33 protein-coding genes are annotated in these 46,184 nt (G+C 56.1%); 23 read left to right on the forward strand and 10 right to left on the reverse strand.

Annotation, left to right across the window (positions count from 1 at the left end; all coding sequences use genetic code 11):
* Window positions 1-423 precede the first annotated feature (423 nt).
* Window positions 424-1,632 (forward strand): slr1591 family oxidoreductase, encoded by a 1,209-nt coding sequence (locus OSC10802_RS0133875; protein WP_017721202.1) that lies wholly within the window; start codon window positions 424-426, stop codon window positions 1,630-1,632.
* Window positions 1,633-2,557: 925 nt separating this feature from the next.
* On the opposite strand, the gene rbp is transcribed toward OSC10802_RS0133875, so the two are convergent.
* Window positions 2,558-2,890, reverse strand: a complete 333-nt coding sequence (gene rbp / locus OSC10802_RS0133880; RefSeq protein WP_017721203.1) for an RNA-binding regulator — start codon at window positions 2,888-2,890, stop codon at window positions 2,558-2,560.
* A 552-nt stretch (window positions 2,891-3,442) separates the two neighbouring features.
* On the opposite strand from rbp, the gene OSC10802_RS56030 reads away from it, so the two are divergent.
* Complete coding sequence (locus OSC10802_RS56030) at window positions 3,443-3,568, forward strand: hypothetical protein (protein WP_017721204.1); 126 nt, start codon at window positions 3,443-3,445, stop codon at window positions 3,566-3,568.
* 124 nt (window positions 3,569-3,692) lie between these two features.
* Here OSC10802_RS56030 and OSC10802_RS43095 read toward each other — a convergent pair whose 3' ends face one another.
* A complete protein-coding gene (locus tag OSC10802_RS43095; protein ID WP_017721205.1) occupies window positions 3,693-5,039 on the reverse strand; it encodes a DUF3474 domain-containing protein in 1,347 nt (448 codons plus the stop codon).
* A gap of 825 nt (window positions 5,040-5,864) precedes the next feature.
* Here OSC10802_RS43095 and OSC10802_RS0133895 point away from each other — a divergent pair.
* Both OSC10802_RS0133895 and ftsZ read left to right on the forward strand, forming a co-directional pair.
* Window positions 5,865-6,728 (forward strand): cell division protein FtsQ/DivIB, encoded by an 864-nt coding sequence (locus OSC10802_RS0133895; RefSeq protein WP_017721206.1) that lies wholly within the window; start codon window positions 5,865-5,867, stop codon window positions 6,726-6,728.
* A 169-nt stretch (window positions 6,729-6,897) separates the two neighbouring features.
* Window positions 6,898-8,169, forward strand: coding sequence for a cell division protein FtsZ (ftsZ, locus tag OSC10802_RS0133900; RefSeq protein WP_026099047.1), 1,272 nt, complete (start codon window positions 6,898-6,900; stop codon window positions 8,167-8,169).
* 146 nt (window positions 8,170-8,315) lie between these two features.
* Here the strand turns inward: ftsZ and OSC10802_RS51955 are convergent, their stop codons facing one another.
* Window positions 8,316-8,456 carry a hypothetical protein gene (locus tag OSC10802_RS51955; RefSeq protein ID WP_155969064.1) on the reverse strand — a complete coding sequence of 47 codons (141 nt, stop codon included), beginning with the start codon at window positions 8,454-8,456 and terminating at the stop codon, window positions 8,316-8,318.
* A gap of 795 nt (window positions 8,457-9,251) precedes the next feature.
* On the opposite strand from OSC10802_RS51955, the gene thiD reads away from it, so the two are divergent.
* From thiD to OSC10802_RS55170, 3 genes are all read left to right on the forward strand, one after another.
* On the forward strand, window positions 9,252-10,076 hold the full coding sequence (gene thiD / locus OSC10802_RS0133910; RefSeq protein WP_017721210.1) for a bifunctional hydroxymethylpyrimidine kinase/phosphomethylpyrimidine kinase: 825 nt from the start codon (window positions 9,252-9,254) through the stop codon (window positions 10,074-10,076).
* Between the two features lie 166 nt (window positions 10,077-10,242).
* Entirely contained in the window at window positions 10,243-12,045 is a 1,803-nt protein-coding gene (mrdA, locus tag OSC10802_RS0133915; protein ID WP_026099048.1) for a penicillin-binding protein 2, read from the forward strand.
* 112 nt (window positions 12,046-12,157) lie between these two features.
* Window positions 12,158-12,331: a hypothetical protein gene (locus OSC10802_RS55170; protein ID WP_155969066.1), complete on the forward strand. Its 174-nt coding sequence runs from the start codon at window positions 12,158-12,160 to the stop codon at window positions 12,329-12,331.
* 227 nt (window positions 12,332-12,558) lie between these two features.
* Here the strand turns inward: OSC10802_RS55170 and OSC10802_RS0133925 are convergent, their stop codons facing one another.
* Window positions 12,559-14,274 (reverse strand): DUF3352 domain-containing protein, encoded by a 1,716-nt coding sequence (locus OSC10802_RS0133925; protein ID WP_017721213.1) that lies wholly within the window; start codon window positions 14,272-14,274, stop codon window positions 12,559-12,561.
* 714 nt (window positions 14,275-14,988) lie between these two features.
* Here OSC10802_RS0133925 and OSC10802_RS0133930 point away from each other — a divergent pair.
* Window positions 14,989-15,228, forward strand: coding sequence for a hypothetical protein (locus OSC10802_RS0133930; protein WP_017721214.1), 240 nt, complete (start codon window positions 14,989-14,991; stop codon window positions 15,226-15,228).
* Window positions 15,229-15,412: 184 nt separating this feature from the next.
* Here the strand turns inward: OSC10802_RS0133930 and OSC10802_RS0133935 are convergent, their stop codons facing one another.
* The gene (locus OSC10802_RS0133935; RefSeq protein WP_017721215.1) at window positions 15,413-15,658 is read right to left on the reverse strand and encodes a hypothetical protein; all 246 of its coding nucleotides are present in this window, start codon (window positions 15,656-15,658) and stop codon (window positions 15,413-15,415) included.
* A 1,412-nt stretch (window positions 15,659-17,070) separates the two neighbouring features.
* Between OSC10802_RS0133935 and ltrA the strand changes: the two genes are divergently transcribed.
* From ltrA to OSC10802_RS0133985, 10 genes are all read left to right on the forward strand, one after another.
* Window positions 17,071-18,891 (forward strand): group II intron reverse transcriptase/maturase, encoded by a 1,821-nt coding sequence (gene ltrA / locus OSC10802_RS0133940; RefSeq protein WP_017721216.1) that lies wholly within the window; start codon window positions 17,071-17,073, stop codon window positions 18,889-18,891.
* Between the two features lie 786 nt (window positions 18,892-19,677).
* Complete coding sequence (locus OSC10802_RS0133950; protein ID WP_017721218.1) at window positions 19,678-22,197, forward strand: response regulator; 2,520 nt, start codon at window positions 19,678-19,680, stop codon at window positions 22,195-22,197.
* 498 nt (window positions 22,198-22,695) lie between these two features.
* The gene (locus OSC10802_RS0133955; protein ID WP_232731887.1) at window positions 22,696-23,241 is read left to right on the forward strand and encodes a (2Fe-2S)-binding protein; all 546 of its coding nucleotides are present in this window, start codon (window positions 22,696-22,698) and stop codon (window positions 23,239-23,241) included.
* A complete protein-coding gene (locus OSC10802_RS0133960) occupies window positions 23,228-24,211 on the forward strand; it encodes an FAD binding domain-containing protein (protein WP_017721220.1) in 984 nt (327 codons plus the stop codon). Before OSC10802_RS0133955 ends, OSC10802_RS0133960 begins: the two co-directional genes overlap by 14 nt.
* Complete coding sequence (locus tag OSC10802_RS0133965; protein WP_017721221.1) at window positions 24,208-26,406, forward strand: xanthine dehydrogenase family protein molybdopterin-binding subunit; 2,199 nt, start codon at window positions 24,208-24,210, stop codon at window positions 26,404-26,406. The genes OSC10802_RS0133960 and OSC10802_RS0133965 overlap by 4 nt, the downstream gene beginning before the upstream one ends.
* 115 nt (window positions 26,407-26,521) lie before the next feature.
* Window positions 26,522-27,652 carry an XdhC family protein gene (locus tag OSC10802_RS0133970; RefSeq protein WP_017721222.1) on the forward strand — a complete coding sequence of 377 codons (1,131 nt, stop codon included), beginning with the start codon at window positions 26,522-26,524 and terminating at the stop codon, window positions 27,650-27,652.
* 142 nt (window positions 27,653-27,794) lie between these two features.
* On the forward strand, window positions 27,795-28,436 hold the full coding sequence (locus OSC10802_RS0133975) for a nucleotidyltransferase family protein (protein WP_017721223.1): 642 nt from the start codon (window positions 27,795-27,797) through the stop codon (window positions 28,434-28,436).
* Between the two features lie 773 nt (window positions 28,437-29,209).
* Window positions 29,210-34,828: a PAS domain S-box protein gene (locus OSC10802_RS45530; RefSeq protein WP_017721225.1), complete on the forward strand. Its 5,619-nt coding sequence runs from the start codon at window positions 29,210-29,212 to the stop codon at window positions 34,826-34,828.
* A gap of 291 nt (window positions 34,829-35,119) precedes the next feature.
* Window positions 35,120-35,314, forward strand: a complete 195-nt coding sequence (locus OSC10802_RS51965; RefSeq protein ID WP_155969068.1) for a hypothetical protein — start codon at window positions 35,120-35,122, stop codon at window positions 35,312-35,314.
* 32 nt (window positions 35,315-35,346) lie between these two features.
* Window positions 35,347-35,727 (forward strand): response regulator, encoded by a 381-nt coding sequence (locus OSC10802_RS0133985; protein WP_017721226.1) that lies wholly within the window; start codon window positions 35,347-35,349, stop codon window positions 35,725-35,727.
* On the opposite strand, the gene OSC10802_RS51970 is transcribed toward OSC10802_RS0133985, so the two are convergent.
* The 3 genes from OSC10802_RS51970 to OSC10802_RS51975 form a co-directional block, all read right to left on the reverse strand.
* Window positions 35,694-35,882 carry a hypothetical protein gene (locus OSC10802_RS51970; RefSeq protein ID WP_155969070.1) on the reverse strand — a complete coding sequence of 63 codons (189 nt, stop codon included), beginning with the start codon at window positions 35,880-35,882 and terminating at the stop codon, window positions 35,694-35,696. The two genes, OSC10802_RS0133985 and OSC10802_RS51970, sit on opposite strands and share 34 nt — an antisense overlap.
* 581 nt (window positions 35,883-36,463) lie before the next feature.
* Window positions 36,464-36,634: a hypothetical protein gene (locus tag OSC10802_RS53655; protein WP_017721227.1), complete on the reverse strand. Its 171-nt coding sequence runs from the start codon at window positions 36,632-36,634 to the stop codon at window positions 36,464-36,466.
* A 449-nt stretch (window positions 36,635-37,083) separates the two neighbouring features.
* Window positions 37,084-37,248, reverse strand: a complete 165-nt coding sequence (locus OSC10802_RS51975) for a hypothetical protein (protein WP_017721228.1) — start codon at window positions 37,246-37,248, stop codon at window positions 37,084-37,086.
* 386 nt (window positions 37,249-37,634) lie between these two features.
* On the opposite strand from OSC10802_RS51975, the gene OSC10802_RS0134000 reads away from it, so the two are divergent.
* The 4 genes from OSC10802_RS0134000 (at window position 37,635) to OSC10802_RS45160 (ending at window position 42,092) form a co-directional block, all read left to right on the forward strand.
* Window positions 37,635-37,877, forward strand: coding sequence for a DUF1816 domain-containing protein (locus tag OSC10802_RS0134000; protein ID WP_017721229.1), 243 nt, complete (start codon window positions 37,635-37,637; stop codon window positions 37,875-37,877).
* A gap of 1,001 nt (window positions 37,878-38,878) precedes the next feature.
* Window positions 38,879-39,037 carry a hypothetical protein gene (locus tag OSC10802_RS51980; protein ID WP_017721232.1) on the forward strand — a complete coding sequence of 53 codons (159 nt, stop codon included), beginning with the start codon at window positions 38,879-38,881 and terminating at the stop codon, window positions 39,035-39,037.
* A complete protein-coding gene (locus OSC10802_RS0134020; protein WP_017721233.1) occupies window positions 39,034-39,435 on the forward strand; it encodes a hypothetical protein in 402 nt (133 codons plus the stop codon). The genes OSC10802_RS51980 and OSC10802_RS0134020 overlap by 4 nt, the downstream gene beginning before the upstream one ends.
* Window positions 39,435-42,092 carry a GAF domain-containing protein gene (locus OSC10802_RS45160; RefSeq protein WP_017721234.1) on the forward strand — a complete coding sequence of 886 codons (2,658 nt, stop codon included), beginning with the start codon at window positions 39,435-39,437 and terminating at the stop codon, window positions 42,090-42,092. Before OSC10802_RS0134020 ends, OSC10802_RS45160 begins: the two co-directional genes overlap by 1 nt.
* A gap of 669 nt (window positions 42,093-42,761) precedes the next feature.
* Here the strand turns inward: OSC10802_RS45160 and OSC10802_RS51985 are convergent.
* The gene (locus OSC10802_RS51985) at window positions 42,762-43,025 is read right to left on the reverse strand and encodes a hypothetical protein (RefSeq protein ID WP_155969074.1); all 264 of its coding nucleotides are present in this window, start codon (window positions 43,023-43,025) and stop codon (window positions 42,762-42,764) included.
* A 757-nt stretch (window positions 43,026-43,782) separates the two neighbouring features.
* Between OSC10802_RS51985 and rpmF the strand changes: the two genes are divergently transcribed.
* Window positions 43,783-43,953: a 50S ribosomal protein L32 gene (gene rpmF / locus OSC10802_RS0134035; RefSeq protein ID WP_017721236.1), complete on the forward strand. Its 171-nt coding sequence runs from the start codon at window positions 43,783-43,785 to the stop codon at window positions 43,951-43,953.
* Between the two features lie 298 nt (window positions 43,954-44,251).
* Here rpmF and OSC10802_RS56035 read toward each other — a convergent pair whose 3' ends face one another.
* Entirely contained in the window at window positions 44,252-44,386 is a 135-nt protein-coding gene (locus tag OSC10802_RS56035) for a hypothetical protein (protein WP_255349220.1), read from the reverse strand.
* Window positions 44,387-46,184 lie beyond the last annotated feature (1,798 nt).

Raw genomic sequence — 46,184 nt, forward strand, 5'->3', positions numbered from 1 at the left:
TCTCATTTACGGCAATTTGCTGCCGAAAAGCGGCCACCGGCAGCCGAAAGTGGGCCACGAACAGCCGATTGGCCCCACAGAAGGGGGTGCCGGCGGGTCAAATTATCTAATCTCCGGTTGAAAGCATATATACAAAACCTGTCTGAAGGCGTGTTTTACAAATCTCATTTAATCGGATATAGCAGCAGTCATATTGGTTAGAACAATAGAAGCTTCGGAAGCTCTGGAGCAAGGGAGGCCGGAATGTAGGTTTCCTAAATGCTTACTGCTGTATAGACGTAGGGCAGGCGTCCCGCCCCCCCTGAAGGTCTAATGTTCTAACCTAAGTGCATACTGCTATACACCTCGATAGCAGTGCACCGGCACCCCAGCTGCCGCAACGCTCTACAATTTGCAGACAATTCTGCTTTCCGGAACAAGCCAATGGACAAACACCTCGTACTGATAGGAGGTGGCCACAGCCACGCCATCGCGCTGAAACTGTTTGGCGCGAAACCCTTATCGGGTGTGCGCCTCACCCTGATTTCGGACAGGTCCCACGCGCCCTATTCGGGGATGCTGCCTGGATATATCGCCGGCTTTTACAATTTTCAGGAGTGTCACATCGACCTGCGGCAATTGGCACAGTTTGCCGGCACGCAGCTGTTAATTGACCGGGCGATTGGTCTGGATCTGGAAAGCAATCAGGTCCTGTGCGCCAGCGGTGAAAAGGTGGGGTTTGAGCTGCTGTCTGTTGATATTGGCAGCACCCCTGCAGCGATATCGGTTGCGGGTGCGGCGGAATATGCGATTCCCGCGAAGCCGGTGCCGCAGTTGCTTGCCGGCTGGAAGGAGATTGTGGATCTGGGCACCGGCTCTCCGGGGGAACCGCTGCGCCTTGGGATTGTCGGTGGGGGTGCCGGTGGTGTGGAACTGGCGCTGGCGATGGGATCTCACCTGCAGCAAATGGATCGGGACGCCAGGGTGCCGGTGGGGAGTGTGGCAATTCATTTATTTCACAGCGGAGATCGGATTGTGCCGGCACACAGCAGCCGGTTGGGCCGGCGCTTGGGAGAAATTCTCACCCGCCGGGGGATTGCGCTGCATCTGGGGGAAAAAGTCTGTGAGGTGCAGCCGCGAGGAGACCGGCTGGGGTTGGGATCGCCGGCGGTGTGCGTGCGGTGTGAGTCGGGGCTGGCGGTGGAGTGCGACCGGGTGTTTTGGGTGACGCAGGCGTCGGCGGCGAGTTGGCTGGGGGAGGCGGGTCTGGCAACGGACGCTGCCGGTTTTATCCTGGTGGGAGATACGCTGCAGTCGGTGTCACACCCGAGGGTGTTTGCTGCGGGGGATGTGGCTGCGATGGTGAATTATCCCCGCCCTAAGGCTGGGGTGTTTGCTGTGCGCCAGGGAAAGCCGCTGTACGAGAATTTGCGGCGGGTTTTGCTGGGGCTGGAGGTGAAGCCATTTAGACCGCAAAAGCAATTTCTCTCCTTAATTGGCACCGGCGACCGGTCGGCTATCGCATCTGTTCCTTTTTTGGGCGGTTCTTTTAGCTGTGGCCCGTCGCCGCTGCTGTGGCGCTGGAAAGATTGGATTGACCGGCGGTTTATGGCACAGTTTCGGGAGTTGCCGGTGAGGCTTCTATCCAGGTGATAGAAATTTTGCAGTTTAGATTTTGGATTTCCCCTCGTTCCCCTCGTTCCCCGACAGGCGCGGGAACCGCCCCGGAGCGCCACGTTCCTCGGCAGGCACGCTTTCCTGGCGCTAAAGGCTCTGCCTCCCTTCTCTAAGGAGCCGCATCATTAGCCTAACAGCTTATAAATTATTGGCATAAGATTGAGCGGAATTTTCCCAGTCTAGTGCCCTTCCGCCACAGAACATCTGCCGCCGTCAAGCGGTCAGTAATGATATAGCAGCAGTCATATTGATTAGAACAATAGAAGCTTCGGGAGCGGAGGAGCAAGGGAGGCCGGAATGTACGTTTCCTAAATGCTTACTGCTATATAGACGTAGGGCAGGCGTCCGCCGAGCCTGAAGGTCTAATGTTCTAACCTAAGTGCATACTGCTATATAGCAATATTCACTTAGGTTCGGATACGCTCGTCGGAATGATCGCCTATCCTACAAGGTTCCGACCTAGGGCAGGCGCTCCCTCCGTGCCCTAACCCATACGATCAGTTTTATACACTTAATTCGCATTATTTATTTCTATTCTATCGTTCCCAGATTAATCTGGGAAGGCAATCAGGAGGCTCTGCCCCGTTTCAACGGAAAAGCAGGTTAAAAGCCTAACAGCTTATAGCAGCAGTCATATTGGTTAGAACAATAGAAGCTTCGGGAGCTCTGGAGCAAGGGAGGCCGAAATGTAGGTTTCCTAAATGCTTACTGCTATATAGACGTAGGGGGGGCGTCCGCCGAGCCTGAAGGTCTAATGCTCTAACCTAAGTGCATACTGCTATAACAGGCTAAAGTCAAAAGCAAAGGCACAGGCAAGATACCTGTGCCATATGATAACTTTCATACTGCCAGCCGGATGAGCGTCGCTGGCCGAAACTAAAATTGTTGCGCTAGGAGTTTATTAGCGTGGGCGACCTTTCCCGCCGCCGCCGTAGCCACCACCGCCACCCCGGCTGCCGCCACCGCGACTTCCGCCCCCAGGCGGGCGGTCTTCCCGAGGCTTAGCCTTGTTAACCCTGAGATCGCGGCCCATCCACTCCGCTCCATCCAGGGCGTCAATAGCTGCCTGTTCTTCAGCGTCTGTTGACATTTCCACGAAACCAAAGCCTCGCGGGCGACCGGTTTCCCGGTCAGTGGGCAAATTAACCCGCTTCACGGTTCCGTATTCAGCAAAAACAGAGGTGAGATCGTCTGGTGTTACTTCGTAGGACAAGTTCCCTACATAGATCGACATGGAATACCTCCAAAGTTAAACATCGTAGAGATTCAGGTTCGGAGATATGCCTGCCGACACGCAAGGGTACATCCTTTGGAAATTCTGTAGCAAAGAAATAACCCTACAACTGAATCTGATTTACAATTGACATGCCGCTCGATGAAACTTACTCAAACTGATTCAGTTTGATGTTCACTTCCTGCTTCGCCCTGGGGAGACGGCTCCTTCCAGTCCACAGGCGTCTATTCAGGCTGAGCTAACCTTATTTGTTTTTCGACGGGTGTTGCCAGCGAGTCGCGCCTTTTAGTTTGAATTCTAATGAGGTTGTTTACTTGCTTTTATTTAGCGGCAATTTCTATTTAGATTTTTCAGACCGGGCCAAGGGGAGACTGGTAGCGGTAGGGGCAGAGACTTTAAACTTGATACAGAGGTAGCACTCCCGAACGCGGGTCGTTTACCCCCAGTGGGGTGGGCCATCGGATCGGCCAAAGAATTGTCGCTCTCAGGGTATTATAGCACTCTTCCCGAAAAAATCGAGAAATTAGCCAGACAAATAAATACGCAGGGAGAGTGGAAAAGGGCGAGAACGGATCGGCAGAGGGGGGAAAGGCGCTCAACAGGGATATGTTCGTCCTGTGGTGGGGGATCGGTGGCGGGATGGCGGCAGTGTTGGGGATGGGGGAAGAGAGCCGGTGAGAGCTGGGGCTTTTGGGACAGTGGCAAGGCCGGTGCGGCTCGGCTGCCCTTGGCGAGGGGGGGAGCGAGCCGCACCGGCCTTAAGTTAGGAGCAAGAGGGATGGATGATTGCGGGACAGGTATTTTAGAGATTGCTGTCTATTGGGGCTGAAGCAATCTCAGTTTTGGGGCGGTAGTAAACCATCCCCCCTGTATCCGGGACAAAATGGCAACTTTTGTATGAGCGCCAGAACGACTGCAAGATCGGAGCGCCCGAGTGCCGGTAATAGTTCCCCAGAATCGGTTTGAGCGCCTCGGTGGCAGTCTTCAGATGGTAGTGGGGAATGCCGATGAACAGGTGGTGAGCCACATGGGTGCCGATATTGTGGTGGATGTTATTGATCAAGCCGTAATCTCGGTCAATCGTGGAGAGGGCACCTTTGAGAAAATACCAGTCTTTGCCGCGATACCAGGGGATATCAGGCTCGGTGTGGTGCAGGAAGGTAACCAAGTCCAGCCAGACCACAAAAACGATGTATGGCCCGAGATAGTATTTGAGCAGAAACAGCCAGCCATATTCATAAGTCAGCCAGCCCAGGAAGCCCAGCATCAGCGTGCAGCAGGCGGTGCTGGTCAGCACGTCCCATTTTTCCGAGGGGCGAAACAGGGGGCTGCCCGGGTGAAAGTGGGAGCCTCCTGGCCTTGAGGGAGAGCGCTTAAACAGGTAGAGGGGATAGACAAAGAGTAAGGCGAGATCGAAGCGGAGCATTTTTTCGTACCAGAGCATCTCTCGGTACGTGGTTTCCGTGACGGGATACCAGCTCTCATCCGTATCGATATTGCCGGTGTTGTTGTGGTGGGTGCGGTGGCTGATGCGCCAGCCATGAAAGGGAACGAGTATCGGGGTGTGGGCGAGATGGCCAATCAGATTGTTCAGCCATTTGCTTCGGGAAAAGGAACCGTGGCCACAGTCATGGCCTACCACAAACAAAGCCCAGAACATGGTGCCCTGCATCAGCCAGAACACTGGCCAGAAAAACCAGGAATCCAGATAGGTGGCCACTGCATAGAGGAGGCCAACGATCGAAACATCCCAGAAAAAATAGGCTAGTGATTTTCCAGGGGATGGCACAAAGCAATGCGCCGGAATGGCAGCTTTCAACTCCTGTAGCGTGAATGGGGGTTCTGCCGCACCTTTGCAGGAGTCCTCTGGTGGAGGACTGTTCAACTCAACAAGCTTGGATTGCACCAAAGTTCGGATTGTACCTGAGTAGAAATGACGGGCTCTATTGTACCGCTTCACGAGGCATGCCTTTCCTGAAACTCCCCTCCAGGCTTTCGCCAAACACCGGCACCCGAGCACGTCGCGGTCGATCCCCTCAAGCGCCAGTTTTTCTGTAAGGTTGGCTACTTTTCCCGGCAGGGCAAAGTTGTGTGGCGGGACAGGCTCGCCGTCTGGTGCAATCTGGTCAGGCGCTGAAGCACCTGCCATCGCGGCCCGCTCCTGAACCCTCTGGGCCTTTTTTTTTAGCGGCCACGCCCCCGCCAGAGGGCGACTGGGCCAGCGTTTCTAACGGGTTTGGGGCGATCCCCACCCTCTCCTATAGCAGGATGCATTTAGGTTAGGACATTTGAGCGAGAGGGCACGGAGGTAAAGACTGCCCTACGGCTTTTTCCCTAGGTCCCGGATGTCCTAACCAATATGACTGCTTCTAGATCGCGTCCGGCTGATTGCCCGTGGGCCATTAGAGTGAAGGGGGAGAGGCCGCGGGCGCAAGACATCAATTCCGCAATTGAGCCGGCACGCTCTCAAACTTCTGCCCTGAGCCGGCATCGGAGGATCGCGACAGCCCCAGGCCGGTGTGGGTTGAGGCAGCCGCAGTCGCAGCTGAGCGCTGCAACTGATGCTGGCCCTAACGTGTTACCATGCCCTGCGGGGGCAGATTGCCTTCCCCCCAATGCCTCTAGCCGCTGGCTTTGGCCCCCCTGACATAAGCGCCCTGCGCCAGATCTGGCGATTCGCCTGACGCCCTGTGGGGAATTCTGGCAGAATTTGGTTAAGTCAGCAGCACCCAAGGCCGGCCAGGGGGCGTGCCGTGGCGCTGTTCGACTGGCGTGGCGAGCGTCGCGCCGGCCCAGGTTAGAGGGTTTTCCTACAGGGGGAAGCCGTTGGGATTTCCCGATTGGTTTTGGCAGGGGGGCAATTCTAGAAACAAACCAAAAGTTAGAAGTTCCAGGCGAGAGAGAGCAGTTATGATTAGCCAGTTATGCAGAGCGGGTAACATAAGTTTCTATAAGGGCAATTGAGAGGTAGTGGATGGATAGCATCGCATCGGTCTCTCAGTCAGAATTAGGACTCAGGCGCAAACAGCTGCAGCGCGCTCGACGCCTGAGATTGCTACAGGTTGGCTGGCAAACAGTGAGCGCAGGCTGTCTGGCTTGGGGTTTAGTCTGGGTGACGGGCCGGCCCGCTTGGGTGATTCACCAACCAGAGCAGGTTGTCATCGAGGGGAACGAGCTCCTCTCAGCCAGGACCATTCGCTCTCTCCTGCCTGTATCCTATCCCCAGTCGCTGCTGCGGCTGCAACCCGAGGTGATGGCTAAGCAGCTAGAGTCCCAAGCCCCGATTGCCAAAGCCACGGTCAGCCGCCATCTGTTTCCTGCCGGCTTGACTGTCACCGTCAAAGAACGATATCCCGTGGCGCTGACCGTACCGGCGGCAGCGGGCCCGGAGGCCGCTCCGAGCAACCCCTCTCACCAGGGGGTACTCGATGAAAATGGCTGGTGGGTGCCCCTAAAAAGCTACACCTCCCTGGAGGCTTCCCTGCAACTGCCGGCCCTGAAAGTGATCGGCAATCCCGACCAGTACCGCCATGAGTGGCCCCCCCTGTATGAAGCCGTGAGCCGCTCTCCCGTCAAAGTTTCTCAAATTGACTGGCAGGACCGAGCTAATTTAGTCCTGAAAACCGAGCTGGGCACTGTTCATTTGGGGCCGTACAGTTCCAAGTTTGTTGAGCAACTCAAAGTCCTCGATCGCATGCGTCAGTTACCAAAACACCCGCGTTACAGCCAGATAGCATACATCGACCTGAAAAATCCAGCCTCCCCTGCCGTTAAAATTCTGCCCGACTCCGCCAAAGCGCCGCCAAAAGCCCCCAACAGGAGCTCGGGCGCGCGCTGAGGGCGCTCCACTCAGGGGTGAGGCCGCCCGCCCCGCCCGTGAGAGTGCAGCAGCAAGTCAGGGACTGTCAACAAGCGATTGCTATTGTTGGTAATATGAGCGACATACCCTATAGTTGACTAGAGTTGCCTAAAGTTGAAGAGTTGTTTATAGAGCGTTCTTTATTGCAATGACACTTAATAGTAAAATAGGGCTCGCCCATGAAAGCCCGCCTTCCCAAGGACAGTCAGGTTTTCCAGGAACAGTGGACAACTCCAATCCCTTTGGCAACTCAGGGTTTTATTTGGGCCAAACTAACAGCGTAAAAGGCATGCCTGGGGAAGATTCTAGGAGTGGGGAGATTGTGCCTAGCACCATAGCCAGAATAAAAGTGATTGGCGTGGGTGGTGGCGGCGGGAACGCCATTAACCGCATGATTGCTAGTGATGTGTCAGGGGTAGAATTTTGGACGATTAACACCGACGCCCAAGCCCTCAATCAGTCGAGTGCGCCCCAACGCTTGCAGATCGGACAAAAGCTGACGCGCGGTCTGGGCGCGGGCGGCAATCCGGCAATTGGCCAAAAGGCGGCTGAAGAATCTCGCGACGAGATCGCCCAGGCTCTGGGTCAGTGCGACCTCGTGTTTATTACCGCCGGTATGGGCGGCGGCACCGGCACGGGAGCGGCTCCAATTGTGGCTGAAGTGGCAAAGGAAGTTGGCGCTCTCACCGTGGGCGTGGTGACTCGCCCGTTCACCTTTGAGGGGCGTCGCCGCACTAGCCAGGCAGATGAAGGCATTAACGCTCTGCAAAGTCGGGTGGACACCCTGATTATTATCCCCAATGACAAGCTGCTGGCGGTGATCTCTGAACAAACGCCGGTGCAAGAAGCCTTTCGGGTGGCAGATGACATCCTGCGCCAGGGGGTTCAGGGGATCTCCGATATCATCACTATTCCAGGTTTGGTTAATGTTGACTTCGCCGATGTGCGAGCGGTGATGGCCGATGCCGGCTCGGCTCTGATGGGGATCGGTATTGGCTCTGGCAAATCCCGGGCCCGGGAAGCAGCTACTGCAGCTATCTCCTCGCCGTTGCTGGAATCCTCTATAGAAGGGGCTAAGGGCGTAGTGTTTAACATCACCGGCGGCAGCGACCTGACGCTTCACGAGGTGAGCGGCGCTGCCGACATCATCTACGAAGCTGTCGATCCCAATGCCAATATTATTTTTGGTGCCGTTATTGACGACCGCCTCCAGGGTGAGATCAGAATTACCGTGATCGCCACTGGATTTACCGGCGAACCTCAATCTAATGCGCCGGCGGCGAAAGTAATTACCCCCTCACGCCAAGCTGCTAGGCCGGCGGCACCACCCCCACCCGCTTACGAACCCCAAAAACCCCAACAGCCACCGGGATTGGACATTCCTGAATTCCTGCAGCGCCGGCGTCCGCCAAAAAGCTGAGATTTTAGATTTTAGATTTTAGATTTTAAATTCAATCTAAAATCTAAAATCGCTGCTGGCCAGCCTCAAGAAATTCCCAAGAAAAATTAAAGGTTGAAAGTGAGTGACCCGTTGAAATTTTTCAGGGGGAATATTAAAATAATAAATCACGGTGAAATCATCAGTGACGCTCTGCGGCGCATGGAATAGGGGCAACTCACAGCCGGCACTCCCCCACACTGCCGCTCAGCGCCGGCTTGGGATGCAATCGTCACCCCCTGCAACGTATCGTATCCCGCTGCACCCATCTTCTCGCCCTGTAAGGTCCGGATCTCTCCAGAGGAAAACCTCCCGGCTTTGGCTGGCACCCGCCGCTCCCCTACAATATCTCTCTTTTGTCAAACAAGGGTGAAAGCCGGATCTGTGGTTGCCTGAAATAGGGCAAATTCGTCAAATTGCCCCAAAGTGACAGAAGAGGATATAGCAGTAGGCACTTAGGTTCGCACATTTCGGCCTCTTTTGCACCCCCCCCACTCCGGCTCCTATTGTCCTAACCCATATTACTACTGGGATATAGACGTAGGCCAGCGTCTGGCTGGCCTGAAGGTCTAATGTTTTAACCTAAGTGCATACTGCTATAACAGCTGACGGCAACAGACATGAGATCAATTCCTATAAAGCAGTTGCCACCGATTTGTGAGACTTAGGTGAGAGAGCCCGTTTGGGTGAGAGAGCCCGTTTCTCTAACAAACCAAGTTTCTACGCGCTCACCGCTGAAATAGAGTTCTGAGCAATTCTCAATTCAAAATACAATCTTGAAAATTGTTTGCCACACCCAGCCTGCCCCTTACCGGGCCAAGTCCTGAGAAATAAGCAGCACATTATACCCTATTGGGAAGCGCCTGTCAAGAAAAAGCGATCGCTCCTGACTTGGAGCGGGTATAAGTAAATCTTATATATAGGGTTTAAAATACTAATCTAAATTTCCTGTAGAAGTATCCAGAAGTCTCAGTAAACTTAAGTTACAGCTCCATAATTCATGTCAGACAGTCCCAGATCCTGACACGACGAGTGGCTTGTAACGAAATATAACACTTGTGGGTATGACAGGTGCAGCTCCAACAAGCGTCCCAGTTGCTTTAACGATAGCGGGTTCCGATAGTGGCGGCGGAGCCGGCATTCAGGCTGATATCCGGACATTTGCCTTTCACAGCGTCCACGGCACTAGCGCCATAACCTGCGTGACGGCTCAGAACACTCTGGGGGTGACGCGAGTGGATGCGCTGCCGGCTGCGGCGGTCGCTGCCCAGATCGAGGCCATTGTCTCGGACATTCCAGTGGGAGCGGTCAAAACCGGCATGCTGCTCAACCAGGAGATTGTTGCAGCTGTGGCGGAGCGGGTGAGAGCCCTAAGTCTGCCCAACTTGGTCGTGGACCCAGTGATGGTGTCGCGCACCGGCGCGAGGCTAATTGATGATCGCGCCGCCGCCACCTTGCGGAAGGCCCTGCTGCCGCTGGCGGCGATTGTCACCCCGAATCGATACGAAGCCGAACTCTTGAGCGGCTTGCAGATTCACACCCTCGATGACATGCGAGCTGCAGCTCAGCAAATCTACCGGTTGGGAGCGAAAGCCGTATTGGTCAAAGGGGGAAGCATGGAGGGAAGTCTGCGGGGCGTCGATGTCTGGTTCGATGGCCACAAACTGGAAACCTTGAAGACAGCTGCCGTGGACACCAGCAACACCCACGGCAGCGGCTGCACCCTCTCAGCGGCGGCAGCCGCCAATCTAGCCCTGGGAAAAGATCCCCTATCTGCCATCAAACAGGCCAAGGAATACGTTACCTCCGCCCTGCGGCACTCCCTGCCAATTGGAGGGGGCAGCGGGCCTTTAGGACACTTTTTTCCGCTGCTACAGTCTCAAGGCTAAAGAAAATTAACCGGGCCAGAGAAAACCCTACAAAAAGAACAAAAAATACCTTCAACTTACTCTATAAAAAGTTTAAATTTTAAGAGAAAATTGAAGGAAACAAATGTATCAAAAACTGCATATAAAAATTGCAATTGATAAAGTCCCTTTGCGGAAGGTAATGAACATGGCTGGCGGACTTTTTTTAGGATCGGGAAAGCGCGGGTTCAAGACATACCAACTGCGAGAGGCTGAGCAGCGGCGCAGCCGAATGTACCAGGCGATCGTGCTGATGCTGGTCGTGACATCCCTGATCGGCGGCTACACCTACCGTCTGGTGAACCTGCAGCTGGTACAGGGCTCGCAAAACCGGCAGCGAGCGGATAACAACCGCATCCGTCTGGTGCCAGTGCGTGCGGAACGAGGAAATATCCTAGACCGCAACGGCAAACTGCTGGCGGCGAATCGCCTCTCCCGTTCCCTCTATTTGTGGCCGAAGGAACAAAAGCCAGAAGAATGGTCGCGCACAGCTGAAAAACTTAGCGCTGTCCTCAAAATCCCCACCGCCGACATTCTCAAAAAATTGCAGAAGACCGGCTACAAATCAGCCCTGCCGGTGCGGCTCGGAACCGCTCTCAGCCAGAATGCCTTCGTCGCGCTGGCCGAGCGAGCTGCCGAATTTCGGGGCGTTGAAGTGCGTCCTGAAGCCAGCCGCTTCTATCCGCAGGGCAACCTGGCCAGTCAGGTTCTCGGATATATTGGCGAAGCCAGCCCCGAACAGTTGCTAGAGCACCCAGACTATCCGATGGGAATGATAGTTGGCCAAATGGGGATCGAGCGCATGGCCAACAAGGATCTGAGCGGCGTCTGGGGCCGCCGCCTGATTGAGGTGAATGCGATGGGTGAGGAACTGCGCCAAATGGGCGTAGATCCTCCCACACCGGGCACTGCCGTGCGGCTGACCCTAGATCTCCAGCTGCAGAAAACCGCTGAAGCAGCCCTCGCCCAGCGACGGGGGGCAGTAGTGGTGCTCGATGTTAAAACCGGCGCTGTGCTGGCGATGGCCAGCGGACCGTCTTTCGACCCCAATATATTCACCCGTCAGGTGAAAGCCTCTGAGTGGGAGCGACTGCAAAACCTCGACGAGCCTTTTGTCAATCGCGCCCTGCAAGGCTACCCACCGGGGAGCACCTTCAAGATTGTCACCGCCGCTGCCGGTATGCAGTCAGGCAAGTTCCCTCCTAACACCTACCTGTTCTCCTCTTCTGCGATCGCGGTTGGTGGGATTCTTTTCCACGAACATGGCGGCGGTTATGGCACGATCGGCTATCGGGACGCCTTTGCTTACAGCAGCAACACCTTTTTCTATCAAATCGGCATGAACGTAGGAGCCGATGATATAGCTAAATGGGGGCGCAAACTGGGAATTGGCGACATAACTGATTTCAAGCTTTTGGGGCTCGATGGTGGCACTCACGGTTTCCTGCCCACGCCAGCGAAAAAAGAGAAGCTCTATGGAGAGCCCTGGTATATCGGCGATACGGTCAGCATGTCTATTGGCCAGGGTCTGGTGCTGGCCACGCCCCTGGAGCTGGCGGTGATGGTGGCGTCGATCGCCAATGGTGGCTATCGCGTCAAACCCCATCTCTTGGCGGCGAAAACCAACACACAGGAAACCAAACCAGAACCCACCGGCATGTCACCTGACACGGTGGCTACTATTGCCGATGGGCTAGTTGCGGTGGTGGCAAAAGGCACCGCTCAGCAGCTCAATGACGGTTCCATTCCCCTGACTGCCGGCAAAACCGGCACGGCTGAAGTCTTCGGTCAGGAAGACAACGCTATGTATGTGGCCTTTGGGCCGATTGACAAGCCGGAAATTGCTATCGCCGTTGTTGTGGAGAATGCCGGCTATGGCGCGGTTTCCGCCGCACCCATCGCCAAGCAACTGTTCAAAACCTATTTCAGCCAGCCAAAACCTCAAAAGTAACATCTCACCAGGTATAGCAGCAGTCATATTGCTTAGGACGTCACGGACCTAGGGAAAAAGGCGTAGGGCAGGCGTTCCCTCTGTGCCCTCTCGATATAATGTCCTAACCTAAGTGCATACTGCTATAAAAGATTTCTTTTTCTTTTGCCACCCGCAGCGGCGGGTTTGGCCAGACCTGCTGGCGTCACAGCCGGCTGGTCTGATAAACCCGCCCCCGCACAGCCGATTTTTACGGCAGTGTGGTTTTTTATTAAACCGCCAAGGCGCTGAAATCGCGGGGGAGTAAGAAAAATAAAGAAGACCGGTACAGACGGAATTGAGCCGTGCGCCGGCACAGTTAACCCTGACATGCCGGTAACAAGAAACCGGGGTTCCCAACCCTCCCGGGTTTATCCATCTTCCGTTTATTTTTCCCGGCACACCGAGAACTTTTTCGTGACGAGTGACAGGCATGTTTTTCTGCCTTGAGGCACTTGTCATTCGTCACGTTTTGTGCTATTGAAGCGGGAGGCTTTAAGAGCGGAGCCGGATGAACAGATCGGCGGTGAGGACGCCCTTGTCGCCACCGGCACTGCTAACGCCGATACCGCGCAAATGTTTGAACGCCCCTGACCGCTGCACCAGCCCCAGCAGAGGCAGCCGGCGCTCTAAAATCGGTTGAGTGGCGGACCAGTCGAGATAGGCGTAGCCGTAATTCGGTCGGGGCAGCGCTGAGATAGCTTCCAGGAAGGGAAGGGCGGCGAGTGCGCTCCCCCCCTTAGCGGCGGAGAGGGCCTGCTCCATTGCGCCAATTGAGGAGGCGAAAATCTCGTAATTGCCGGCCAGTGCGCGCACTCCGACCACCTGAGCGACCAGCTGGGGCGGGCTCGATTTTTGCCCGCCGGCATCCGAGGCGCTCAGTTTAGTCCAAGCAGTCACTTGCCTGCTCCCCAGCGTCAGAGCGCCAGCGCTCAACCCCTGACTGCGGGCGATCCCGTCGAGACGCTCAACGCTCTTGGCCAGTTCTGGCGATTGCTGGGCGACAAAAATCCAGTCGGAGGTGCCATCTGCCTGGCTCGGGAGCAATCCCAAGGCGTACTCTCCCCTCACACCCTCGAAGATATCCCGCGCCAGGTCGATTCCCCAGCGATTCCCGAGGGCGGTGAGGGACTCGCTGAGGGGCTGCTTGAGCAGCCCCTGTCCGGAAAGGCTGGCGTCCAGCTGATCCCACAGCCCGCGCAAATCCGAGCCGGCGGCTAGCACCGCCACTGACTCTGGAGCGTATTGCAGCGCTCCCACCGGCTCGGACAAGCCCGGAGCCGCCGGTGCCGGCATCTCCGGGATCAGCACCGCTGTGTGCGCCAGCAACCCCTGCCGGTTCAATCCTGCGGCGAGGGCTAAATTAGGCGACTCGGAAGAGGTGACAGGGGACGGGTTTTCTTCGAGCCTGTTACCGGTCAGGGCAGCTAGCTGAGAGAGATTCAGGAACGCCACACCAATGCGAGCCTGATCCAGCCGGTTCAAAGCTAGCTGGTAGGAACTGGAACTGCTCAGGTTTAAGTTAGGCGCTGCGACGTTATTGATCGCGTCGCGCAGCACCTTGGGGTGATTGGCAAACAGGACAAATTGGTCGGCTACGACTGCTGTGGCCAAGCTATGAGCTGGCTCGACAGGCGGGACGCCTGTCTCTGGGGCGGCGGTTGTGCCGGCACTGCTGTAGATTAGGGTGACACCTCGGTAGGGCTCAAAGACCAAATCTTTGCCGGCGCTGGCTTTGTTTCCCCAGAACAGCTGCAAAAATTCCCGGCTGCGGGAGCCATCTCGGGTGGACAGCGCCAGGAGATACCCAGGCTGCATGCCGTTTTCCGAATTGCGATCTATGTCTGCCGAGGTGCAAGCTGCGGTGATTTCCTCCCCCAGCCAGGGCTGGACATCTTTGTTGTAGTCCAAACCGGCAAGCCCCAGCAAGTTTTGTTTGAACTCGTCGAGTTCCGCTCCTGTTAGCCGGCGCTGGGAGGGTGACGCCAGCAGCTCAGTGAGCGCCTTCAGCCGGTCTGGATTGACGAGCAAAGACACCATCGCCGGTGCGCCAGAAGGCACAAACATCGCTGCTGCTGGGCTGGCTGACACTCCGCCCCCCAAAAGCGCCAGCGGACTGTTGGCTGTCAGCCAGTAAAAGCCACCGGCACCAATTAACAGCAGCACCAGCACGCCGGCTGCCACGATAGAAAAAAACGATCTGGGTTTCATCGCTGATCCCCTCTGCCAGAGGTTCATTTTTGGCCAATATGGGTGGCGCTAGGGAGTAGGAGCGGGGCAAGCAGATATCGTTCCCTACCAGCAAACATTTTAGGTGAACCCGCCCCTACAGCCTCTGCGCTGCCACCTATATTGACAATTATCTCGGATTTGGGGGCACCTTCCCATCCGGCATGGGGCATAGGGTATGGGGCATGGGGCATGGGGCATGGGGCATAGGGCATGGGGCATAGGGCATGGGGCATGGGGCATGGGGCATTGCTTTTCCCCTAACACCTGAAATTTAATACCTGAAACCGAATACCTCAAAGCTGGCTCCTGAAACTCAACTCCTAAAAGCGAATCCCTAACCGCCGGCCAATGTTGTTGGATTTTAGGTTTTAGGTTTTCGCTCCTATATCTAAAGCCTCAACCCTAACCCTTAACCACAAGTGTTAAATCTCATCACAAGACCTTCTATTCCATTTTTTTAACTTTTCGGAACTTAGTAAAAATTTTCTAGCTGTGGCAGTCCTGCATAGGTAATGATGGGCTTTTGCCGCCCCAAATTTTCCGTAGAAAGCGTTACCGAAACTGGCTTCTTGGACAATTAGCATCTTTTCTAGGATTTACGAAGTTTTTATCCTTCGCCTGAGCGCAGCAGATGCCGTTTTATTAAAACCAATTTTACCGGAGAACCAAACCTGTTAGTAAAGTCACCCTTACTTGTGCAGGACTACCGGCAATGACACCCTGACTGGCGGTGCCGGTGCTGACAAATTCATCTTGACAGCAGGCAAGGGCAGTGATAAAATTACTGCCTTTGAAAATGGCATTGATTCCCTAATATTGGCCGGTGGTTTGCAATTCCAGCAACTGACAATTAGCTGGAAAAACGGTGCCCCTACTATCAAAATTGCTGGGACTGATGAGGTGCTTGCCACTCTTAGAGCAGTAGCCAGTTAGGTTAGGACATTAGACCTTCAGGGGGGGCGGGACGCCTGCCCTACGTCTATAGAGCAGTAAGCATTTAGGAAACCTACATTCCGGCCTTCCTTGCTCCCCCGCTCCCGAAGCTTCTATTGTTCTAACCAATATGACTGCTGCTATAATGGGGTTAAAATTAACTTGATTGGCGTCCAATAGTTTACTAAATTTTAGTCCAAACCAGACAGCAAAATTCAATAATGTTTAAACCCGGTGTCTCAAAGAAACCGGGTTTTTCTACAGGACAGTGAGCGTCTCTGTCGCGTTGCTCTGTGAGTGGTGAGAGTGGAGAAACCCGGTGAGCGTAAGGGCGCGTCCCGTCAGGCTCCCAAAGCAGCAGCGTAGGGCCGGTGCCCCCGCGCCCGCCCCCAAAGCAGGTTTCAATCCCCGCCACAGGTTGAAAAATCATTGATAAGCGCTATACTGTCCGTGTGGCGTGTGGGGATTTCCCACCTTATGAGTGGCTGATTTTTTTGTTATAGTGTAACAGGAACCTGCTTGTTTTTGCTAGAGATTTTAGCAGGTTTGGTAAAAGTTAGTAGCTTCGCGTCCCGTTAGCGCAGCGGCAGCGTCAGCAGCTCCCGTGAAGGACGCGCTTAAGGGCGCTAACCCTCTCGCGCAGTCGCCCTGAACCAGTTGACTGAGAGGAAACAAGCTGATCTTTATGCGAGCCCCACAACTGCCGGTTGTGCGCAGACGCACCCTGCGGGAAGTGGTAGAGCCTGCTACAGGAGCGTCCCAGAGGGACGAAGGTGGCACCATCTGCCCAGTGGCTTTCCATTGCAGAAGATGGGGCGAGCTGCCGGCTGCAGGATCGGGGGAAATACGGACAGTAATTCCTTTGATTGCAAGTCCCTATCAAACAACAGTGGGGCGCAAGCCCCCAATGCGTTACATTTCTTTACTAAAACAGTGGTAAAGACTCAAATAGTTTTTACATTTTTTAGAGAGTTTCCAGCCGCAGCGCTTCTGCGGCAACAGAGTTAAGATTGGCATGGATGCTTCCAGGGTTCCAGTTGCAGGGGCTGCCCCGACTGACTGAGGCAGGAGAGCAAGCATTGAGTGGGCGACTCCCTAAAATTCAGGCGCTACCTCGCTCCGCAGCGGTAGCGCCCCGACCTCATTTCTGACGGCATTTGCAATAAAGCGCCCGCTCAAGGCAGCAAGACACCAGCAGTTTTTGTGCGTATACTTTACTTAGTTGCGTGCGATTCGTTTGAGCCTAAATGGCCATAAATGGCCAGGGACGGCCAGCTAGGGACAGGAAACTGAACCTTGACAACTGGACAGTTATGAAGGTGAAGCCAACAGGCTAAGTCCTTCCGGTCAAGTGCCGACTTGAAAGCACTATCCCTACTGTAGAGACTGGTCATCAACCGGTAAAGCGGGATAGAAAGGCGTTCCTACTGCCAGCCTAGGGTGGTACAGGTCGAGCAAGGGGTCATGGGTACGCAAGAAAGGTACGACTGAACCATCGTGAGTAAAGACCAGCCACAATAAGGCTGCTCAAGGCTGGAGACCAATAGTCAAGGGGAATGGGAGGCAGCCAATTTGGCTTGGACTGCTAGGCACACACCCAAAACCCGGTGGATAGTACCGCCCTAAAGCCTCAAACAAATAACTATCTGGAACGAAGTAACCCACCCGATGTTTCCCCAGGAGTCGAGCCTGAGGCAATCAACCAAGATGCAACCTCTAGAGCAATCTAGGACGCGGGTGGACGGGATGGTGTCAGAAGCTTTCAGCCTTGCTGTAATGGCTTGGATATGCAGACAGACACCCGGTTGTAAGGAAGGATAAAGCTGTGAGAAAAGAGTGTAGATGCCTAAAGCCGAACTCACAATTCAGGATGGGATGAGCGTTCCGCAAGAATGGAACCAGATTAACTGGAAGAAACTTGAGCGTCGCGTTTTCAAGCTCCAGAAGCGGATTTATCAAGCCAGCAAGCGCGGTGACACTAAAGCAGTTCGCAGACTCCAGAAAACTTTGCTTCACTCATGGAGCGCAAAAATGATTGCGGTACGGCGAGTCACGCAAGATAACCAAGGCAAGAAGACGGCAGGTGTGGATGGCGTAAAATCGCTAACCCCAAAGCAACGTCTCGCCTTAACAGGCCAATTAAGGCTCTCCGGGAAATCCAAACCAACACGCCGAGTGTGGATACCTAAACCCGGGAAGGATGAAAAGCGGCCATTAGGGATACCCGTGATGTACGATCGCGCATTACAGGCTCTCGTGAAGCAAGCGCTAGAACCCGAATGGGAAGCCAAGGAAGAACCTAACAGCTACGGTTTCAGACCCGGGCGCTCCTGCCACGATGCAATCGGAGCAATATTCGACGCAATTCGATATAAGGCCAAATATGTGCTGGATGCCGATATTGCGAAGTGCTTCGATAGGATTGACCACAAGGCCCTCCTGACAAAAGTGGATACATTCCCCTCTCTACGCCGCCAAATTAAGGCATGGCTGAAAAGCGGGGTCATGGATAAGAGCGTGCTTGAGGAGACAAATCTAGGCACACCACAGGGAGGAGTAATATCTCCCCTGCTGGCCAACATTGCGCTGCACGGATTAGAGGAAAGGGTTAAGCAACATGCAGAAACGCTTAAAGGAGGAAGCAAAAGAGACAGAAGACACGCCCTGAGCCTAATCCGATACGCAGATGATTTCGTGGTATTACATGAAAACACCGAAGCCGTTCAGAAGTGCCAAGAAATAATCGCTGACTGGTTAAAGGGAATTGGGCTGGAATTAAGCCAATCCAAAACTCGGTTAGCCCACACACTGCACAAAATGCCTGATGGCACAGAACCAGGGTTTGACTTCCTGGGATTTACAGTGAGGCAGTTCTCCGTGGGGAAACACCAGTCAGGTAAAAACACACACGGCCAAAAGCTAGGGTTCAAAACAATCATAAAGCCAGCGGACAAAAAGGTCAGACTGCACCAGGAAAAGATAGCAGAGGTCATCGACGCCCACAGGGCAGCCCCTCAGGCAGCCCTAATAAAGCGTCTAAACCCCATAATCCGGGGATGGGCCAACTATTATTCAGCAGTGTGCAGCAAAGAAACCTTCTCAGAGTCAGACCATATGGTCTACGCCAAACTGCGCCGCTGGGCACGCCGCCGCCACCCCAACAAAAATGGTGCGTGGTGCACTAACAAATACTGGCACACCATCGGGGGAAACAACTGGACATTCGCCACCAGAGAGGATGCCAACCCTCTAATCCTGCGGAAACATTCGGAAACCCCGATTGTGAGGCACACAAAGGTGAAAGGAGAAGCCAGTCCCTACGACGGAGACCTCGCATACTGGAGCGCGAGCATGGGACAGTACCCAGAAGTCAAGCCAGTGGTGGCAAAACTACTGAAGGGACAGAAAGGGAAATGCGCCCACTGCGGACTGACATTCAGACCGGGAGACTTGTGGGAAATAGACCATATCCAATCCAAGGCCAAAGGCGGTGGAAAAGGGTATGAGAACCTGCAATTGCTCCACAAACACTGCCACGATTGGAAAACCCGTTACGACGGGTCTGGTACTCGTGACAAGAGTCCTGCAACTGAGGAGCCGGATGATGCGAAAGTATCACGTCCGGTTCTGAAGACGAGCGGGCGGGGTAACTCGTTCGCTTAGTTCAACACCCTGATGAGCTCAAAAGCTCATTTTTCCTGAGCCGTAAGGAGCGATTGTCTATTTTAGCAGAGCGAGTTCTTAGAGTTTTAAGAAATTAAAAAACTAAAAACAGGCAAGCAATTTAAGAGGTGATGACTTCGTTATGGCAGAAGGCACAGCGTCAAAACCAAAGGGCAAAAAACTGAAAAACAGTAAAACAGACGAGTTTGGGGCAAAAAAAGCCGTCTGTAACGAAGTTGTCCATTTTTACCGGGCGGCGCTCAGTGAGCGCCCGCAAAGAGAAGCCAGATGGGGGCGGGCTTTTACTCGATCGCGTCAGGTAGAAATCCTGACTCCAGGAATCCGCACGCTGACCCCAAAGTGGCCTGTTTCCGGGAATGTTACGCAAGATTGCAGGCGGAGAGCACTCTCGGGCGCTGTTTCAATCTCGTTGCCGGGATGGCTTGGCCTAAAAATATTCTTCTCCTGCCGGCGGCGGAAATCATTATCCGTTTCATGGGGTCAGACTCACACCATCGGGATGCTCCCGATAAACCCGCCCCCAAGAGCGGGAGGGGCTGCCCTGTGGGATCGCGGAGGTGTTTGGGCACCGGCCTGGAATACAAGAGTCAGGCAGCAGGCGCTGTCTTGCCGAGTCAGAGGTAGAGCTCGCAGCTGAAAAGGCTGCCCGCTCTTCAGAAAATAAGTGCGGCACCTCAAGGGTGTCGAAAAAAGCACGCATGCTGGAAAGTAAAAAATTCAGCTGTTTGCTGTCCGAGGACAAGATGCGTGAACCGGCTTTCCACGATGAAGATTCTACTGGTAGAAGACGACGAACATCTCGCAAAAACCCTGGAGATAGTTCTGAGCGAACAGCACCACACAATCGATGTGGCCAAAGATGGCCTCAAGGGCTGGGATCTGGCAGAGGCGTTTACATACGACTTGATCCTGCTAGACGTGATGCTGCCCAAGCTGGACGGGATTACCCTGTGCCGGCGGATGCGCTCCGCACGCATGAGCGTGCCAATCATGCTGCTGACCGCCAAAGACAGCAGCAGCGATAAAGTCATGGGGTTCGATGCCGGTGCCGATGACTATGTGGTCAAACCCTTTGACCCTCAGGAATTAGTGGCTCGAATTCGAGCCCTGCTGCGCCGGGGAAAAGCGCCCTTGCCGCCGGTGCTGGAGTGGGGTGGCCTGCGCCTCGACCCCAGCACCTGTGAGGTGAGCCACGGCGAGCACCTGCTGCACCTGACGCCGAAGGAGTACGGACTGCTGGAGCTGTTCATGCGCAACAGCAATCGGGTATTCAGTCGCAGTGCGATTCTCGAGCAGCTGTGGTCGTTTGAAGAGCCGCCGGCAGAAGAGACAGTCCGAGCGCACATCAAAGGTTTGCGGCAGAAACTCAAAAGTGCCGGTGCCCCGACGGACTTGATCGAGACGGTTTACGGACTGGGCTATCGCCTCAAACCCGAACCCCCACCGGCTCGCTCTTCTGCCGGGGCTGCCCAGGAGCAACAGGAAGCCGCCAGGGCCCGAGAGTTAAACGGCGGTGGCAAGCCACACCCCCAAAGTGCCGATCGCGCCTCAAAACCGGCACCCGCCACCCAGGAGTCCGACAGGAGAGGGAGTCTGTCTAGCGCTGCGGAGGAAGCGCCGAACAGTTTCTCACCGGCAGCAACGCAGCAGAAAATAGAAGAAGCAGTCAGCGAATTGTGGAAGCGGTTCAAAGAGCCCAGCAAAAAGCGGGTGGCTGAGATCGAGCGGGCGGTCGCCGCCCTCCAAGAAGGCAGGCTGAGTGAGGATCTCCGCAACAGGGCCATCTCGGAAGCCCACAAACTTGCCGGTTCGCTGGGAACCTATGGCTTCCCCCTGGGCTCCAAGCTAGCCCGGAACATCGAACACGCGCTGATAAACCCGAGGCTGAGTCAAGAGCAAGTGCCGCACCTCTGGGAGATGGTGCAGTCCTTGCACAGGCAGCTGGAGTCCCCACCGGCACTAGCCGTTTCCTGCAGGCTCCCCGAGAGCAGCGCCACTCCGACCGCCAGCCCCTCGGAAGCGCCGCACAGCCAGCTGTCACTGCTCCTAATTGTCAGCGACCACGCACTGGCGGCGCAACTCAGCGAAGAGGCTCGCTCCCTGGGAATGCGCGATGTAGAAGTTCCCGACTGGTGCGCCGCAAGAATTGCTTTCGCCTCTGCGCCGCCGGATGTGGTGGTGCTCGACCTCTCGTGCGCCGACACAGCCAGTGAGGGGTTGCAGCTGCTCAGCGAACTGACGGGCCGGTCCCCGGAGGTGCCGGTGCTGGTGCTCACCGGTCGAAATGGATTCGCTGACCGCGTGGAAGTGGCCAGACGGGGCGGGCGAGCCTTTTTGCAAAAGCCCGTCTCGCCGGCACTGGTGATGGATGCGGTTCTGGACGTGCTGCAGCGCCCCGCCGCCAATCAGTCCAAAGTGATGATCGTGGACGACGACCTGGAAGTGCTCGAAGCCCTGCGGGCTTTGCTGAAACCCTGGGGCTTTAAGCTGACCACCTTGGAAGATCCCAACCAGTTCTGGGACACCCTGGAAAGCAGCGTCCCAGACCTGCTGGTTCTTGATGTCGAGATGCCCGAACACAGCGGAATTGAACTGTGCCAAGTGGTGCGCAACGACCCCTGCTGGAGCGGGCTGCCGGTGCTGTTCCTCACCGCCCACAGCGATGCCGACACCCTGCACAAAGTCTTCGCCGCCGGTGCCGATGACTACGTGACCAAGCCCGTTGTGGGCCCGGAACTGGTCACCCGCATCCTCAACCGCCTGGAACGCACCCAGCTGATCCGGAGTATGGCGGAATCCGATCCCCTCACCGGCTTGGCCAACCGGCGCAAGTCGATCCAAGACCTCGGGCAATTGCTGCGCCTTGCTGACCGCTACAGCCAGCCCCTGTGCTTGGCTGTTATGGATGTGGACCGGCTCAAGCAGATTCACGACCAATATGGCCACGCTGCCAGTGAGACCGTGCTGCGCCGCTTGGGCGAACTGTTGCACCGCCACTTCCGCAGTGAGGATGTCGTGGCTCGCTGGGGCGGCGAAGAGTTCGTCGCCGGCATGTATGGCATGAGCAAGCTCGATGGCCTGCAGCGCCTTAAGGAGTTGCTCGACAGCTTCAGCCAGCAGGAGTTCACCGGCTCCAAGGGCGAGACGTTTCGGGCCACCTTCAGTGCCGGTGTTGCCGAATATCCCAGGGAGGGTTCTGACCTGCAAACCCTCTACCGGTCAGCCGACGCCGCACTTGAGGAAGCTAAAGCCGCAGGGCGCAATTGCGTCGTGCCGGCGCACTGAGCCGATTGCCAACTCCAGAAGCCGAAAGGCGGGTGCATAGCGGGCTAAATTGACATCCCCACATCTAAGTTGCTTTTTAGTAAATTTAGTAAAGAGCCGTAAGTTTTTTTTAATAAGCTAGGCTATTATCTACCGAGTAAAAAAGCGCAAATTAAATGCGTTATTTTTTAGGGCGGCAGTCATCACGCATGTATGGCATCATCGCCAGAACGCATACATCTGTGTGTCTTCCCTCTGCGCATGGGGCTCATGCGCATGAGCCCCATGCGCATGAGCCCCAGACGCCATGCCATTCATGTCCGCTCCCAATGTGGCTGCTGCTATCTAACCCCGCTCTGAATGGCTGGCACAAATGCCGCTCCGCAATCTACAGACGCCACATCTGGGAGAGGCGAAATCTCGGAGACGCGACACCGGCCTTCGCACAGCGGCGGTGTGGCTTAGAATCTATAGAGAGCCCCTGATGCTGAAGTCCCGTTCACTTTGGACAATCAATCTGTGAGCACAATTCCCGCAGCGCCAGCCGGCGCAAAACCTGAAAGTCCAGAACTGGAAAGATTCCCAGCTGAGAGCACCGGCGTCACACTGCAGGTCAATGGCGTGCGGCACACTCTCAGCATAGAACCGCGCGTCACCCTGCTCGACGCCCTGCGCGAACATCTGGGCTTGATGGGCACTAAAAAAGGCTGCGAACAAGGCGAGTGCGGCGCTTGCACCGTACTCGTGAATGGCCGGCGCACCAACTCCTGCCTGGCACTGGCAATTATGCACGCCGGTGCGGAAATCCTCACCATTGAAGGTCTGGCACAGGATGGCCAAATTCACCCGCTGCAAGCCGCCTTCATCGCTCACGACGCCTTTCAGTGCGGGTACTGCACCGCCGGTCAAATTATGTCCGCCGCCGGCTTGCTTGCAGAATGCCCGGTCCCCTCCGATGCGGAGATCCGGCAAGGCATGAGCGGCAACCTCTGCCGGTGCGGCGCTTACCCAAATATTGTCGCAGCGATTCGCCAAGTGGTGGGGGAAAACAGTGCGCCCGTTTAGTTACATCCGAGCCCATATAAAAGAAGCGGCTATCGCAACAGTCACCGGCAACCCAGCAGCATCATTCATTGCCGGCGGCACCGATCTGCTGGGACTGATGAAAAACGGCGTGCGAACACCCAGCGAACTCGTAGACATCAACCCCCTGCCCCTGGCGCAAATCGAAGTGGCAGCCGGCGGGGCGCGCATCGGGGCGCTGGCACGCCTGAGCGAGATCGCCGGTAACGCCGCTATTCGCGCTCAATACCCCGTCCTGTCGCAAGCGCTGCTAGAAAGCGCCTCCCCGCAACTGCGGAACATGGCCACTGCCGGTGGCAACCTCATGCAGCGGGTGCGCTGCCCTTACTTTCGCGATCCGGCATTTCCCTGCAACCGGCGCGATCCAGGCACAGGCTGCTCTGCCATCTCCGGTTACAGCCGCAGCCACGCCATCTTTGGCACTAGCGAACACTGCATTGCGGCACACCCCTCCGACTTGGCTGTGGCGCTAGCAGCCCTGGACGCCACCCTCTGCACTTCTGGAATCAGCGGCGATCTCCGCATTCCCATCGGGGACTTCTACCTGTTGCCTGGGGAGACACCGGCGCGGGAAACCGCACTCGAGCCCGGAGAGCTAATCGTCGCCATAGAAGTGCCAGCCTCCCCGCTGACGGCACGCTCCCACTACCTGAAAGTGCGGGACCGCGCCAGCTTCGAGTTCGCCCTCGTGTCCGCCGCCGTAGCGCTGGAAGTCACAGACGGCACCGTACAGTCGGCGCGGGTGGCATTCGGCGGCGTCGCCCCGAAACCGTGGCGATCTCAAGCCGCTGAGGACGCTCTCGTGGGCCAACCGGCAAGCTTGGCGGCGTTTGCCGCAGCGGCAGAAGCTGCAGTCCTCGGCGCTAAACCCCAGCAGCACAACGGCTTCAAAATAGAATTGGTCAAACGTGTCCTTGTCCGCGCCCTCTCAACTGTTGCAGGAATCTCATGAATCAGATTGTTGGCAAACCGCTCGATCGGGTCGATGGCCGGCTGAAGGTTACGGGTGAGGCGCTCTACACCGCAGATTTCCCGATTGAAAACCTGGCATACGGCGCTCTCATCGAAAGCACAATCGCCAAGGGCAGGATCGTCAAGATTGACACCAGCGCCGCTGAAGCCGCCCCCGGCGTTTTGGGAATTGTTACCCACCTCAACGCCCCGCCTCTGGCCAAAGTGAGCTATTTTCCAGCCGGTCAGAGCCTGCCGGTGCTGCAAGACGGCACGGTGCACTACAGCGGGCAGCACTTGGGCGTCATTGTAGCAGACACCTTCGAGCGAGCCGTGTGCGCCGCCGAGCTTGTTAGGATTGAATACGAAGAAGATAAGCCGGTGGTAGTGATGGAAGAGGCTCTCGAACAAGCATTCGAGCCCGAATCGCTTTGGGGGATGATGCCGGCTCGCTACAGTCGGGGCGATGTCGCGCAAGGTCTGGCTCAGGCAGAAGTGCGGGTTGAGCAAGCCTACACCACGCCGGTGGAACACCACAATCCCATCGAGCCGCTGGCAACTGTAGCCGTCTGGGAAGGCGAGCTCCTAACCCTCTACGACTCCACCCAGGGGGTTTCTCAAACACAGCAAGGCGTGGCTCAGTACCTGAATCTGCCCCCGGAAAATGTCCGCGCTATCTCGCGGTTCATCGGTGGCGGCTTCGGCTGCAAGGCTTTTGTCTGGCCTAGCACAGTTCTCGCTGCCGTGGCGGCTCGCCACGTTGGCCGTCCCGTGAAACTCGTCCTGACGCGAGCGCAGATGTACACCTCCTGCGGGTACCGGCCCGAAACCCGACAGCACCTGACTCTGGGCGCAACGAAAGAGGGGGAACTCACTGGAATTACTCACACAGGCACCTCCCTGACCTCACCCTTTGATGACTATATTGAGCCGGTTGGATCGGGGACGGACATCATATATGCCTGCCCCAATCTTGAAATAAAGTACATTCTGGGCCGCATCAACGCCGGAACGCCCACAATGATGCGGGCACCTGGCCACGCCCCGGGGGCGTTTGCCCTTGAATCGGCAATGGACGAACTCGCCTGCGCCCTGGAAATCGACCCCATTGAGCTGCGGCTGCGCAATCACGCGGACACAGACCCCCGCACGGGACAGGAGTGGTCCAGCAAGTCGCTGAAAGAGTGCTACCAAATCGGGGCAGAGCGTTTTGGCTGGCACCGGCGCAGCCCCGCGCCCGCTTCTATGCGCGAGGGCCACTATCTCACCGGCTGGGGCATGGCCAGCGCCACTTACCCGGTCTATTCCGTGCCGGCGTCCGCAAAGGTGCAAATCTTTGCCAGCGGGGAAGCGCTGGCCCAAAGCGGCACCCAGGACTTGGGCACCGGCACCTACACCGTAATGACTCAGGTCGCCGCTGAGGCGCTGGGCATCCCTTGCGAGCGCGTGCGGTTCGATCTCGGTGACACCAAGCTGCCAAAAGCTCCTGTAACCGGCGGCTCCATGACCGCGAGCAGCGTTGGCCCAGCCGTGCGGCAGGCGGCCCTAGCAGCGCGGAGCAAGGTGATTCAGATAGCAGTGGGAGATCCGAAATCGCCGCTCTATCAGTGTTTAGAAGCGGAGATTAGCGTCGAGTCAGGCCGGCTTTTCCTCAGCCAAGATCCGTCAAAAGGAGAGACTTATCCAGACATTCTCACCCGTCAGGGGCTGGAAAGCGTCGCAGCGGAGAGTCAAACTTCCAGAGCCGAGAAAAAGCAGTACGCGATGCATTCGTTTGGAGCGCACTTTGCTGAAGTAAAAGTGGATTCCATGCTCGGCGAAGTGCGGGTAACGCGGATGCTGGGTGTCTACGGTGCGGGGCGAATCCTCAACCCCAAAACAGCGCGCAGCCAGATGATTGGCGGTATGATTGGCGGTATCGGCATGGCGCTGATGGAAAAAACGGTTATCGACCCCAATAAAGGGCGCACTGTCAGCGCTAATTTGTCCGATTACCTGATACCCGTTCACGCCGATGTGCCCGACATTGAGGTGGTGTTTGTAGATGAATGCGACCCGCACGTTAATGCCCTCGGGACGAAAGGAATTGGCGAACTTTCTATCGTTGGGGTGGCAGCGGCAATTGCTAATGCTGTTTACCACGCAACGGGAAAACGCATCCGCGATCTCCCGATTATGCCTGATAAGTTGCTATAGGGTTTTAATGAACCGCCATAGACGCGCCAGCGGCTTCCCGCAGGGTAGACGCCAAGAGCGCAAAGAAAGAAGAGTTCGCAAACATTAAAACTGCTATATTAATTGGGCGACGGCTATGAAGGAATTGCAGGATATTATTAAAGCTTTCCAGAAGCTGGAAAGTTGCGGCAAGACAGCAGCCCTCGCCACTCTGGTTAAGCTTCAGGGTTCCAGTTACCGGCAGCCTGGAGCCCGAATGCTGCTGACTGAAGAGGGTGCCGTGGCTGGCTCTCTGAGCGGCGGATGTCTGGAAGATGATGTTTTGGAGCGGGCTGGGGAGGTGATGCGCTCGGGCAATCCGATTGCGGTTGAGTACGACACAAACGCTGGCGAGGATATCATTTGGGGGCTCGGACTTGGCTGTAATGGAATAGTGCGCATTCTGATTGAGTGTCTGGCACAAGAATGTCAAGCAAACCCCATAACATTTATTTCCGAGTGCTTCCACCGGCGACAGGTGGGAGCTATCGCGACTGTATTCTCTGTCACAGGCGAGTTGAGCGCGAAAGTTGGCGACCGCTTGATGCTGCGCCAAGATGGTGCTATTATTAATAATATTGCGGATTCTGATCTCGCCGGCGCTCTGCGCGAGGGGGCTTTAGAAGTTCTGGAAAACAGCCGGTCTACAGTGAAACTGTATGCGCTAAAAGCTGGCAAGGCTGAAGTTTTTATTGAAGTCATCCCGCCGCCCGTCCGGCTGTTACTTTTTGGTGCCGGTGCTGGTGCTGTGCCGGTCGTCCGCTTTGCGAAAGAACTGGGATGGCAGGTAACAGTCATTGACCGCCGTCCCGCTTACGCAACCCCAGCTCGCTTTCCTCACGCACATGAGGTGATTGTTGCCGGTGCGGAAACGATTGACCGGCACATTCAGCCAGACAGTCGCACGGTGGCTGCTGTTATGACGCATCAATATCTCCGCGACCTGGAAATCCTGAAGATACTTTTAACCTCTCCTTTGCCCTATGTAGGTCTTCTCGGTTCTAAAAGCCGAAGCGAAAAGTTACTTGTCGAATTACAGGAAAAAGGGGTTATAATAAAGTCAGAACATCTCGCTCGCTTCTACAGTCCTGTAGGGCTGGATATAGGAGCGGAAACGCCAGAGGAAATCGCCCTGGCTGTCCTGGCTGAGATTCAAGCGGTTTTAGCCGGTCGTCAGGGGGGTTTTTTAAAGCGCCGGTGGGGGCCAATTCACCCGCCAATTCAGTGATGCGCTACTGAGAAACCCGGTTTTTTTAAGAAACCGGGTTTCTGGCACTTAGTCACCCGCCTTGAAGATAAACTCTCTTCTCTTTCCTTGGCGTAACCGGAACGGCGGCGGTAAAAAAAATCCCAACTTCTCTCGCAAAGTGATGAAAGACAGGTTGTCTGAAATTCATGAACAGAAAGAAAGCCATTTACCCCATGTCGGGCTCGTTCTTCTTGCAGCGGGAGCCTCAACTCGCATGGGGACACCCAAACAGCTATTGCTGTATCAGGGGCGAAGCTTGCTCAGACATTCCGCAGAGGTGGCTGTAGCGTCAAAATGCCGGCCTGTTGCTGTCGTGCTGGGAGCTTCTGCCGGTCTGCTGCGAAATGAGGTCCGCCATCTGTCCGTGAGGGTGGTAGAAAATGAGCAGTGGGCGGAGGGGATTAGTTCTTCTATTCGGAGGGGGATTGAAGCGTTGAATGCCGGTCCTACAGAGCTAGAGGCAGTGGTAATAATGCTTTGCGACCAGCCTTTCGTATCCGCTGAAAGTATTAATAAGCTTGTCGATACTTACTCTCTCTCAGGTCAGCCTATTGTCGCTTCAGAGTATGCGGGTACGCTAGGTGTGCCGGCGCTTTTCTCCCGGAGACTGTTTTCAGAACTGGCTAGTCTGAGTGGTGACAGGGGGGCTAAAGATATTATTAGAAACTACAGCCAGTATGTGGCTTGCATTCCCTTTTCGGAAGGCGCTACAGACATTGATACGCTTGAAGACTTCGAGCGGCTGTGCGAGATTAATGTTTAGAGTGCTGTTTTTTTAGTATAGCATGAAGTTCGCGTTTTGTGTGGGCAATTTTCAAAATCGGTTGCGTTATAAATGGGCGTGGGGCATGGGGTATTGGGCATGGAGCATTGGGCATTGACAATTTCCCCCGCTCCTCCCCTCCTCCCCTCCCCTACCTTATATAGCAGTATGCATTTAGGTAAAAAGATTAGACTTTCAGGGCAGGCGGGACGCCGTACCTACGTCTATATCCCAGTAGTAATATGGGTTAGGACAATAGGAGCAGGAGTGCGGGGGTGCAAAAGAGGCCGAAATGTACGAACCTAAGTGGCTACTGTTATATCTGGAAACCCGATCCTAAGATAAACCGGCCCCTGGTGCCCCGTGGAATTCCCCCTGCTCTTAAGTGCAATTTGAAAGCAGTCCGTCAAGTACAGGCGCGACATGTGGCGTCTCTCAAGCTGCGGGGGGGTTCTGCAGGGAAAATCTGAAAGCAAAGCTTAGGCTAAAATGCTATTACACAGAGGGGAAGACCTGTAGCTGCGCATCGCAGACAATTCTGGACTGTCTGGGCTCCGGCGATATTGCCGGCGGTGCGAGGAAAAGCCCAGACCTGCAACTCCCTGATAGGGGCGAGTTCACGCTCAGATATTTCTGGCAGAGCGCCGGATATGAATCAACCCGCCGCCTCCGCTGCCGCCAGCAACGCCCCCTGGGAAAGCAGGAGCGGGCTCACCCCAGCTAGAAGCAACAAAAAGATTGTAATCACCCCGCCCCCATCCGGAGGCTGAACAATGAGCCGCCCAAGAACGCAACACCAAAAACGCAAAATTTTGCTCCTGCTCGATGACAAAGAAATCCAGTGCCAGCTGGCCAACTGGCTGAGCGACCGCTACGGGGTACTGCTCGCAGAAGAGGTGGCGAGTGGCTGGCTGGCGGGTGGGGCGGAGAGCCCCCAAAAATTAAAAAATTTAGGGGCACTCCCAGCTCTCCCGCCGAGCTTTCACCTTTGCATTGCCGACAGTGCGGCTCTCAGCAGGCATGGGCCAAAAATCGCTGCTCTAAAAGCCGCCAGTGAGCCTGTATTTTTGCCGGTGCTTCTGGTGGCGGAACGCCCCTGGGCTTCGATTGGGGCGTCTGTACTGGGGGGAGTGGCGGACGACGCTATCGCAGCCCCCATCGTTAGCGTTAGCGTTAGCGGCGCGTCAGCGCTAGCGGGACGCGACAGCGTCCTTCCTGCCGAGCTGGAGTTGAGGGTGGAAAACCTGTTGCGGTGCGGGCGGCTGTCCGAGGAACTGAAAAAGCTGAGTGCGGCAATGCCGGCGCTAGACTTCCGCTGGCTGGTGGAAAACGTCAGGGATTATGCTATTTTCATGCTGGACACCGCAGGAAACGTGGTCACCTGGAACGCCGGCGCTCAGCGCATTATGGGGTATCGCTCAGAAGAGATTGTTGGCCAGCACTTCTCGTGCTTTTATCCGAGGGAAGACATTGAGTGCGGCAAACCGGAAAAAGAACTGCAGCTGGCGATCAGCGCCGGTCAGTGTGAGGACGGAGGCGTTCGCGTGCGCCCGGACGGGTCAAAGTTCTGGGCCAACATGACCATTACAGCCCTGCGAGATGAACGAGGGCAATTGGCAGGCTATTCAGCGATCGTCTGCGACTTGACCGAGCGCCGGCACAAGAACGCTGTCGCGTCCCGCTTCGCTATGGAAAAAGAGCTGTGTCGGGCCAATCGCTCCCTGAGAGCGATTTGCGATTGCAGCCAAGCACTGGTGCGGGCTACAGAAGAGTCAGAGTTACTCAGTGATATTTGCCGGATTATTGTAGAAACCGGCGGCTACCGCTTGGCCTGGGTCGGCTTTCCAGAAATGGACGGCTCATGTCGCCCGCACGCCCAGTATGGCGAATCGCCCAGCTATCTGGAATCTTTGGGCGCAGAAATACGATTGAGCTCGCAGGAGTGCGTTTCAAACGGCTTGAGCTGCCATCCCGCCTATTCCGCCATTCGCACCGGCTCGCCTTGCATCGTGCAAAACATCCTCAGCGCTCCCGCCGGCTCTCCTTGGCGAGCTGCGGCGCAAGCGCGAGGCTGCGCATCGGCGATAGCCCTGCCACTGATGGAGAGCGGGTTAGATGGGGTGCCGGAGCAAAACACACAGGCTAACCCCGTGTGCTTCGGGGTTCTCACTATTTGCGCCTCCGAACCGGATGCCTTTGACGCAACAGAAGTCCAGCTGCTGAAAGAACTGGCCTCCGATTTGGCTTATGGCATCATGGCGCTGCGCCGCCGCCACCAGTTGCGCGCCAAAGAAGCGGCGCTGCTGGAAAGCCAGCAGCGCTACCGGCAGCTCGTAGAGCTCTCGCCCGAAGCGATCGTCGTCGCGAGCGCGGGGAAGATAGATTTGATTAATACTGCCGGTGTCAAACTGCTGGGTGCTGCCGGTGTCGGAGAGCTCATCGGACAGCCTGTCATGGATTTCGTACATCCTGCGTTTCAGGAAATTTTCCAAGAGCGGATTAGAAAGGTAACAGAAGAAAAACAAGCCGTTCCTTTTATAGAAGAAACCTTGTTGCGGACCGACGGCACACAAGTGAGCGTGGAGTCAGCCGTCACTCCTGTGGGCGACGCAAATTCGCCCGCCGTGCTCGTGGTCAGCCGCGACCTCACCGAGCGCAAGCAAATGGAAGAGGCGCTGCGAGCTTCAGAAGAACTGCACCGGCTGGCACTCAGCAATATTTCCGAAACTATCTTGATTACAGATAGCGCCGGTAAGTTTACTTACATCTCTCCCAATGTTTACCTAATTTTTGAACACTCAGTTGAAGAAGTGCAAGCGTTAGGCAACATTTATGAGTTGCTTGGGGAGCGGATTTATGATAAAATTCAACTGGAGAGAGCGGGAGAAATTCAGAATATCGAGCGGGAGATCGCAGGCAAAACCGGCAAGCGGCGCACCTTGCTGGTGAGCGTGAAGCGCGTCGCTATCAAAGGGGGGACAGTGCTTTACACCTGCCGGGACATCAGCGACCGCAAGCAAACCGAAGAAGCGCTGCAGCGAAGTGAAGAGCTGCTGAGAAAAGTATTAGAAACTCTGCCGGTGGGAGTGTGGGTTACAGACGAGCGGGGTCGGATCTTGCTAGAAAATCCAGCCGGCAGACAAATTTGGGGCGGTGACGGGTTGGGATGGCTATCGTTTCCAGGCGCGCTGCGGGAAGGGGAGCACAGCGACTGGTGCTGCTGGCAAAATCTCAAATTTTCTGACACCGGCTTGTCCGTAACAGCGGGTGAGTGGGCGCTGACTCGCGCGCTCGCCAAAGGGGAAACCTCACTCAATCAAGTGATTGACATCGAAAGCGCTTCCAGCGATCGCAAAACGATTTTAAACTCAGCTGTGCCGCTGCGGAACCTTTCGCAAGAGATATCCGGGGCGATTGTCGTCAATCAGGACGTAACCGAACTCAAGAGGGCGCAGGAAGCGCTGCGAGAATCCAACCGGCGGATTGTTAACATTCTCGAGAGCATTACGGACGCTTTTTTTGCCCTAGACCGGCAGTGGCGGCTCACCTATATCAACCGCCAAGCCGAGCAGATTATGCAGAAAAAGCGGGAGGAACTTCTGGGTAAGAACGTTTGGGAGGTGTTTCCAGAAACTGCCGGTTCCGTTTTCTTTGGACAGTTTACGCGATCGGTTGAGACAGGACAAGCCGTCAGCTTTGAAGAATTTTACCCGCCGCTCAATATCTGGTTTGAAGTTCACGCCTACCCCGGGGCAGACGGACTGGCCGTTTATTTTCACAATGTTACGGAGCGGGTAGAGGCCGCCCGAGTGGCAGCCCGAGCCCAGGAGGCGCTGCAAGAGAGCGCCCACCAGCTGCAAGCCGTCTTCGAGGCTGCGATGGACGCTATGGTGATTGCGGATGACTCAGGCGAGTATATCGCAGCCAACCCCGCCGCTGGGGAACTGTTCGGTTTGCCGCCCAAGGAACTCGCGGGACGCCATCTGGTTGAGTTTGCAACTGCGCCGCTTTCTCAATTGCAGCAACAGTGGCGGCGATTCCGGGAACTCGGGCGGGCAACCGGCGAGTTCGGCCTGCGGCGCGCAGACGGAAGCGCCCGTTTGGTGGAGTATTCTGCGGTGGCCAACTTTCTGCCAGGCCGCCATCTGTCGGTGCTGCGCGACGTCAGTCACCGCGTGCGGACAGAGGAGGAGCTCAGGCAGTACCGGGAACAGTTAGAGGATCTGGTGGAGGCGCGAACCGAGGAACTGACTTTGGCCAACGAACAGCTGCAGCGGGAAATCGGGGAGAGAAAGCGGGTGGAGGCGGCGCTGCGCGAGAGTCAGGAGCCGCTGCGCACGCTGATTGACGCCATGCCCGATATTGTTTGCTTTAAGGATGAGTCTGGGCGGTGGCTGATGGCGAACCAGGCGATGCTGGGAGTTTTCCAGCTAGAAGGGCTCGATTACCGGGGTTTGAAGGATTCCCAGATTGCCGAATTCAACAGTTTTTATGGGGATGCCTTGCTCACTTGCGAGCGGACAGATGAAGCCGCCTGGAGCAAAGGGACGCTCTCTCGCGTAGAGCAAGTGATTCCCCAACCGGACGGAACGGCCAAAATCTACGACCTGATTGAAGTGCCTTTGTTTCACCCCAGCGGAGGGCGAAAAGGGCTGGTCGTTCTCGGGCGCGACATCACCGAGCGCAAACAGGCAGAGGAACAGCTAAGCCGTCTGGCGTCGATTGTGGAGTCCTCGGACGACGCTATTGTTGGCAAGACTCTCGATGGGGTGATTGTTAGCTGGAATGCCGGTGCCGAGAAGATTTACGGTTACGCTGCCTCTGAGGCGATCGGGCGCTACTCCTCTGTGCTCGCCCCGCCCGACCATGAGGATGAGATGCCGCAAATTCTGGAACGAATCCAGCAGGGAGGGCGACTGGAGCATTATGAAACCCTGCGGTTGCGCAAAGATGGCCAGATCATCAACGTCGCCCTCACTATTTCTCCTATCTTTGACGCCACCGGCTCTGTGACGGGCGTCTCAACCATTGCCCGCGACATCACCGACCGCAAGCGCATAGAAGCTGCTCTGGAACGACTGCGCCATCAAAATGAATTAATTTTAAATTCAGCGGGGGAAGGAATTTGCGGGCTGGACGCCAGGGGGAGAATAACCTTCGTCAATCCAGCGGCATCGAGAATGCTAGGATATGAAATTAAGGAACTCCTGGGTGAGCCTTTCCCCCCTGAGGGCGGGCGCTGTGAGTCAGGAGCGGTGAGCGAGCGCCTTAACAAGGACAGTCATGCCAGTGCCAAAGTTTCACCCTCTTCTGGGGAAACTCAACTCTCTCCCAGCCAGCACTCTCCGATTTATGCCTCACTGCAGGACGGCTCCGCTCACCATGTCACTGACGAACTTTTCTGGGGAAAGAATGGCTCTTTTCCGGTTGAGTACGTCAGCACGCCGATTCTGGAGCGAGGCAAGATTGTCGGTGCGGTTGTGACTTTTAAAGACATCACCGAACGGTTGGCTGTGGAGCGGATGAAGGATGAATTTATCTCGGTGGTCAGCCACGAACTGCGGACGCCCCTGACTTCAATGCGCGGTGCCTTGGGCCTGCTGGCGGCGGGGCTGCTCACTGACCAGCCTGAGAAGGCTAAGCGCATGCTGGATATCGCGCTTTCTAACACCGAGCGCTTGGTGCGCCTGATCAATGACATTCTGGATCTGGAGCGCATCCAGTCGGGCAAGATTGTTATGGAGAAACAGCTTTGCGATGCCGGCGATCTGATGAAGCAGGCGGTTGAGGAAATGCAGGCGATGGCCCTGAAGGAGGGCGTCACCCTCTCGGTGCAGCCGATTCTCGGCCACCCGCAAGGGGTTCTCCTGGAGGCGGACCGCGACCGCATCGTGCAAGTCCTGACTAATCTGCTTAGCAATGCCATTAAGTTTTCACCGGCTCGAACCAGAGTCTCCGTGACCGGCTCTGTCCGGGAGCAGCCCCAAGAGGGCGTCGGCGGGGGGGCGCAGCCACGGGGGGCCACCCCTACAAGAGGGCATCCACCCCAGGCCGCCGGCGAGCGTGTGGCCAGCGTGCGGCCTGCCGGCACTGGCGCGACGCCTGCGGCAGGGGGCGATGGGGCGCAGGCGCGGGAACCTGCCCCTGCGGAGTTGCTGATTGCTGTCGCGGACCAGGGGCGGGGCATTCCGGCGGAAAAGCTCGATACAATATTTGAGCGCTTTCAGCAGGTGGACTCTTCCGACTCGCGAGCTTTCGGGGGCACCGGCCTGGGTTTGGCTATCTGCCGCACTATCGTGCAGCAGCACGGAGGTCGCATTTGGGCGGAAAGTACCTTGGGTCACGGCAGCACCTTCTGCTTCACCCTGCCGCTCCGACTTGACACAGTGTAGGGGCGCGCCGCTCCTGCGGAGCCGCTTCGCTAACGCATCAGGCACTCTCCCACGCTCCCACCGGGCATTGGGCATTGCGCCAAACAATCCATCCCCAATCCCCAATTCACAATCTATGCATCCGGGCATGCAAAACGACTCGCTCACCAACTTCCCCAATCCCTGCCCTCAACCGCCACCCGGCAGGGACACAGTTCAACGCCTGCCCCTTTTAAGGATTGGTGTAAATTGTTAGTTTTTGCTCACTAGATTGGTAGCTAGCTGTGCGATCTCCCCGATTGCAGCTTATGGATGGACACAGAGCAAAACTGTCAATATACTAATCCGGGTTCTTGCGGTGCGCGTGCGGCACTCCCACCGGCACCCCGCACGAAGGTGTATCGCACGCGAACGCAGCAACTGCCGGTGAACGCGCCCCCAGCACCTCACAAAGTAGATATGCTAAGGGGTAATGCTTGCGCTGACTCAAGCAACCCACAGATTTAAACGCATTTAAAAACAGAGGAGGAAAACGTGTTATGGCAGCCAAGCGCATCCTGGTGATAGATGATGAAGACGATATCCGGGAAGTCGCCCAGCTCAGTTTGGAGATGGTGGGGGGATGGGAAGTTCTGACAGCCGGTTCGGGAAGCGAGGGAATTGACAAAGCGGAAGCCGAGCAGCCTGATGCTATCCTCCTCGATGTTATGATGCCTGATATGGATGGCCCTGCGACTTTAGCACAGATGCAGCGGCGCAGCGCCACCCAGAAGATCCCGGTGATTTTGTTAACCGCCAAGGTACAGGCTAATGACCAGCGCCGGTTCGCTGAACTGGGAGTCGCAGGGGTGATTGCCAAACCCTTCGACCCCATGAGCCTCGCAGGTCAGGTGGCAAAAGTTCTCTCCTGGAGCTTGTAAACCACCGCCACTTCGCCCCCGACATTCAACCCCACCGGCAACCCCAACTCCAAATTGAGAAACGTTCCCGTTTTCCCCCTGGCTTCAGATACGGCGATAAGCGAACCGGGCGACTCCAGTCGCCCGTAAGAAAAATTAACATAATCTCCCGCCAAAGCATTGTATAATATTAAGTTAATGGGGAAATGTCAGCCAGTGCGCGGGTTGGGAAAAGTTAAACAATTCTTTCAGAGCCACAAAAAACGGTTTCTCCAGCCTTTGCGGCGGACAACCCCACCCCCAAATAGAAAATAGGGTTTTGGGAGACGGCTCACAGGAAGCTGGCAATTGGCAATTCCTTGGCAAGCATGGGTTTGGATTTAATCATCTGCTTTACTTATTGTCGCAAAGACAGGAGAGCCGGAAAACGTTTAATGCTGTTATAGCGTTTTTCATATCAGTGCGGTACATTTTTCCTGAGGCGTTCAGCTGTGCTGTATAGCAGTATTTACTTAGATTAGGGCATTAATAGCATGCGCATGGGGTATGGCGCATGGGGCATGGCGCATCATGGAAAACTTACAGCAATGCCCAATGCTCAATGCCCAATCCCCGCCGCAATGCCCATGTCCTAAACTTACTGGTTATTGCTATCGCGTGTTTAGTCACATCCGGAGCTTCTGACAGACATCTCCGGTGAGCCCCGCCCCTACAGCAAACGGTTTCGTTAAACTGTTTTGTTTTCGACCGGCGTACCTCATCTAACTGAGAACCGCTCTATCTCATACCCGAAAACTGAAGCCATCAGTCTGGGGGCGCTGGGGAGCGACAGCTTGCAAGGTGGCGGCTTCAGTCCGATTTTCTCCTGCGAGAACAGACTAAAGGTTCCCAACAAGTCGGGCAAGCTCTCCTGGGGAATGATTTCCATATTAAACCCAAAGGAGAATGCTGTTTTTTAAGTTTTTCGCCATCTCAAAATGGCGTTCCCAGAGACTCTCGATCGCATAAAATAAGAACTGCCGGGACTGAATGAAACGTCGCGCTGCTTTTTCCAATTAAGTTGCTTATACAAACCTTAGATAGCAATATTCACTTAGGTTCGGACAGGCGCGTCGGAAAAGAACGCCTATCCTACGAAGTCCTGACCTAGGGCAGGCGCTCCCTCTGTGCCCTAACCTAAGTGGCTAGTGCTAGAAAATCTGGCGATGTTCTAGCCCCTACAGAGAAAAAAGCAGCCAGCAGACGACTGGATTGCCCTTGGGAAATAGCGCCTTATTTAGTGAGAGGTGCCGGCCCTCTCAGCTTTGAACCTTTGAAGAGTAATTGACTGCCCGGCGCTGAACACTGGGGATTGAGAAGAGATTTCACAGACCCCCCTTAGGCTAGCACCTTTTCTTGCCGGTGCCCGGTGCCCCAGCCGTGAGGTTTATAATGGTATTGAATGGTACGGCAAAACTCGCCGAAACTCCAGACTTTAGTTTTCTGGAAATGCCCAACACTGACTAAACCGCGCGCTTTTTGCGGCAAGAGAATTTCGCGCATTAAATTTGCACTAAAAGTTTCAAGTTTCAGGTTTGCTGGAGCTTCTTGTAAAGGCAATCTGGAGCCTCTGCCTCATTCCAACGCAAAAGCAGGTTAAAAGCCTAACAGCTTAGCGTTGCGCCCCGCTAGTGCCGGCAGACTGCGTTTGAATACCTAATTATATTGGAAGAGTTGAGGCGAAATATCAGAAATTTTTCTACGGCAAATGGGAGAGTGATAAATTTGCACGGCCCCCAATCCCGCGCCGCCTTTTCCCGTGTAGCGGGCGCAGCTAGGGCGCGGCAGAAACAAAACGTGCGTGTTGAAAAGAAAACCCGCTCAGTGCAAGGAGCCGGTTGCCCTCGATCCGGACCGCTACTGAGCCACACAAATCGTGGAGAACCCCCATGAAGTTGGCAACAGTAATTGAAGAGGCTTTTATTTCTGGCTTGGAGCGGCTGGGATTGGCTTGGTGGTTGAAAATAGTCACTGACCAGCCCAGCTGTATCTATTACTTCGGCCCTTTTCTGAGTGCTAAGGAAGCTGAAGAAGCCCACTCTGGCTACATTGAAGATTTGGAACTGGAGGGAGCCCTAGGAATTGCTATGCAGATTCAGCAGTGCCAGCCAAAAGAGCTAACTATTTTTTAGTTCAGGACCGCCCAATCCCCCGCTCCTCCCCTGAGGTTGGCGGAGGGAAGGCAAAGAGTCCCCCAGCTGTGCGTTTCCGCCACCGAACCAGCTTTGCGGCTTGTGCGGTGGCTTTTTTATTCTCTTGCGATCCCGGCAAGCCAACGCGGAACCAAGAGGTCTTGCCTTCGACGGAAGATGCCCTAGCTGGGGCGTTTGTTGTTGAGATCGATTCTTGGGGCGCGGTGCGCCGAACCTGTGTTTCCCAACTTCAGGTCGCTTCCCGCTTTCTTGCCGGCACGGAACCGACAGCCTCTCACATATTGACCTGTCCTCCCGCCGAAAAATCTCCGGCATAAATTTTTAGCGATCCCCGCTTTCTCTTCACGAGTTCTTCACATTTGGGCGCTAATTTCAAAAAAGAGCCAGATGCTCCCGCTAGAGGCAGGCCAACCTGAAGGCAAGCCACTCGCCCTCCGCTGGCTTAAAGGGCACAGAATCTCACCCCTTCCAGGGGCGAGAGTGTCAATATACTCGCTCCCCCCCCTGCAAGCGGGCGCAGGCTTTCGGTCACTTTTTTTATTGCACCGGCGTTTCAGGGAGCAGTGTCGCGCATCAGCGTGCGGCAAGAAAGGGGGAAGGTGTATAGCTGACCGCAGGAGCGGGGCGGGGTTTAATCAAAAACAGCAGCGTCAACCCAGGAGAAGAAATGCCCAAAATGACTGCATCCTTAACACTCAGCTCATTGGCGGCTCTTTGGCTCGTCAGAACAGAGAGGGATTGCAGCCCCGCATTTGCTGTTGCAGGCAAAGGCGGGAACCGACTTTCCTGAGCTGGGGTAACTGTCAGAACAGGAGCTGCCAACTAACGAAAACATCGTGTAAATTATAGAGAGCCTGAGCAGTTAGATTAGAAAAGCACCAGAAATAAAAAAAATGTAAAAATCAAGTATTGCTTGGGATGAAAAGCTAGAAAGATAACATAATGCCTGGGGAGAGCCAGAGGAAATTGAGGGGGAAAATATGGAGCGAGAAAGAGTGAAGTTAACGGGGCCGGTGGGACCAGAAGAAGCACTTGAAACTCAGGCAGAAACTTATCCCCACTATCCCTACCGGCAAGCTTTTACTATCCCGCACTGGCGTCACGAGTTAACCGCCTGCGTCCTGACTCCGACGGAGTGACTGGCGCGACAGTCGTTGAAGTCCCGGACAGAACTGTCAGCCCGCCCGAAACTGCGGGTTGCGAAAGCGGGCGCGACGCCGGCACATGGGCAATTGCCCCCGCCGGCATGTTCAGCACCTATCGGTTCCAAGGCGGGCGGCGTCAGGAGCGGATCTGTGAGAGTTCAGCTCCGCACGCGCCTTTGCAAGCGGGCGGGAGTGAGTTGCTTTGCAACAGCCTGGGAGCCAGTAAAAGCTTGAAGTCAAAATTCCGCACTCAGCACATTCGGGGGGGTCCCGACCTGCGGACTCTGAGAGTGCCAGCGAAAGTCAGTGCCGGCGCGCTGCAGAACACAGAGGAAGTTTGCCCAAATCTAGCCCGCACACCGGCAGCGCATTCCACACAGAGGAGAGATTGATGCAGAACACCGCAAGCCAATTGAGTCGGGGAGAGATCGCTCAATCTATGCAGGCGAACCGAGCGCTGGAGGCGCTTGCGATCTGGGCGCTGCGCCAGATTGAGCAATGGCCCTGCCGGTGGGCCAGTATTGTCCAGTTCGACCATGAAGCAGGCGTCGCTCTTGTACTCGCCACGAACATCACGAGCCCTTCTGCGCCGGCACCGCAAGAGCAGCCGCCGGTGGCGACGGGAGCCCGCCTGCCTCTGGAAATGTTTGCCAGTATACCACAGCTGCGGCTTCGGAAAATTTACCTAGTGGAAGACATCCTGCCCCTTTCTGCGCCCTCAAAGGCGACAGCTGCGCTCGCTGCAGGAGGGGTGCGCTCTTGCCTCCATGTCCCGCTGCTCGGACAGGCGGAGGACGGGCTTTTCAGCGGGTCGCCCCTGCTGGGCTGCCTGGAACTGACCGCCGAAACTCCGGGCGCATTCACTGCCGAACACATTAAACTGGCTTGCCAGGTGGCCGACATCTTGGGAGCTGCTATGCAGCAAACGATGGTTTGCGCTAGCGCACCCGCTCCGCAGGATCTGCAGGTGCAGCGCCTCGTCGGCGATCTGGAACACTGGCTGGCTGATGGCACCGGCTTTGAGTGGGAATTCATCTCGTCTGTGGCGGGGAAGGGCGAGCAGCAGGAGAAAATCAGCGCCAGCCCGCGCTCGGGGGCCGTTGCTGGCCAGCCTGCCCTTTCGGTGGGGGGTGCGCCTGAACAGCAGCACCGGCTCGGCGGTGCCGGCCTCCGGGCAGTGCGCCACTGTGCTAATCTCCAAGAAATTCTCAGCACCAGCGCAGATCTTGTGCGGCAACTGTTGCAAGCAGAGCGGGCGATAGTCTATCGCTACGGTGGGGATATGCAAGGCTCAGTGGTTGCGGAATCTGTGGGGCCTGGCTGGCCGTCCATGCTGGGATTGGTGCTTCGTCTCAGGGCACCGGCGGCTCCTTTGGGGGTGCCCTGGGGAGTCCAGAACCCATACCTGCGGCAGTATCAGCTCGGGGGCATTCAGGCGGTGGGGGATATCCACTCAGCCGGTCTGGACTCCTGTCACATCCAGCTGCTGGAGTTGTTTGATATTAAGTCGATGCTGGTCGCGCCGATCTTGATCAAAAGTGAGCAGTGCCTTTTGCCTTTCGCCCAGTCAGAAGTTCCTCTTCCGCCAGATGTCCAAGAGCCGGACACGCAGTTGTGGGGGCTGCTGATGGTGCACCAGTGCGCCAGCACACGGCAGTGGCAGCAGTTTGACATTGATTTGCTAGGCTCACTGGTGACGCAGGTGAAGGTGGCTGTGGAGCAATCTAGACTGTTGGAGATAGAGCTAGCCGGCAACACCTTATTGGCGCGTCACGTGGAGGAGCGCACAGCTGAGCTGCAGCAGGCGCAGGAGGCTTTGGCAGCGATCGAACGCATCACTGACAAACTCCGCGACAGTTTGGATGAACGGGTGATTTTGCAAGCGGCGGTGCGGGAATTAGCTCTGGCGCTCCGAGTCGATCGCTGCAGCGCCTCTACCTACAGCGCTGACGGAACTACCCGCACAAGCTGCTGCGAGTATCCCCCCTCGGAGCTGGCTTCACAAGCGGTTCCGCCGGTGATGGCTTCTTCTCCTGAAGTCTGCCACCAGCTACTGCTGTGCCAGGATGTTCAGTTTTGCCCGATCGGTGGCAGCAAAAGCTTGGGTGCGGTCGCTATGTTGGTTTGCCCTATTTTCCACTCTCAAGAGGCAATCGGCGACCTGTGCCTGGTCAAGCCGCCAGAGGGAGCTTTTCGCGAGCAAGAGATCCGGCTGGTGCGGCAGGTGGCTTCTCACTGCGCTATCGCAATCCGTCAGGCCAGACTGGATCGAGTCGCGCACACCCACAAGGCGGAACTGGACAAACTCGCTCGCCTCCAAGAAGATTTTTTGAGTACAGTTCCCCACGAATTGCGGACGCCGCTCGCGAATATGAAAATGGCGATCCAAATGCTGGCTATCGCTCTCAATCAGGACAGGGAGTTTTTTGCCGACCTAGCTAAGCCGGAGGCGCAGCGCAGCAAAGTGGCTCGCTATTTCCAGATTGTCCGCAACGAGTGCGAGCGAGAGATCCGTTTGATCGAAGACCTGCTGGAGTTGCAGCAGCTCGATGCCGGCTCTCACCCTTGGGCACCGGCGATTATCGACCCGCACCGGGTCATACCCGAAATCGTGCGGAGTTTTCAAGGTCAAGCCCAAAGACAGCAACAAGCTCTGGCGCTCGACATGCCTGCCGACTTGCTCCCTGTAGTCGGCGACCCTTTGCTTGTGGGGCGCATCCTCCGAGAATTGCTCACCAATGCCTGCAAGTATACGCCGGCTGGCGAACAAATTACCGTGAGCGTCAGCATTACCGGCGGTTGCCTGCATCTGAGCGTGACGAATTCCGGAGCTGACATTCCGGAACAAGAGCTCTCGCAAATTTTCCGGAAGTTTTACCGCATTCCCAAAGCCGACCAGTGGCAGCAGGGCGGGACTGGACTGGGACTGGCTGTGGTGCAGAAACTGACAGAGCGCTTGGGAGGCTCGATACAGGTGAGCAGTGAAGCCGGTTTAACCTGCTTTAGGGTTGAGCTGCCGGTGAGTGGCCTAAACAAAGGGGGTGCGTGACGGGAGCTTCTGCGCCGCCGGTGCCTTGCTAAGATCCTTCTAGTACAAGGTGAGACAATTACACCCAGGGGCCGCCAACTGTGGCTGGAAATCTTTCCCTTTCCTCCTATTGCCCCCCAGCCTCCCGCTCCCCTGCTATTTTTTCAGTCAGGAGGTTAGCAGCTATGTGCCGAAACGGGCGGGCACCCTACGGGAATGCTAGAAACCTACCGCACGAGTCCTGCAGATACAGTGAATTCCGCCTACCGCCGGCACTCAAGTCTGAGACGTCTGGCCTGAGTGTGGCCCTCCCACAGCGTACAGCCAGCGCCGGCTTCCGGGTGGGAGCGGCGCTCAGTTTAGCAGCGGTGCTGGGATTGGGGACCGGAGTCTGGTTGCTAGAAAGCTCCGCCGCCCCCCAGATTGCCCGAGCGTATACCGCGCGCGCTGACATTTCTCTGGCCAGTGAACTGGGTGAGAGCTACGAAACCCTGCTTCGCAGAGCTGAAACAGTGGCTCGGGCAGCGGTTCAGCGGAGCTTTGACAGAGATATTTTGGTCAGCGAAGTTTCGATTGTTGTTCTCGCTGAAAATAAAGGGGCAATTGCACCGATTCTGTCCCTAGAAGTGAGTCGCAATCAGTGGCGAACCAGGCCAGCTGCCAAGCGATGGGCCAGATACTATCCTAGCTCTAAGACTCTGCTGGGGTTTGGCACACCTCAACCTGCACCCGGGCAACCGGGCGCAGCACCGGCAGGCCAACCGGGCGCAGCACCAACAGGCCAACCGGGGAGAGCTCCAGCAGGCCAACCGGGCGCAGCACGGGGACGGCAGCCCGGCAGATCGCCAGCACGACAGCCCGGCACAGCACCAACAGGGGAACCGACTGCCGCACCGACTGGGCCGGCTGCACCAGCAGGGCAACCGACTGCCGCACCGGCTGGGCCGAGCGCACCCGCTACTGGGCCGAGCGCGCCCCCGACCGGGCCGAGCGCACCCGCAACCGGGCCAAGCGCACCCGCGACCGGGCCAAGCGCACCCGCGACCGGGCCAAGCGCACCCGCGACCGGGCCGAGCGCGCCCCCGACTGGGCCGAGCGCACCCGCCACTGGGGCTGGCAGTGTGCAGAGCGGGGAGCCGACTGTCGTGCCGGCTGGGCGTTTCAATCCCGTGGCCGGGATTCCGCTGGGAAAAAATATTCTTCTCCTGCCGCCTGCTGAAATCATTATCCCATTCATTTCGGCTTCTTTGCATTAGTCGGGATGCTCCCAAAAGGTTGGCCAGCTTTCCTTCGCCGTATCTTTCCCCCACCAGAGCCAAGTCCACCCCCAGCTTTTCCGCGTTTAATCTGCTTTTTGCTTTAAGTTAATCTGGCTATTTAAACCTTTCTAACTTAACTTCTTGGGATAAATAATACCTTAGATAGTGCAAATTAAATGCTTACTATTCCTCTGGCTGGTTGATTAATTGCATTCCGGTCTGGGCGAGATTAGCAATAGCCCATGCCCACACCCAATGGTTAGGGGTTAGGGGCTGGGTTCCTCGACGGAAGCGCTCGCTCACCCCATGTCCCAGCCCACCGCAGTGCCCAATCCAAAATGGTTGCATCCAAAATCCTTGCATCCAAAATCCAAAATTGCCCGCGCTCTATTCAGAAAAGAGGGGATGCCTTATAATAGAAAGATTGTCGAAAATTAACAGTTTTTACTGTCATGGCCGTCCCAAAGAAGAAAACATCGAAATCCAAGCGGGATAAGCGCAAAGCCACCTGGAAGCGCAAGGCGACGCTGCAAGCCCAAAGAGCCCTGTCGCTGGGCAAGTCGGTTTTGACTGGACGCTCTACCTTTGTCTATCCCTCTGCTGAGGAGGAAGAGGACGAATAGCCCACTGGGGATTGGGCATGGGGCATCATCGCATGGGGCATTGCGGATTGGGCATGGGTTTCTGTGGGGTGTCAGGGAACACCGGCACCCCACCCCTGACACGGGCCCGGAAAACCGGCAGGGGTTGACACTTTCGCCGATGATTTTGTGTACCAATGGTTCACAAATTTTCCCTGGGACTCTTCTATCTGTAGATGCACCGGATCAATGCCGGCGGCACCGGCACCCCACCCCTGAGACGGGCCCGGAAGGGAGGCAGGGGTTGACACTTTCGCCGATGATTTTGTGTACCAATGGTTCACAACTTTTCGCTAGCACTCCTCTCTCTGTAGGGACTAATGCCGGCGGCACCGGCACCCCACCCCTGAGACGGGCCCGGAAAACCGGCAGGGGTTGACACTTTCGCCGATGATTTTGTGTACCAATGGTTCACAAATTTTCCCTGGGACTCCTCCATCTGCAGATGCACCAGATCAATGGCGGCGGCACCGGCACCCCACCCCTGAGACGGGCCCAGAAGGGAGGCAGGGGGTTAACACTTTCGCCGATGATTTTGTGTACCAATGGTTCACAAATTTTCCCTGGGACTCCTCTATCTGTAGATGCACCGGATCAATGGCGGCGGCACCGGCACCCCACCCCTGAGACGGGCCCGGAAGAGAGGCAGGGGTTGACACTTTCGCCGATGATTTTGTGTACCAATGGTTCACAAATTTTCCCTGGGACTCCTGTCTGTGCAGAGGCACAAGACTATAGCAGCAGTCATATTGGTTAGAACAATAGAAGCTTCGGGAGCTCTGGAGCAAGGGAGGCCGAAATGTAGCTTTCCTAAATGCTTACTGCTATATAGACGTAGGGCAGGCGTCCCGCCCCCCTGAAGGTCTAATGTTCTAACCTAAGTGCATACTGCTATAATGCCGGCGGCACCGGCACCCCACCCCTGAGACGGGCCCAGAAGGGAGGCAGGGGGTTGACACTTTCGCAGATATTTTGTGTACCAATGGTTCACAAATTTTCGCTAGCACTCCTCTCTCTGTAGAGGCACCGGGGGAATGTCAGGGAACACCGGCACCCCACCCCTGAGACGGGCCCAGAAGAGAGGCAGGGGGTTGACACTTTCGCAGATGTTTTGTGTACCAATGGTTCACAACACTTCGCTAGCACTCCTCTCCCTGCAGAGGCACCGGACTAATGCCGGCTGCACCGGCAGCCCACACCTGAGACGGGCCCGGGAGCCCGGCCCGCAGGGGGTTGACATTTCCCCGAGAATTTTGTGTACCAATGGTTCACAACTCTTCCCTGGGACTCCTCTCCCTGTAGAGGCACCGGACTAATGCCGGCGGCACCGGCACCCCACCCCTGAGACGGGCCCGGAAAACCGGCAGGGGTTGACACTTTCGCCGATGATTTTGTGTACCAATGGTTCACAAATTTTCCCTGGGACTCCTCCATCTGTAGATGCACCGGATCAATGGCGGCGGCACCGGCACCCCACCCCTGAGACGGGCCCAGAAGGGAGGCAGGGGGTTGACACTTTCGCCGATGATTTTGTGTACCAATGGTTCACAAATTTTCCCTGGGACTCCTCTATCTGTAGATGCACCGGATCAATGGCGGCGGCACCGGCACCCCACCCCTGAGACGGGCCCGGAAAAACGGCAGGGGTTGACACTTTCGCCGATGATTTTGTGTACCAATGGTTCACAACTTTTCGCTAGCACTCCTCTCTCTGTAGGGACTAATGCCGGCGGCACCGGCACCCCACACCTGAGACGGGCCCGGAAAAACGGCAGGGGTTGACACTTTCGCCGATGATTTTGTGTACCAATGGTTCACAACTTTTCGCTAGCACTCCTCTCTCTGTAGGGACTAATGCCGGCGGCACCGACACCCCACACCTGAGACGGGCCCGGAAAAACGGCAGGGGGGTTGACACTTTCGCAGATATTTTGTGTACCAATGGTTCACAAATTTTCGCTAGCACTCCTCTCTCTGTAGGGACTAATGCCGGCGGCACCGGCACCCCACACCTGAGACGGGCCCGGAAAAACGGCAGGGGTTGACACTTTCGCCGATGATTTTGTGTACCAATGGTTCACAACTTTTCGCTAGCACTCCTCTCTGTGTAGGGACTAATGCCGGCGGCACCGACACCCCACACCTGAGACGGGCCCGGAAAAACGGCAGGGGGGTTGACACTTTCGCCGATGATTTTGTGTACCAATGGTTCA

The sequence above is a fragment of the Kamptonema formosum PCC 10802 genome (assembly GCF_000332335.1).
GTDB lineage: Bacteria > Cyanobacteriota > Cyanobacteriia > Cyanobacteriales > Oscillatoriaceae > Oscillatoria.

Excerpts from the sequence above, each read along its gene's own strand:
- OSC10802_RS0133875 (WP_017721202.1), top strand. The coding sequence starts at position 424 with ATGGACAAACACCTCGTACTGATAGGAGGTGGCCACAGCCACGCCATC.
- rbp (WP_017721203.1), bottom strand. The coding sequence starts at position 2,890 with ATGTCGATCTATGTAGGGAACTTGTCCTACGAAGTAACACCAGACGAT.
- OSC10802_RS43095 (WP_017721205.1), bottom strand. The coding sequence starts at position 5,039 with ATGGCAGGTGCTTCAGCGCCTGACCAGATTGCACCAGACGGCGAGCCT.
- OSC10802_RS0133895 (WP_017721206.1), top strand. The coding sequence starts at position 5,865 with ATGGATAGCATCGCATCGGTCTCTCAGTCAGAATTAGGACTCAGGCGC.
- ftsZ (WP_026099047.1), top strand. The coding sequence starts at position 6,898 with ATGACACTTAATAGTAAAATAGGGCTCGCCCATGAAAGCCCGCCTTCC.
- OSC10802_RS51955 (WP_155969064.1), bottom strand. The coding sequence starts at position 8,456 with ATGGGTGCAGCGGGATACGATACGTTGCAGGGGGTGACGATTGCATCC.
- thiD (WP_017721210.1), top strand. The coding sequence starts at position 9,252 with ATGACAGGTGCAGCTCCAACAAGCGTCCCAGTTGCTTTAACGATAGCG.
- mrdA (WP_026099048.1), top strand. The coding sequence starts at position 10,243 with ATGGCTGGCGGACTTTTTTTAGGATCGGGAAAGCGCGGGTTCAAGACA.
- OSC10802_RS0133925 (WP_017721213.1), bottom strand. The coding sequence starts at position 14,274 with ATGAAACCCAGATCGTTTTTTTCTATCGTGGCAGCCGGCGTGCTGGTG.
- OSC10802_RS0133935 (WP_017721215.1), bottom strand. The coding sequence starts at position 15,658 with ATGATTTTTCAACCTGTGGCGGGGATTGAAACCTGCTTTGGGGGCGGG.
- ltrA (WP_017721216.1), top strand. The coding sequence starts at position 17,071 with ATGCCTAAAGCCGAACTCACAATTCAGGATGGGATGAGCGTTCCGCAA.
- OSC10802_RS0133950 (WP_017721218.1), top strand. The coding sequence starts at position 19,678 with ATGAAGATTCTACTGGTAGAAGACGACGAACATCTCGCAAAAACCCTG.
- OSC10802_RS0133965 (WP_017721221.1), top strand. The coding sequence starts at position 24,208 with ATGAATCAGATTGTTGGCAAACCGCTCGATCGGGTCGATGGCCGGCTG.
- OSC10802_RS0133970 (WP_017721222.1), top strand. The coding sequence starts at position 26,522 with ATGAAGGAATTGCAGGATATTATTAAAGCTTTCCAGAAGCTGGAAAGT.
- OSC10802_RS0133975 (WP_017721223.1), top strand. The coding sequence starts at position 27,795 with ATGAAAGACAGGTTGTCTGAAATTCATGAACAGAAAGAAAGCCATTTA.
- OSC10802_RS45530 (WP_017721225.1), top strand. The coding sequence starts at position 29,210 with ATGAGCCGCCCAAGAACGCAACACCAAAAACGCAAAATTTTGCTCCTG.
- OSC10802_RS51965 (WP_155969068.1), top strand. The coding sequence starts at position 35,120 with ATGGACACAGAGCAAAACTGTCAATATACTAATCCGGGTTCTTGCGGT.
- OSC10802_RS0133985 (WP_017721226.1), top strand. The coding sequence starts at position 35,347 with ATGGCAGCCAAGCGCATCCTGGTGATAGATGATGAAGACGATATCCGG.
- OSC10802_RS53655 (WP_017721227.1), bottom strand. The coding sequence starts at position 36,634 with ATGGAAATCATTCCCCAGGAGAGCTTGCCCGACTTGTTGGGAACCTTT.
- OSC10802_RS51975 (WP_017721228.1), bottom strand. The coding sequence starts at position 37,248 with ATGCGCGAAATTCTCTTGCCGCAAAAAGCGCGCGGTTTAGTCAGTGTT.
- OSC10802_RS0134000 (WP_017721229.1), top strand. The coding sequence starts at position 37,635 with ATGAAGTTGGCAACAGTAATTGAAGAGGCTTTTATTTCTGGCTTGGAG.
- OSC10802_RS51980 (WP_017721232.1), top strand. The coding sequence starts at position 38,879 with ATGGAGCGAGAAAGAGTGAAGTTAACGGGGCCGGTGGGACCAGAAGAA.
- OSC10802_RS45160 (WP_017721234.1), top strand. The coding sequence starts at position 39,435 with ATGCAGAACACCGCAAGCCAATTGAGTCGGGGAGAGATCGCTCAATCT.
- rpmF (WP_017721236.1), top strand. The coding sequence starts at position 43,783 with ATGGCCGTCCCAAAGAAGAAAACATCGAAATCCAAGCGGGATAAGCGC.